Origin of the sequence: Mesorhizobium sp. M0159, assembly GCF_040322295.1 — a bacterium.
In the GTDB taxonomy this organism is placed as follows: domain Bacteria; phylum Pseudomonadota; class Alphaproteobacteria; order Rhizobiales; family Rhizobiaceae; genus Mesorhizobium.
Genome location: NZ_JAMYTF010000012.1, coordinates 1 through 56,608 on the forward strand (window position 1 = coordinate 1; position 56,608 = coordinate 56,608).

The window sequence follows — 56,608 nt, forward strand, 5'->3', positions numbered from 1 at the left end:
GCAAATCACCTCCTACAGGAAGTGAATCATGAACCACGCCTCACTGGAATCCCTCGCGATTCAAACTGAACGTCCGACGCTCTAGCTATGAGTATCGAGCGATGGACGGCTGATCGATCACCCAAAGCCAGTTCCCGTCACCTTGCCGGCGAGCGATTTCCGCAGTAACGGTGCCATCGGCAAGGCGCGTGGAAGTGAGCGCCAAATCCCTGTTGATGATAGCCGGACGCTGATCTCCGAGATCAAACTTTCGTCCCGCTGCCACCAACTTGGCGTAAAATCGGCGGATGGCATCTCTGCCGCAGGCCAACTGTCCGTTGCCGGTAGCGAGGATGGCACCGGGTTCGTAAAGAGCAGCCATTCCTTCCGCGTCTCCCGCTTGCTCGCGAGAAACCAATAGCCGCGCCAGGTCCTGGGGATCGCTTGCCGGTTTGCGGTTTGCTTCATCATTCATCGGCAGGCTTCCTGACAGCCAAATTCAAACCGAGATACGACCAGGTTCCGGTCACTCCGCCGCGACGGTTTCCCGTTGCAACGCCTTCTTCCAGTCTCCCGTCGTGTTCCACCAGCGGTTCGGGTTGGCGCGGTCGTCGAGACCCTTGGAGCGGCTGGCAAGCAGTGGCTGAATGCGGATCACCGGCTCCTGATAGCTGTGAACCTGGTAAATCGCTTCGACGACGCGAGCGGCGAGCTTCTGGTCGTCAGGCAGTTCGAACGACACCTCGACAGTCCCTGGCCGCCTGCGCAATTCCGTCTCGGCGCCGGCGGCGGCACCTTCAAGCGGCCGGTAGCGTTCGATGCCGTCCGCCGACTGGAAAGCATTGCTGTCATATTTGCCCATTCCGAGCGGTACGATCGCGACCACCGCCTCCATGATGCGGTCGACATCGGCTGCCGGTGCCTGAAAGGTCACCAGCAGCAGCAATTCCATCCGCAGCGATTTCGTTTCAAAGCCACTATCGATCATCCGAGGTCTCCCTGCTATGCATTTTGGGGGAGCATATACTCGAGCCCTCCTGACATGGTTGTGTCAGGAGTTGGTCAGCAGTGGGAGCGATGTCGGCAGCTGGGCCGACTCAGAGGATTTTGCGGAGCAGCCTGGTGCCGACCAGCACGATATAGCAGGCGAAGAACAGGCCGAGCGCCCAACCGAAGCCCGACGGCCCGAAAGCGTCCATGCCGATGCCGATTGCCTGCGGGCCAAGCACCATGCCGACGCCGTAGCAGAGAACGAAGGCGGCGTTGGCGGAGGCCAGTTCGTGGCCGGAAAGCTGGGAGCCGAGGTGAGCAAGACCGATTGTATACATAGCGGCGACCACACCGCCCCAGATGAACAGAAGCGCTGCCATCAAATGCCAGTTATGCGCGAAGAACGGCATGAAGACCGTGCCGGCAAGCCCGACAGTGGCACAGGCCATCAGCAGATAGCGGCGGTCGCTGACGCGGTCGCTGATCATGCCGATCGGGATCTGCAACAGCACATTGCCAAGCCCGATCATGGTGAGCAAAAGGGCGGCGTCCGCCTCTGAGTAGCCGATGCGGCTACCGTAGACCGGGAACAGTGCAAAGCCGCCGGTCTCGACCGCGCCGAACACCAGCACGGCGGCGGTTGCCGTCGGCACCAGCCAGATGTAACGCAGGAAATTGCTGGTTTCGCCGTCCGAGACGATCGTCGGGCTCTCGTTGCGTGCCGCCAGGACCGGTATGGCAGCGAGCGTAACCAAGGCGATGGTAACGCCGAAGGGCAGGAAGCCACTGCTGCCGAGATGGGCGAACAGCCAAGGCCCGGCGGCAAAGCCGAGAGACAGCACGGTGGCATAGATGCCGAGGACCAGTCCGCGCCGGTGTGGCGGCGCCGAGGTGCTGATCCAGAATTCCGACAGGATGAACAGCACCGTCAGCGCGATATGCAGCAGCACGCGCAGCGGAAACCACATCCAGAAAGCTGGCGCGAAATGGAAACCGACAAAGGCCAGCGCTCCGGCCGCAATCATGGCAAGCATCGTCCAGGCGACCCCGAACCGCATGGCAAGCGGAGTGGCGAGCGGCGCGCCGGCGATAGAGGCGAGGCCGGCGACCGCGGTGTTGAGACCGATCATCGACGCGGAATGGCCACGCGTTTCCAGGATCACGCTGAGCAGCGGCATGCCAAGGCCGATGGCAATGCCGACGACGCTGATCGACGAGATCGCCGCGACCATCGGCAGCCAGTGTACGCGTTCCTTGCCCTGCGGCTGGATATCGACTGTCATGGAATGCCTGGCTGCTCTAGAGAATTTCGCGGACGAAGCGATTGCGGACAAGCCGGTAGAACGGCACGGGACCGCCGGGGCTCAGCAGCGGATCCCGGGCGAGCCGGGTTTCCAGCTCCTCCAGGACCGTGCGCGTGATGTCTGGAATATCGGCTTGCCGGGCCTTGGCCAGCGGCAGCCAAACGACGTCTTCCAACTCGTCGGTCGGACCGCCATCCGGCAGTTGCACGGCGACATCGTCGCGCCATGCGGCGAGAAAGCGCGTATCGAAGCGGCGCACCCGGTTGGGCGGGGTGATGGCGCGTGCGACGAAGCGCAGCGCTTGCAGTGATGGGATGACGCCGTGTTCGACAAAGCCCTGCCAGTCGCGCCTGGCGGTTGCGAACACGCCTTTTTGACCGATCAGCAGGCCGGCCTCCTCATAGGCTTCGCGGATTGCCGACAAGGCAATGGCGCGGGCGCGAGCCGGGCTGGTGCGGCCGATGCCAGCGGTCAATCTCGCTTCTTCCTCGGGATGAAGTGCGGTGGCTATCGGGATGCGGCTGTCGGCCGGATCTGTGCGGCCGCCGGGAAACACGAATTTTCCCGGCATGAAGGCATGACGGGCGTGGCGCCGGCCCATCAGCACCAGGAATTCGTCGCCCTTGCGGTCGAGCAGGATCAGCGTCGCGGCGTCGCGCGGGCGTATAGGCTTGGCATCGAGCGCGATCCGCTCAACCTTGTCGATTTCCGCCTTGGTCATAACGTCCATGCGCTCGACCTAGCGGAATCTTCTCCGATGCGGAAGTGGCGTCCAGCCATGCCGATTGCGCCAGCCTCGGTTTCAAGCCTCGGGATGCGACTCGATCAGATCTTCTTCACCGCCAAAGCCGTGCATATAAAATGCCCATTGCAGGCCGATGACAGCGCCCTTGACTGGCTGCAGCAGGACGACGGCGAGAATGATGGTCAATGGCACCCAGATGGCGATGTGCTGCCAGGTCGACAGCGTCGAGGTCGCTTCGACACCCATGAAGGCGCCGAGCACGATGTGGCCGACAATGACCACCACAAGATAGGCCGGCAGGTCGTCGGCGCGATGGTGGTGAAGTTCCTCGCCGCAATGATCGCATTTGTCGACGGTCTTGACGAAGGCGCGAAACAGCTTGCCCTCGCCGCAATGCGGGCAGCGGCCGAGCATGCCGCGCTTCATTGCCGTCCATAGCGGCCGGGCGGTCCGGCCCGAGTGATGTTCGCCGCCGAAAATCCGTTCTTCCACCTGCAGTTCTGTTGGCATTACCGTCTCCTGCCGCGCGAGCCTGGACGCGATTGCGACGCCCGGGCGCGGCCTTTGGCCTTGTGGAACGACCGTTTGGAGCCGGGCAGCGGCTTTGGCTCGGTCAGCATCTCGAAACGCATCGCGCCGGCCATCGGCGCCACCTCGATCAGGCGAACCTCGACGCGATCAGCAAGCTGATAGCCCTTGCCGGTGCGTTCTCCGAAAAGCGATCGAGCAGTTTCGTCGTATATATAGTAGTCGCCGCCCAGGGTTGAAACCGGAATGAAGCCATCCGCGCCATACTGCGGCAATTGGACAAACAGGCCCGATTTGGTGACGCCCGAGATGCGGGCGTCGAAACGGTCGTCGATGCGCTCGGCGAGATAGGCGGCGATCAGCCGGTCGACCGTGTCGCGCTCGGCGGCCATCGCGCGCCGCTCGGTCGCCGAAATCAGCGCCGAGACCTCTTCCAGCCGCTCCGCCTCGTCCTGCGTCAGGCCCCCCGGACCAAGGCCGAGTGCGGCAATCAGCCCGCGATGCACGATCAGGTCGGCATATCTGCGGATCGGCGAGGTGAAATGCGCGTAGCGCTTCAGGTTGAGGCCGAAATGGCCGATATTGGCGGGCGAATATTCGGCCTGGCTCTGCGAGCGCAGCACCACTTCGTTGACCAGCCCCTCATTGTCGGCGCCGCGCACGCGAGCGAGGATGCCGTTGAACTGGTTCGGCCGCATTTGCGCGCCGCGCGCCAGCGACATGCCGAGCGTCTGCAGGAATTCACGCAACGATTCCTGCTTGGCGAGCGAGGGCGCATCGTGGATGCGGTAGACCAGCGCCTGGCGCTTCGCCTCGAGTGTCTCGGCGGCGGCGACATTGGCCTGGATCATGAACTCTTCGATCAGCTTGTGCGCGTCGAGCCGCTCCGGCACGACGACCTTGTCGACGGTGCCGTCCTGCTTGAGCAGGATCTTGCGCTCGGGCAGATCGAGCTCAAGCGGCTGGCGCGTGTCGCGGCCGCGCTTCAGGATCGCGTAGGCGTCCCATAGCGGCTTCAGCACCGTATCGAGGATCGGGCCAGTCGTGTCATCCGGTGCGCCGTCGATCGCCGCTTGCGCCTGCTGATAGGCGAGTTTCGCCGCCGACTTCATCATGACGCGATGGAAGGAGTGTCTGAGTTTGTGGCCATCGGCCGAGAAAGTCATCCGCACCGCTATCGCCGGACGATCCTGGCCTTCGCGCAGTGAACAGAGGTCGTTCGAGATGCGCTCCGGCAGCATCGGCACGACGCGGTCGGGGAAATAGACCGAATTGCCGCGCTTCAGCGCTTCGCGATCGAGCGCCGTGGCATAGCGCACGTATGCAGCGACATCCGCAATGGCGACGGTGACAACCACGCCGCCGGCGTTCTTCTCGTCGGTGTCGGGCATAGCGAACACCGCGTCGTCATGATCCTTGGCGTCGGCCGGATCGATGGTGAGCAGCGGCAGCTCGCGCCAATCCTCGCGGCCGGCAAGCGTCGCCGGCTTGACCGCCTCCGCCTCGGCGATAACGTCGGCGGGGAAAATATGCGGAATGTCGTGTGCGTGGATGGCGATCATCGAGACCGCCTTTTCGCTGGTCAGCGACCCCAACACCGCCAGAACCTTGGCTCGCGGCAGCCCGTAGCGCGAGGCCCGCGCCGGCTCGACCTCGACCAGGTCGCCGTTCTTGGCGCCGTTCTGGAATTCCTTGTCGACGACCAGCTCCGGCTGACGCCTTTCCACCGGCTCGATGCGGAACGTGCCGTCCTTCAGCACACGGAAAACGCCGAGAACCGCATCGGTGCGCTTCTCGAATATCTTCATCACCCGGCCGGTATAGGCCGGGCCTGCCGGATCGTCGGTCGGAAAGGTCTTGGCCAGCACGCGGTCGCCGATGCCCGGCGTCGGGCCATTGCCGCCGCGCGACACGCGGATCGCTATGACCGGAGGTTCGCCATTGCCGATCGCTTCGGTCGGGTGCGCCAGCAGCACACCGTCGGCGTCACGGCCGAAGATGTCGAGCACCGCGACGTGGGGCAGGGCGCCGACACGGGCAAGCCGCTTGCGCTCCTTGGTCAGCAGGCCTTCATCCTGCAGGTCGCGCAAGACGTCCTTCAGCCAGATACGGTCTTCGCCGCGTAGCGCAAACGCCTTGGCGATGTCGCGTTTTCCGGCGCGGTCCGGATTTTCGGCGATGTAACGCAGTATCTCGTCGCGTGAAGGCCGGTAATTGTCCCTGACCTTGGCACGGGTATCGGCGGTGCGCAGATCGCCGTGGCTTCTTCCGGAGACTTTGCGCGCCAATCCGTCCTATCCCTTTTTCCTGGCCGCCGGTTTTTTGGCCGCAGCCGGTTTCTTCGCAGGCGCGGCCGCTTTGCGGAAGGGCTTCCTGGCGCCGTTGCCGCCCTTGGCTTCCTTTTCCGCAATGAGCGCCACCGCATCCTCGATCGTCACCGATTGCGGATCCTTGCCCTTCGGCAGCGTCGCATTGACCTTGCCGAAATTCACATAAGGCCCGTATTTGCCGTCGCGCACGACTATCTTGCCGCCGCCGGCAGGATGCTCGCCCAGTTCCTTGAGCGCAGCGGCTGTGCCGCCATTGCGGCCGCCTTTGCCCTTCAATTGCTTCTCGGCGATCACCGAGACGGCGCGATTGAGGCCGATCGAGAACACGTCCTCGATGCTGTCGAGATTGGCGTAGGTGCCGTCATGCAGCACGAACGGCCCGTAGCGCCCCAGCCCGGCCGAAATCATCTTGCCGGATTCCGGATGCTTGCCGACGTCGCGCGGCAGCGACAACAAGGCGAGCGCCTTTTCGTGATCGATCGAATCGACCGTCCAGCCCTTGGGCAGACTGGAACGCTTGGCATCCTTGCCGTCGCCGCGCTGGATATAGGGGCCGAACCGGCCATTGCGCAGCGTGATCTCCTCGGCGGTATAGGGGTCCTTGCCGAGCACTTTGGTGCCGTCTTCACCACCGCCGTTCTCGCCATTGGGATTGGCGGCGTCGCCGAGCTGGCGGGTGAAGGAGCATTCGGGATAGTTCGAACAGCCGACGAAGGCGCCGAACTTGCCGAGCTTCAGCGACAGGTTGCCGGTGCCGCATTTCGGACAGATACGCGGGTTCGAACCGTCTTCGCGCGCGGGAAAGACCAGCGGCGCCAGTTCCTCGTTCAATGCATCGAGGACGTCGGTGACGCGCAACTCCTTGATGTCGGCGACGGCGCCGGAAAAATCCTTCCAGAAATCGCGCAGCACGTCCTTCCATGCGAGCTTGCCGTCGGAAATCTCGTCGAGCTTTTCCTCCAGCGAAGCGGTGAAGTCGTACTCGACATAACGCTCGAAGAAGCTTTCGAGGAAGGCCGACAATAGCCGGCCCTTTGCCTGCGGCACCAGCTTGCGCTTGTCGATGGTGACATAGTCACGATCCTCGAGCGTCTTCAGGATCGCCGTATAAGTCGACGGCCGGCCGATGCCCAACTCTTCCAGCTTCTTGATCAGCGAAGCTTCCGAATAACGCGGCGGCGGCTCGGTGGTGTGCTGGGTGGCGTTGATCGCCTCGCGTGTGAGCTGCTCGCCGGCACGGATCTCGGGCAGGCGGCGGCTTTCCTCGTCTTCCGAATCTTCTTCCTTCTGCTCGATGTAAGCGGCAAGGAAGCCGTCGAAGCGAACAACCGAGCCTACAGCGCGAAGCTCGGCGGTGCGCGGGCCGTTGACTGCCTCTATCTCGACCGTGGTGCGCTCTATCTCGGCCGGCTGCATCTGGCTGGCGATGGCGCGTTTCCAGATCATCTCGTAAAGCCGCGCCTGGTCGGCGTCGAGATACTGCTTGACGGAAGCCGGCGTGCGCATGAAATCGGTCGGACGGATCGCTTCGTGCGCCTCCTGGGCATTCTTGGCCTTGGCGGAATAGTAGCGCGGCTTTTCAGGCAGGTATTTAGGGCCGAATTCCTTGGCAATCGCATCGCGTGCGGCAGAGATCGCCTCCGGTGCCATCTGCACGCCATCGGTCCGCATATAGGTGATCAGGCCGGTGGTCTCACCGCCGATCTCCATGCCCTCATAGAGCCGCTGCGCCACCTGCATGGTGCGGTTGGCCGAAAAGCCGAGACCCGATGAGGCTGCCTGCTGCAGCGTCGAGGTGGTGAAGGGCGGCCCGGGATTGCGCTTGGTCGGCTTCGCTTCGACAGACGCCGCCTTGAAGCTGGCGCCTTCGAGCATCGCTTTGATGTCGTCGGCCTGCGCCTTGTTAGAAATGTCGAGCTTTTGCAGCTTCTTGCGCTCGAAGGCGGTCAGCCGCGCCTCGAAATTTTCCTTGCGCGGCGTACCGAGAATGGCGGCGACCTGCCAGTATTCCTCGCGGATGAAGCGCTCGATCTCGGATTCGCGGTCGCAGACCAGACGCAGCGCCACCGACTGGACGCGGCCGGCGGAGCGGGCGCCAGGCAGCTTGCGCCACAGCACGGGCGACAGCGTGAAGCCGACCAGATAGTCGAGCGCGCGGCGGGCGAGATAGGCATCGACCAGCGGCGCGTCGATCTGGCGCGGATTGGCCATCGCCTCCAGCACGGACGCCTTGGTGATGGCGTTAAAGACGACGCGGCTGACCGGCTTGTCCTTCAACGCGCGCTTTTGCTTCAGCACTTCCAGAACATGCCAGGAGATCGCTTCGCCCTCGCGGTCCGGATCGGTGGCGAGGATCAGCCCGTCGGCGTCCTTGACCGCCTTGGCAATATCGGCGAGACGCTTTCCAGACGCGGTGTCGACGGCCCAGGACATGGCAAAGTCCTCATCCGGACGCACCGAGCCATCCTTGGCCGGCAGATCGCGGACATGGCCGAACGAGGCCAGAACCTTGTAGTTCTTGCCGAGGTATTTGTTGATTGTCTTCGCCTTGGCCGGCGATTCGACGACGACGACGTCCATACGGTCTCATATCAGTTGTGATGCGGCAGAAGAATTCCGCTGCGCGCGACGAAATCTCGTTCAATGTGTCGCTCACATGGCCGCGCTTTTGCATCCGGTCAAGGCCAAGCAGTCAAAATGCGGCCCTGTACCGAATGCGCAACCCAACGGCGCCATGCGATTTTCCGCAATCCTGGATAAGGGAAATGGGCAGCCTATCGCTGGACAAGCCCGGCAATTGATCCTGGAGAACGGGACAAACTCTCCCGCGGATATAAGAGAAACATCGAGCACGCGCCAGCCCTGCTTGAACAGATGCTGTGAAGCGCGCAATCGGTAGCCCGGCATTTTGCTCGGACAGTCGCAAGGAAGTACCGTGCTGAAAAGCTGGCCGCCGGGGCGGTTGGGTCGAGTTCCCAGCGACCAGCCGTGTTACCGCCGGTTACAGCCGATCAGAAGCTCAAGGCCTAGTCGGCCTTGGCGATATGCCAGACGCCGCCGACACCCTCGCCGGTCACGTCGCCGGCCTTCTTGTCCTTGATGAACGTGTAGAGCGGCTTACCTTCGTAGGCCCACATCCTGGTGCCGTCGGTGCGGTCGACGATCGTCCACTCGCCCTCGGCCTTGGCGTTGGCGTCAGCCTTCAGCGGCGGCCAATTGGCGGCGCATTTGTCGTAGCAGTTCGACTTGCCCGCCTCGTCCTTGTCGTAGGTGTAGAGCGTCATGCCGCTGGCGTCGGTGTAGATCTTGGTGCCGCCGACCTCCGCTTCCTTCCACGCCTCGGCGGCGAAGGATGCGGCAGTGCCGAGCAAAAGCGCGGCCATGCCAGTTGCGATCGTTTTCATGGATTTCTCCCTGGATCATTCGAAAAGCGCGCGGAACAACGCAGCTTCGTATGATCAACGCTGCCTGGCTGCCCTTTCTTCCCGGGCGGGCGTCGACTTGCTACCCAATGTGATGGGGCCACGCGATGGTGATTGGCGGACAGCTGTTGTCGCGGCTATATGGCTGCGCAGTCATCGGGAGACGGAAATGGCATTGGACGTCGGCTATGTCAGTGCGATCGGGGCGGGAGCGATTTCGTTCCTGTCGCCTTGCGTGCTGCCGCTGGTGCCACCGTACCTGTGCTATATGGCCGGCGTGTCGGTCGACGATTTCCGCGGCGAGGCCGGCATTACGGCAAAGGCCGGTGCGCGAGGCGCGCTGGTTAATTCCTCCATCGCCTTCGTGCTCGGCTTCTCGACCGTCTTCGTCGCGCTCGGCGCCGGCGCCTCGACCATCGGCCATCTGCTGCGAGTCTGGCAGGAGCCGCTGGCAATGGCGGCCGGCGTGCTGATCATCCTGATGGGGCTGAATTTCCTCGGCGTACTGCGCATCCCTTTGCTTTCACGCGAGGCGCGCTTCCAGTCACAAGGCAAGCCGGCCAGCCTGATCGCCGCTTACGTAATGGGCCTGGCCTTCGCCTTTGGCTGGACGCCCTGTATCGGCCCGGTGCTGGGGCCGATCCTGACGCTTGCCGGCGGCCGCGAGACGGTGGGCGAGGGCGCGCTGCTGCTTGCCGCCTATTCGCTCGGCCTCGGTATTCCCTTCCTCGTTGCGGCGCTGTTTTCAGGCGCCTTCATGCGCTTTCTCGGGAAATTCCGCGTCCATCTCGGCCGCGTCGAAAAGGCCATCGGCGCGTTGCTGGTGGTCGCCGGCGTGTTTTTCCTGACCGGCGGCGTGCAGGCGGTGTCCTATTGGTTGCTCGAGAATTTTCCGGTGCTGGGGCAATTGGGATAGGTTTGCCGCCCGGCCGAAGCGCGAGGCCGTAGCTGCGGCGCAAGGCACCGCAGCTACGCGGTCCATTCACCTTCGAAATAGCCCGGCTGGTCGATATCGGCGATGAGCCCGGGTCCGCTCGGCGCCCACCCCAGCAGCGCGCGAGTCCGCTCGCTCGAGGTCGGGACATCCATCGCCGCGAACATCGCGAACCAGCCAAAATGATCGGCGGCTTCTTCCGCGGACTTGGCGACGACCGGCACGTTCAGGCGCCGGCCGATCACGCCGGCGATGTCCTTGAACGGCACGCCTTCTTCGGCGATCGCGTGATATCGCCCGCCATCGGCTCCATGCTCGAGCGCAAGCCGGTAAACGCGGGCGGCATCGAACCGATGCACGGCAGGCCAGCGATTGAGCCCTTCGCCGATATAGGCCGACACGCCCTTCTTGCGAGCGAGGTCGATGAGAATAGGAACGAAGGCGTGGTCGCCCTGGCCATGGACCGACGGAGGAAGGCGCACAACCGACGCGCGCACGCCGTGTGCCGCCAGCGCGGCGGCTGTCGCTTCGGAGGCGCGGGGATACGAAGCGGAAGAGGGGACAGGCGCATCTTCCTCGGTCGCGATACGGCCCCGCGCCTGGAGCGCGGTTCCGGAGGTGACGAGCAGGGGCCGCTCGGAGCCTTCGAGTGCACCGCCCAAGGCCTCGATGGCGCGCCGGTCCATCTCGCAATTTTGCGCGAATTTCGAGAAGTCGTGGTTGAAGCCGGTATGGATCACTCCATCAGCTGCCGCTGCGCCCCTGCTGAGGCTTTCGAGGTCTTCGAGGTCACCTCGATGCACCTCGGCTCCGGTGGCTGCAAGCGACTTGGCCGACGCCGCCGAGCGGGCGAGGCCGAGCACCTGATGGCCGGCGCCGATGAGTTCTTGAACGACGGCAGAACCGACGAATCCGGTCGCTCCGGTAACGAAAACACGCATCACGACTTCTCCTTGTTCGTTTCTGACCACGACCATTTTCGCGGCTCAGTTGTGTCGTGATAGGCGCTTGAGAAAATACGATCTATGCGGTAAAGTCCGTATTATCTTCGCAATCGTCCGGAATGACTTGTGGATCCCCTTTCAGATGTGCTCTCGCTGCTGAAGCCGCGAAACTATATGTCGGCCGGTTTCGATGCTGGTGGTGAATGGTCGATCCAGTTCCCCGACCAGCAGCAAAGCATCAAGACCGGAGCGGTGGTCTCCGGCCGGTGCTGGCTATCTGTGGAGGGCGTTGCCGACGCAGTGCGCCTTGAGACGGGAGACTGCTTCCTGCTGCCGAGTGGACGGCCATTCCGCCTTGCAAGCGACATGAGCTTGACGCCTGTTGAAGCCGTCAAGATTTTTCCGCCTGCGCGAGCCGGCGGTGTCGTGACCCACAATGGCGGTGGTGATTTCTTTCTGGTCAGCAGCCGCTTCGCGCTTGGCGGCAATCATGCCGGCATCCTGTTGCGGATGCTGCCAGCCATTGTGCATATCCGCAAAGAGTCGGACCAGTCGGCGCTGCGCTGGTCGGTGGAGCGGATGATGCAGGAGCTGCGCGAGCCACAACCGGGCGGCTTTCTGGTGATCCAGCACCTCGCCCACATGATGCTGGTTCAGGCGCTGCGGCTGCATCTTTCGGAAGGATTGAAAGGTGGCATCGGCTGGCTCTTTGCCCTGGCGGACAAACAGATCGGCGCGGCGATCAGCGCCATGCATGACGATCCGGCGCATGGCTGGACGTTACAGGAACTGGCGGAACGGGCCGGCATGTCGCGATCGACCTTTGCGCTCAGATTCAAGGAGACGGTTGGCGCGTCGCCGATGGACTATTTGACGCGCTGGCGAATGCTGCTGGCCGGCGAACGGCTGACGAATTCCAGCGATCCCGTCGCCGTCATAGCGCTCTCGCTCGGCTACGAATCCGAAAGCGCCTTCAGCACAGCCTTCAAGCGGGTCATGAACTGTTCGCCACGGCAATACGGCCGTGGCCGAGCCTCCAGTTTCGCATCACGCAACGAGGCGGAAGCCGCGTGAGCCGATCGGCTTGAGCGTGTCGCGGGTTGGAGGTTCCACCGTCTCACCGGAATTTAACCGCATTGGTGCAGCATGGCGCCAGTGCTACTAACGCTTCGATTCCAGACCCCTTTCAACGGTTGCCATCCCATGAGCCAGAGAACCTGCCTGTCCATCATCCTCGCCGCCGGCGAAGGCACGCGCATGAAGAGTGCAGTGCCGAAAGTGCTGCACACAATCGCCGGCCTGCCGATGGTTGCCCATGTCGTCAAGGCGGCCGAAGCCGCCGGCAGCGGCGAGTTGGCGCTGGTGATCGGCCATGGCGCCGATGAGATGCGCAAGGCGGCACTCAAGTTTGCGCCGAAGGCCGAGGCTTTCGTCCAGGAAAAACGTCTCGGCACCGCGCACGCCGTGCTTGCCGCACGCGCAGCAATATCAAAAGGTTATGACGACATCTTGGTGATGTTTGGCGACACGCCGTTGATCGATCCGGAAGCGCTCGCGGCGGCGCGGCTGAAGCTGGCGGAAGGTGCGGCCGTCGTCGTGGTCGGCTTCCGTACGGAAAATCCTTCGGGCTACGGCCGGCTTATCGAAAAGGCCGGCAAGCTCGTGGCCATCCGCGAGGAGAAGGACTGCTCGGACGAGGAGAAGAAAATCACCTTCTGCAATGGCGGGCTGATGGCGGTCGCCGGCAGGCACGCGCTGAAGCTGCTCGATCAAGTCGGCAGCAAGAACGCCAAGGGCGAGTATTATCTCACCGACATCGTCGAGATCGCCGCTGCGCAGGGACTTGATGTCGTCGCCACCGAAGCCAGTTTCGAGAACGCGCTCGGCATTAACAACCGTGCCGAGCTTGCCCAGGCGGAAGATATCTGGCAGCAGCGCCGCCGGCGCGAGGCGATGCTTTCTGGCGTTACGCTGATCGCGCCCGAAACCGTGTTCTTCTCGCACGACACCGAGATCGGCGCCGATACGATCGTCGAACCCAATGTCTGGTTCGGGCCGGGCGTGAAAATCGCCACGGGGGCCAAGATCCATGCCTTCAGCCATATCGAAGGCGCCACCATCGCGTCGAATTGCGATGTCGGGCCGTTCGCGCGGCTGCGGCCCGGGGCCGATCTGAGAACCAAGGCCAAGGTCGGCAATTTCTGCGAGGTCAAGCAGGCGATCGTCGAAGAGGGCGCCAAGGTCAACCATCTGACCTATATCGGCGATGCCCGCATCGGCGCCGGCGCCAATATCGGCGCCGGCACCATCACCTGCAATTATGACGGCTATTCGAAATTCTTCACCGATATCGGCGAGGGCGCCTTCATAGGCTCGAACTCCTCGCTGGTGGCGCCGGTGTCGATCGGCAAGGGCGGCTACATCGCCTCGGGCAGCGTCATCACAGAAAGCGTACCCGACGATGCGCTGGCCTTCGGCCGCGCCCGCCAGCGGACTCTAGCCGGCAAGGGCAAGGAGTTGCGAGAGCGTTTTTCTCAGGCCGCGGCGGCCCGCAAAAAAGGGTAGACTAGCGGAACTCGGCGACAAGCTGGATTTCGCCAACGATTGCATCGTTGAAGGCCGACAGGTCTTCGGCCGGGATCCAGTATTCCAGATGCGCCCGGCTGCCGGCATGCTGGACGCTGTAACGGTCCAGAAAGCTGCGACGCACCTCGAAACGCGTCACGAAACCTGATCCGCTCGCGGGCACATTCCAGTCTCGGGCGATCTGGGTGGCATAGGCCTCGCTGGTGACCGGATAGAAGATCGGCTGATCGGCAAGTCGAGGAGGAAAGGCGCGCATCCCTGCCCTCTGGATCAACTCCAGTTCGCGGGGCCCAACCGGACGCCAAAGCGTCACCGTGTCAATTCGTTCGTTCATAGCCGCATCATGTCTTTGACTGATTTCTGGAGCCGTTGAGCCGAGATAGGATACATAAGCGGAGAAACTGAGCAATTGCAGTAACCGGATTGCAAGTGCGCCCTGTCATGGTGCATCTGTGCAGGATAGTCCGGCTGATACCGGACGAAATGGAATGTGATTTTTCGCGACAGCCCGGCAGTCTCTAAATAGCGCCGGGTTTGAGGTCGGAATCGGGGGCAAGCGCCATGTGCGGTATCGTTGGAATTGTCGGTAACTCGCCGGTCGCGCCGCTTATCGTCGATGCGCTGAAAAGGCTCGAATATCGCGGCTATGACTCGGCCGGCGTCGCCACGATCGAGCACGGCAGGCTTGACCGCCGCCGCGCCGAGGGCAAGCTGGTCAATCTCGAGCGCCGGCTGAAGGACGAACCGCTCGACGGCATGATCGGCATCGGCCACACGCGCTGGGCCACACATGGCGTTCCGAACGAGAGCAATGCGCATCCGCATTTTTCCGACGGCGTCGCCATCGTCCATAACGGCATCATCGAGAATTTCGCCGAATTGCGCGACGAGCTGATGCGCGACGGCTACAGCTTCGCCTCGCAGACCGATACCGAAGTCGTCGCTCATCTGGTGGCGCGCGAACTGGCCAAGGGGCTGAAGCCGGTTGAGGCGGCGCACAAGGCGCTGAAGCGGCTGGAAGGCGCCTTTGCGCTCGCCATCATGTTCAAGGGCGACGAGGATCTGATCGTCGGCGCGCGCAACGGCCCGCCGCTCGCGGTCGGTCATGGCGACGGCCAGATGTTCCTTGGCTCCGACGCCATTGCGCTTGCCCCTTTCACCAATTCGATCACCTATCTGGAAGACGGCGACTGGGCGGTGGTGCGCCGCAACGAGGTCGATATCTTCGACATGGGCGGCAACAAGGTCGACCGCAAACGCCAACAGTCGCTCAGCACGAGCTTCATGGTCGACAAAGGCAACCGCCGCCATTTCATGGAAAAGGAAATCCATGAGCAGCCGGAAGTGATCTCGCACACGCTGGCGCATTATGTTGATTTCGTCGGCGGCGTCTCGAAGCCGCTCGAGCTGCCGTTCGATTTCGCCAAGGTCGACCGGCTGGCGATCTCGGCCTGCGGCACCGCCTATCTCGCCGGGCTGATCAGCAAATACTGGTTCGAGCGCTATGCGCGGCTGCCGGTCGACATCGATGTCGCTTCGGAGTTCCGCTACCGCGAGATGCCGCTGTCGAAGAACGATGCCGCTTTCTTCATCTCGCAATCGGGTGAGACCGCCGACACGCTGGCGTCGCTGCGCTACTGCCGCAAGGCCGGCATGAAGATCGGCGCGGTCGTCAATGTGCGCGAATCGACCATGGCGCGCGAATCCGACGTCATCCTGCCGACGTTGGCCGGCCCGGAGATCGGCGTCGCTTCGACCAAGGCGTTCACCTGCCAGCTTTCCGTGCTGGCCTCGCTGGCGGTGCGGGCGGGCGTGGCGCGCGGAACGATTTCGCAGGAGCAGGAGAAAACGCTGATACGCGAGCTGTCGGAAGCGCCGCGTTATGCGAACCAGGTGCTAAAGCTCGACGGGCAGATCGAAAAGGTCGCGCGCGACCTCTCGCACTACAAAAACGTGCTTTATCTCGGCCGCGACACCAATTTTCCGCTGGCCATGGAAGGCGCGCTGAAGCTCAAGGAAATTTCCTATATCCACGCCGAAGGCTATGCCGCCGGCGAGTTGAAGCACGGCCCGATCGCGCTGATCGACGAGAACATGCCCGTCATCGTCATCGCGCCGCATGACCGCATCTTCGAAAAGACCGTGTCGAACATGCAGGAGGTCGCGGCACGCGGCGGCAAGATCATCCTGATCACCGACAGCAAGGGCGCCGCACACGCTACGGTGAAGACGATGGAGACGATCGTTTTGCCGGACGTGCCGGAAATCATCTCGCCGATCATCTACGCGCTGCCGATCCAGATGCTCGCCTATTTCACCGCCGTGTTCATGGGCACGGATGTCGACCAGCCTCGCAACCTGGCGAAATCGGTAACGGTGGAATGATCGGTTCCAAACGGCTACCGATAGGGTCCAACGACAATTTAGTATCAGTTATTGATACATATTTCTTGCACCCTGTCTTGTATCAATGTATGATACAAGACGAGGGCAGAAGTTGATCGTTTCGTTCAAAGGCAAAGCGGTGGAAGCGGTTGCCGAGGGGAAGGCACCGAAAGGTTTCCACCGGATCTGGTTGCCCGTGGCGAACGTCGTCTTCGAGCGATCGAAAACGCCGCACAATTGAACGACCTTCGATCGCCACCCGGAAATCGCCTTGAAGCCCTGAAAGGGAGCAGAGCTGGGCAGCATTCAATTCGTATCAACGACCAATGGCGTATCTGCTTCAAATGGACCAACGCTGGCGCCGAAGAGGTGGAGATCGTCGACTACCATTGAGCGGGCACTTGCCCTAAACCCTTGAGGTCTCTGAACCATGCTCAAGTTCGTACGTCCAATTCACCCCGGAGAGTTCCTGCGCGAGGAATATCTCGTCCCGCTCGGTATGAGTGCCGGTGCGCTGGCGAAGAAGCTCAATCTTCCTCGTACCCGTATCGAACGCATTGCCAAGGAAGAGATCGGCCTGACTCCTGATACCGCGCTTCGCCTCGCCAGGTTCTTCAACACCACGCCGGAATTCTGGATGAATTTTCAGCAGGCTTATGAACTTGAAACCGAGGCGAAGAAACTCGCACCGGAGCTCGAGAAGATCGAACCGCTGGAAGCCGCGGCATAGTTGATCTTTTAAAAACTTCGCCATTCCAAAGCGCCTTGGGGTTCAGTAGTGTCGCGCTGCAAACACACGCTGCGGTGAACCATGTCGGATGCTCTCAAGACCTCAGGCATGACCCGGCTGAGAAACTATTTCCTGACCGGCTTCGTCGTTTGCGCGCCGCTGGCGATTACCGCCTACATTGCCTGGTCGCTGATCGGCTGGGTCGATTCCTGGGTGAAACCCTACATTCCGGTACGCTACAATCCGGACACCTACCTGCCGTTTCCAGTGCCGGGTTTTGGGCTGATCGTTGCCTTGATCCTCATCACCTTCATCGGCTTTATGACCGCCAATATCGTTGGCCGCGCCATCGTCAATTTCGGCGAGCGCCTGCTTGGCCGCATGCCGCTGGTGCGCGGCATCTACCGTTCGCTGAAGCAGATTTTCGAGACCGTGCTGTCGAACAAGGGCGACATGTTCCGCCAGGTCGGGTTGGTCGAATATCCGCGCAAAGGGGTCTGGTCGCTGGTCTTCGTCGCCAGCGAGAAGGAAACCGAGATCAACCAGAAGCTCGACCGGGAAGGCGATCCGCTGATTGCCGTATTCATGCCGTGTACGCCCAACCCGACGACGGGCTTTCTGATGTATGTGCCGAAATCCGACATTGTGCTGCTCGACATGACAATCGAGGACGGAGCCAAGCTGATCGTGTCGGCCGGCTTGGTGGCGCCGGCGGTCAAAATGGTGACGGTGAACGGCGAGCAGATCCACGGCGCGCTTGCCAATCCTCCGCTCGACACGATGCCTCAGCCGGCACGCAGGAGCCGCACGGCCTCGTCGCGGCCGAACAGATAGAGCAGCAGGCGCAGCGCCGTGCCGCGTTCGGACTGCAGTTCCGGATCGCGCGACAGGATCAGCCGCGCATCGTCGCGGGCGGCCTCGAGCAGGTCGGCATGCGCCTCGATGCGCGCCACCTGGAAGCCCGGCGTGCCGGACTGGCGGGTGCCGAGCAACTCGCCTTCGCCGCGCAGCTTCAGATCCTCTTCGGCGATACGGAAGCCATCCTCGGTCTCGCGCATTACCGACAAACGGCGTTTTGCCGTCTCGCCGAGCGGATCCTTGTAGAGCAGCACGCAGGATGAAGGCTTGTCGCCGCGCCCGACCCGGCCACGCAATTGGTGCAGCTGGGCAAGGCCAAAACGCTCGGCATGCTCGATGACCATGATTGTCGCGTCGGGCACATCGACGCCGACCTCGATCACTGTGGTGGCGATCAGGATACGGGTGTCACCCTGCTTGAAGGCGCGCATCGCCTCGTCTTTGTCGGTGCCTTTCATGCGGCCGTGCACCAGGCCGATGCGGTCGCCGAACAGCGGCTTCAGCGAGGCAAAACGGTCCTCGGCCGACATCAGCTTGATCTCCTCGGATTCCTCGACCAGCGGACAGATCCAGTAGATTTTCTGGCCATCGGCGACGGCGTCGAGCATGCGTCCGATCAGTTCGTCGAGCCGTTCAAGCGGCAAGGTGACGGTGCGGATCGGCTGGCGGCCGGCCGGCTTTTCCGTCAGCTTCGACACATCCATGTCGCCGAATGCAGTCAGCACCAGCGTCCGCGGTATCGGCGTTGCTGTCATCACCAGCATGTCGGGCGCATCGCCCTTGGCGGTAATGGCAAGGCGCTGATGGACGCCGAAACGGTGCTGCTCGTCGACGACGGCGAATACGAGGTCACGGAACGTCACCGTTTCCTGGAACAGCGCATGGGTGCCGACGACGATGTCGATGTCACCCTTGGCCAGCCCGGTCAGCGTGTCGGCACGCTCGCGGCCCTTTTCGCGACCTGTGAGGACGGCGACACGCAGGCCGGCCCGTTCCGCCAACGGCGCAATCGTTGCCAGATGCTGGCGCGCCAGGATTTCGGTCGGCGCCATCAATGCCGCCTGGCCGCCGGCCTCGACGGCACGCGCCATGGCAAGCAGCGCGACCACCGTCTTGCCGGAGCCGACATCGCCCTGCAAAAGGCGCAGCATGCGTTCGGGGTCACCGAGATCGGCGTTGATTTCGGCAAGCGCCATTTCCTGCGACATGGTCAGCGAATAGGGGAGTGCCACGCGCAGTTGTTCGACTATGCGGCCGTCGCCGACGAGTGGCCGGCCAGATAATCGGCGGACCTTGGCCCGCACCAGCGCCAGCGATACCTGGCCGGCCAAGAACTCGTCATAGGCAAGGCGCCGCCACGCTGCGCCGTCGACAGAGACGTCGATCGGGTCGGCAGGATTGTGGATGCGGTTGAGCGCATCGCTAAAAGCAGGAAAGGCGTGGCGGCGCCGGAACTCACCGTCCTGCCATTCGGGCAGCACCGGCAGGCGGGCCAGCGCCTGGCCGATGGCCCGGCGCAGCACCTTGCCCGAGAGCCCGGCGGTCAGCGGATAGACCGGCTCGACCAGCGGCAGGTTTTCCGCGTCGCCGGCAAGTGCGATATGGTCGGGGTGAACCATGGTCGGGCGGCCGTTGAACCATTCCATGCGGCCGGAGACGACGACATGCTCGCCTGCGGGCATTGCTTTTTCGAGATAGGCGGCATGGGCATGGAAGAAGGTCAGCGCGATCTCGCCGGTGTCGTCATGGGCGTAGACCCGGTACGGGACCGACCTGTTGCCGCGTGGCGGCGGCTGGTGGCGATCGATGCGGACGTCGAGCGTAACGATGGCGCCTTCCGCCGAGCCGGCGATGCCAGGCCGGTTGCGGCGGTCGATGACAGTATGCGGCAGCACGAACAAGAGATCCCCGGCGCGCGCGGCCCGGTCGCCGAGGTCGGCTGCTACGACTTTTTCGATCAGGGCGCCAACTTTTGGCCCGACCCCGGCAAGCGAGGTGATCGGGACAAACAGCGGATCGAGGAGGGAGGGACGCATGATGTCAGCTTATGTTGCGGCGACTGTAGCGCAAGGCTGACACCGCCTTCTATCCACGCTATATGCGCCGCCTGGGCAAGGATGTTGCAAGATGACCGGAACGAAACGATCAAGCGAGGGGCTCGATGCCCGCCGCCGCAAGCTTCTGTTTCGTTCGTGGCACCGCGGCATGCGCGAGATGGACCTTATACTCGGCAGCTTCGCCGACGCCGAGATCGGCGCCTTGACCGGCGACGAAATCGACCAATATGAGAGGCTCCTCGACATTCCCGACACCGAATTCCTGCCTCTCGTCACTGGCGAACGCCCGGTTCCGGCGGATATCGACTGTGCCGTCCTGCAAAAAATCCTGGCTTCGCGCCGGGAGATGACCTTCTGAACAACGTGTAGCCATGAGCCTTATCCCTACGATCGGTCTGCCGAAAGGCCGCGCCGGCCAGTTCATCGTCGATGGCGTCGCCGACGGCTACGAAGCCTTTGCGCTGGTGCAGGCTGCGCACGAGATCGCCCCCGACAAGCCGGTGCTGTTCGTGGCGCGCGACGGCCAGCGTCTGCCGGCGATCGTCGAGGCGCTTGCCTTTGCGGCGCCGGGCCTGCCGGTGCTGGAACTGCCGGCCTGGGACTGCCTGCCTTACGACCGCGTCTCGCCCGGCGCCGATGCCGCCGCAAGGCGGCTCGATGCACTGGCCGCAATGATTGCGCTGGCGAAGAAGCCGCACCGCGCCGTCGTCCTCACCACTGCGAATGCGCTGTTGCAACGCATTCCGCCGGCTGAACTCGTCGAGGCGCAGACCTTCCACGCCAAACCCGGCAACCAGATAGACATGAACGTGCTGGTGTCGCGGCTGGAGAATTCCGGCTTCGAGCGAGTGCCGACAGTGCGCGGCATCGGCGAATTTGCGGTGCGCGGCGGCATTCTCGATCTCTTCGCGCCCGGCTGGACGGAGGCACTGCGCCTCGATTTCTTCGGCGATACGCTGGAATCGATCCGCGTCTTCGACACCGCAACCCAGCGCACCATCGGCCAACGCAAATCGATGGCGCTGCAGGCGATGAGCGAGGTGGCGCTGACGCCGGAAACCATCAGCCGCTTCCGCCGCGCCTACATCGAAGCCTTTGGCGCGCCCTCCCGCGACGATGGGCTCTATGCGGCGGTCAGCGAGGGCAGGCGGTTTGCCGGCATGGAGCACTGGCTGCCGTTCTTCTATGAGCGGCTGGAAACCGTCTTCGACTACCTGCCCGATGCGCCTGTGGTTTTCGACCATCTGGCGCATGAGGCACTGGCCGAGCGCCACACTCTGATCCTCGACCACTACGAAGCGCGCAAGAAGCAGGCCGACGGCGCCTTGAAGGACGCGGTGCCCTACAAGCCGGTGCCGCCGGATCTGCTCTATCTGTCGCCCGAGAACCTGATTGCCTCGCTTGGCCCGCGCGAGGCGATAGATTTCACGGCCTTCGACGCGCCCGATGCCGGCGCGAAAAAGGTGTTCCATGCCGGCTCGCGCCACGGCCGCAGCTTCGTCGAGGAACGCGCCGATCCTAACGCCAACGTTTTCGACGTCGTCGTAAAACACATTTCCGACGAGCGCGCTGGACGCCGCCGTGTCGTCGTCGCCGGCTGGACTGAAGGTTCGCTCGACCGGCTCGGCCAGATCCTGGTCGAGCATCACCTTGGCAATCTGAAGCCGGTGGCGACGCTTGCCGAAGCCGAAAGGCTTGAGCCAGGGCAGGCGGGACTGGCCGTGCTGCCGCTCGAATCCGGCTTCGAGACTGAGAAACTGGTCGTCGTCGCCGAGCAGGACATTCTCGGCGACCGGCTGATCCGGCGCTCGAAGCGCAAGAAGCGCGCGTCCGACTTCATCGCCGAGGCTTCGGCATTGTCTTCAGGCGATATCGTCGTCCATGCCGACCATGGCATTGGCCGCTTCATCGGGCTGCGCACCATCGAGGCGGTCGGTGCGCCGCACGATTGCCTCGAAATCCACTATGCCGGCGACGATCGGCTATTCTTGCCGGTGGAAAACATCGAGCTGCTGTCGCGCTATGGCTCGGATTCGGCCGAGGCGACGCTCGACAAGCTTGGCGGCGGCGCCTGGCAATCGCGCAAGGCGCGGCTGAAGAAGCGCCTGCTCGACATGGCCGGGCAACTGATCCGCATCGCGGCCGAGCGACAAATGCGGGCCGCGCCGGCGTTGGTGCCGGCGGAAGGCCTCTATGGCGAGTTTGCAGCGCGTTTTCCCTATGAGGAGACCGATGACCAGCAGACGGCGATCGATTCGGTCATGGATGATCTAGGCGCCGGAAAGCCGATGGACCGGCTGATCTGCGGCGATGTCGGCTTCGGCAAGACCGAAGTTGCACTTCGCGCCGCCTTCATTGGGGCGATGGAAGGCTTTCAGGTGGCCATAGTGGTGCCGACGACATTGTTGTCGCGCCAGCATTTCAAGACCTTCTCGCAGCGCTTCTCCGGCCTGCCGATCCGCGTCGCCCAGGCCTCGCGGCTGGTCGGCGCCAAGGAATTGGCGGAGACCAAGAAGGGCATCGCCGAAGGCCAGATCGATATCGTCGTCGGCACGCATGCACTGCTCGGCTCCTCGATCTCGTTCAAGAATCTTGGTCTGCTGATCATCGATGAGGAGCAGCATTTCGGCGTCAAGCACAAGGAGCGGCTGAAGGATCTCAAGACCGACGTCCACGTTCTGACTTTGTCGGCGACGCCGATCCCACGCACGCTGCAGCTTGCCTTGACCGGCGTGCGCGAGTTGTCGCTGATCGCTACGCCGCCGGTCGACCGCCTGGCGGTGCGCACCTTCATCTCGCCCTTCGATCCGCTGGTCATCCGCGAGACGCTGCTCAGAGAACGCTACCGCGGCGGCCATTCCTTCTACGTCGTACCGCGCATCAGCGATCTCGCGGAAATCCATGATTTTCTGCGCGAATCTGTACCTGAGCTGAAAGTGGCGGTGGCCCATGGCCAGATGCCGCCCGGCGAGCTCGACGATATCATGAATGCCTTTTATGACGGCCAGTACGACGTGCTTTTGTCGACCACAATCGTCGAATCCGGCCTCGATATACCGACCGCCAACACGCTGATCGTGCATCGCGCCGACATGTTCGGCCTGTCGCAGCTCTATCAGTTGCGTGGCCGCGTCGGCCGTTCGAAGGTGCGCGCCTATGCGCTGTTCACGCTGCCCGCCAACCGCAAGCTAACCGATACAGCCGAGCGTCGGCTGAAAGTGCTGCAGTCGCTCGATACGCTAGGCGCCGGTTTCCAGCTGGCCAGCCACGACCTCGACATCCGCGGCGCCGGCAATCTGCTTGGCGAAGAGCAGTCGGGCCACATCAAGGAGGTCGGTTTCGAGCTCTACCAGCAGATGCTGGAGGAGGCGGTGGCCGAAGTGAAGGATTCCGGCGAGGTGCAGGACGGCGGCTGGTCGCCGCAGATCGCCGTCGGCACGGCGGTGATGATCCCGGAAAGCTACGTCCCGGATCTGCAGCTCAGGCTGGCGCTCTATCGCCGTCTTGGCGATCTCGAAAATACGGAAGAGATCGATGCTTTCGGCGCCGAGCTGATCGACCGGTTCGGGCCGCTGCCGGAAGAGGTTGAACATCTGTTGAAGATCGTCTTCATCAAGGCGCTTTGCCGCAAGGCCAACGTGGAGAAGCTCGACGCCGGGCCGAAAGGCGTCGTCATCCATTTCCGCAAGCGGGAATTCCCCAATCCGGTCGGGCTGGTCAAGCTCATCGGCGAACAAGGCTCGCTGGCCAAGATCCGACCCGACCAGAGCGTCGTCTTCAGCCGTGACTGGGCGACGCCCGAGAAGCGGCTGGCTGGCTCAGCGGTTGTCATGACGCAGCTGGCGCGGCTGGTGGAGAAGGCGGCGTAGCAGCGCGTCGGTGGTGCTCTGGGCACAACCGCACCGGCACTTTCGCAGTGCCGTGCTCATTCGCCACGCGACCACTTCCGGTCTAGAATAGGAAATCGGCTTCGTGTATGGAGCCGCGACCCCATATGGGGCGGATTGGCGGGCGATGGCGTCCGTGTGAAAGAGCGTTAGGTGCTTCGATGACGAAATGGTCGCCGAATTCGTGGAGAGCTAAGCCGATCCAGCAGGTTCCTGCCTATCCGGATCTTGCCGCGCTGAGGAACACGGAAGCCCAGCTTGCCACGTTTCCGCCGTTGGTTTTTGCAGGTGAGGCACGCAAGCTGAAGAAGCAGCTTGCAGCCGTCGCTGCCGGTGACGCATTCCTTCTGCAGGGCGGCGATTGCGCCGAGAGCTTCGCCGAACATGGCGCCGACAATATCCGCGACTTCTTCCGCGTCTTCTTGCAGATGTCGGTGGTGCTGACCTTCGCCGGCGCCCAGCCGGTGGTGAAGGTCGGCCGTGTCGCCGGCCAGTTCGCCAAGCCGCGCTCGTCCGACAATGAGACCAAGGGCGGCGTGACGCTGCCGAGCTATCGCGGCGACATCATTAACGGCATCGAGTTCGACGCCAAGTCGCGCATTCCCGATCCTGCAAGACAGGAGATGGCGTACCGCCAGTCGGCGGCCACGCTCAACCTTTTGCGTGCCTTCGCCCAAGGTGGCTATGCCAGCCTGGAGAACGTGCATCAATGGATGCTTGGCTTCGTGTCCGACAGCCCGCAGGGGGAGAAATACGAGTCGCTCGCCAACCGCATCACCGAGACGATGGACTTCATGAAGGCCGTCGGCATCACCTCGGAGACCAATTACGCGCTGCGCGAGACCGACTTCTATACCAGTCATGAGGCGCTGCTGCTCGGTTATGAAGAGGCGCTGACTCGCGTCGATTCGACTTCGGGCGACTGGTACGCCACCTCTGGCCACATGATCTGGATCGGTGATCGCACGCGCCAACCCGACCATGCGCATGTCGAATATTGCCGCGGCATCAAGAACCCGCTCGGGCTGAAATGCGGTCCGTCGCTGACGCCGGATGGCCTCTTGCAGCTCATCGACCTGCTCAATCCGGAGAACGAGCCCGGCCGGCTGACGCTGATCGCGCGCTTCGGTTCCGACAAGGTCGCCGATCATTTGCCGAAGCTGGTGCGCGCGGTGCAGAAGGAAGGCCGCAGCGTGGTGTGGTCGTCGGACCCGATGCATGGCAACACCATCGAGGCCGCCGGATACAAGACACGGCCATTCGACCGCATCCTGAAGGAGGTGCAGACCTTCTTCGAGGTGCATCGCGCCGAAGGCACGCATCCGGGCGGCATCCATGTCGAGATGACCGGCAAGAACGTCACGGAATGCACCGGTGGCGCCCGCGCCATCACCGCCGAAGAGCTGCAGGATCGCTACCACACCCATTGCGATCCGCGCCTCAACGCTGACCAGGCGATCGAGTTGGCGTTCCTGGTCTCCGATCTGCTCAAGAAGACCCATCCGGTCCAGCACAAGCAGGCCGTCAATGGCTGATACGATCTGAACTGTGATGTCATTGAAGAAGCGCCGGGCGAAAACCGGCGCTTTTTCTATTCAATCCCGCCGGTGTCGCATTTGCTCGTGCCTAACGCGCGCAAAACTGGAATCCTGCCAGGCGATGGCAATTGCATCGGGAGGCCGACATGGCTGACAGTCACAGCGGATCATGCTTGTGCGGGGCAGTGCGGTTCCAGACACGAGGACCGCTACGCGGTGTCGTCTACTGCCATTGCTCGCAGTGCCGGAAGCAGAGCGGGCATTTTTATGCGGCGGCCAACGTTGCCGACCGCGACATCACAATCACCGGCGCGGAGAGCATCACCTGGTACGAGGCCTCTTCGTTCGCCAGGCGCGGCTTCTGCAAGACATGCGGCTCTCTGCTGTTCTGGAAGCCGAGCGATGACGGCTATGTTTCGGTCATGGCAGGGCTGTTCGACGCGCCAACCGGGCTTCAAGGAGAATGCCATATCTTCGTCGGCGACAAGGGCGATTATTACGCCATCGATGACGGGCTGCCGCAGTTCGAGAAGTCGACGCCGTCGATCAAGGTGGCAGGCGACTGATTTTTGAAGAGGTCGCCTTATTCCCTTGGTCCAGCCATTGCGCTAATCCCCTGCCGGTGATTCCGAAGGGTTTTGGCATGCAGCGGCTGATCGACGCTTTTTACAACTCGGTGCGGGCGTTTCGCAAACTGGCCGCCAGCGAGGAGGCCTTCCAGCTGGAGCTGACGCTGCTTGTGCTTGCCTTGCCGCTCGGCTGGTTCCTTTCGGAATCGTGGCGCGGCTATGCGCTGCTTATCGGCGCGGTGCTGCTCATGATCATGATCGAGGTGTTGAACACCGGCATCGAGGCGGCATGCGACGCGTTCAGCCGCGAATTCAACATCGATATCCAACTGGCCAAGGATTGCGGTTCGCTGGCGGTGCTTATTTCGGTGGTAATCGCTGCAGGCGTCTGGGGCGTCGCCATCGTCGAGCGGATCCTCGGGGTACCGATCTGACGTTTCAAACACTACATGCCGGTCAATTGAGGGAACCGACATGACCGATACCGCCGGATTTCTGCTGCTCGAACGTGAGGGCCTGCCGGACGATCTGCGCTGGCTGGCCGAAAAATATCCGCGCGAGATCTGGCAGGCGCATGCCAACATCCACGGCGTGGCCAATATGTGGCTGCAGCGGCACGATATGTTCCGCGAGCTTGGCGGCATGCTCACCAATGGTATCGGCGATTATCGAGAAGGTAGGCTGAACGCGCCGGAATTCGCGCGCTGGTTCGCGCCGCGCCTCAACCATTTCCTCGGCAATCTCGACGGCCATCACAATGTCGAGGGACCATCATTATTTCCCGGTCTTCGCCAGGGCCGAGACCCGTCTGAAGCGCGGCTTCGAGATTCTCGATGCCGATCACCACACAATCCATGAGGGACTGGAGCGCAATGCCGAGGCGGCAAATGCCTTCATCCGCACGCTTCAGGAGAGCGAAGACAAACAGCGTTTCGCCGCCGATGCCTATGCCGACGAGAACAGCCGGCTGATCGCCATGCTGACCAGGCATCTTGCCGACGAGGAAGACCTGATCATCCCGCTGATCCTGGAAAAGGGTGACCGTGCGCTCGGCATAGATTGACGATCAGCTTCCCTTGCGAAGCTCCTTCTTGGCGAGGAAGTGCGACGCCAGCCAGCCGAGGATAGCCACAACGAGGCCGATTGCCAGAGCGATCAGCAACCGCTCGTGGCGGGCCAGCGCCTGGCCGACGATGTGCTCCGCGCCCAGCCCGAAGACATAACCGACAGTGCAGAACAGTGCCGCCCAGACTACCGACGAGATGGCGTTGAGGATGATGAAGCGCGCCGCGGCGATGCCCGACAGCCCGGCCGCGATTCCGCCGACCAGTCGCAGGCCATAGATGTAACGGTTCGACAGCACGAAAATGTTGGGATGAGAGGTGACAAGGCGGTAGGCGTGGCTGAAGCCCGGCCGGGCTCGGAGCCTGATCACGAATTTATGGTCGGCGAAGCTCCGTCCCAAGATGAAGAACAACGTGTCGCCACCGAAGGCGCCGAGCGCGGCTGCGAGAAACGCCTGCCACGGGACGAAGACATGCTGATGCGCAAAAAAACCGCCAAGAATTGCGGCGCTTTCGCCCTCGGCGACGCAGCCCAGAAAAACCGCGACCAATCCATATTGCTCAATGAGACGATGGATGACTTCCGTCATGAAGACGTTCGCTGCTTCGACAGAATGTCGTCGATGCGCTTCACCTGCTCGGCCAGCCGGGCGATCTCGTCTCGCATGCCGATGATCTGGCTGTGGCGCAGTTCGTCGAGCTTTTCGTGTAACGCCATGATCTCGATCTCGGCCTTGAGATTAACCTCATAGTCGTGGGCGGCGTCGATTCGATCGCGCTCCGTCTGGCGGTTCTGCGCCATCATGATCACTGGCGCCTGCAGGGCGGCAACCATGGAAAGCACGAGATTGAGGAAGATGAAGGGATAGGGATCGAAGGCGGCGCGCGACAAGAGCCAGACATTGCCTGCCGTCCACAGGATCAGGAAGCCAATGAATGCCAGGATGAAGGACCACGAGCCGCCGATCCGGGCGATGGTGTCGGCCAGGCGATCTCCAAACGTCTGGTGAAAGGCGACGGCCTTGTTGGTGTCCTTGGAGATCGTGGTGCGCTCGAGCGTAGATTGCAGTACCCGGCTTTCGAGCGCGCTCAGGCCGTCCGGCTTTCGCTTCAGCCAGCGGCTTGCCAGGTCCTCGATCGTTTTGTTCATCGTCGCCTCCGTCGTCAGCGATGAGGTAGAAGCTGCCGGTTCATACGGGAAGTGGTAGATTGACGCGATGGGGTCAGGAAACAATGGTGGATTTTCAGAAAATTCGCGCCCGTGCAGCGAAGCGCAAAGGCGGTGAGGCAGCGCTGACGTCGCTGCTGGGTCCTATGCCCGACAATGCCGCGGTGGCAAAGATTGCGGACGACCGGATCCTGTCGACCATGGCCGAGCGGGTTTTTGCCGCCGGCTTTGTCTGGCGCGTCATCGAGCAGAAATGGCCGGGTTTCGAGGAAGCATTTCTTGGCTTCGAGCCGAAGCGGCTGCTGTTCCAGCCTGACGATTTCTGGCACGATCTCACAGCCGACAAGCGCATCGTCCGCAATCCGCAGAAGATCAAATCCGTACGCGACAACGCAGCCTTCGTCGAGCGCGTGTCGAAGGAGCATGGCAGCTTCGGCAAGTTCCTGGCCAATTGGCCGGCGGATGACCAGGTCGGATTGATGGCCTATCTCGGCAAGCATGGCAGCCGGCTCGGCGGCAATACCGGCCAGTATTTTCTGCGCTGGCTGGAGTGGGACGCCTTCATCGTCTCGGCCGACATGGCGGCAGCGCTGCGCGACGCCGGGCTCGACCTCGCGCAGAGCCCAACATCGAAGAAGGACCTGGGCAAGATCCAAGTGCAGATAAACGCCTGGGCGGCGGAAACCCGGCTGCCGCGCCGGCACATTTCGCGCATTCTGGCAATGTCGATCGGCGAGAACCATCCGCCGGAAGCCTTGCGCGAATATATGTGCGAATAGGATCGACTGTTTGGTCCAAACGAACGCCATTGCTCGACGAATTTTGCCGCGCTAAACCCACGGGCATGACAGAAAAGACCGCTCCAGACATATTGCGCATCGCCGTCGCCCAGCTCAATCCGACGGTCGGCGACGTCGCCGGCAATCTTGCCAAGGCACGCGAGGCGAGGGCGGATGCCGCCCGCCAAGGCGCCGACCTCGTGCTGTTTACCGAGCTTTTCCTTGCCGGCTATCCGCCTGAGGATCTGGTGCTGAAGCCCGCCTTCCTGAAGGCCTGCGAGCGGGCGGCGGAGGATTTCGCCGGCGATACCGCCGACGGCGGCCCGGGTTTCGTCATCGGCACGCCGTTGAAGCGCAAGACCGGCACGCACAATTCGATCATCTTTGCCGATGGCGGCAAGATCCTTGCCGAACGCTACAAGCTCGATCTGCCGAATTACGGTGAGTTCGACGAGAAGCGCGTCTTCCAGGCCGGCCCCGAGATCCAGGGGCCGGTCAATTTCCGCGGCGTGCGCGTGGGAGTGCCGATCTGCGAAGATATCTGGGGCGAGGTTGCTGTCTGCGAGACGCTGGCCGAAAGCGGCGCGGAAATCCTGCTGGTCCCGAACGGCTCGCCCTATTACCGCGGCAAGGTCGACGTCCGCCACCAGATCGTCATCCGCCAGGTCATCGAATGCGGACTGCCGATTATCTATGCCAACCAGCTTGGCGGCCAGGACGAGCTGGTTTTCGATGGCGCATCGTTTGCCATAGGTTCTGACAAGACGCTGGCCTTCCAGATGAGCCAGTTCGAGGAGACGGTCAACGTCACCACCTGGAAGCGAAAGAATGACATCTGGTTCTGCTCTGACGGACCGATGTCGAAAATCCCGGAGAAGGAGGAGGCCGACTACCGCGCCTGCATGTTGGGCCTGCGCGATTACGTCAACAAGAACGGCTTCAAGAATGTCGTGCTCGGCCTTTCCGGCGGCATCGATTCGGCGATCTGCGCGGCACTTGCCGTCGATGCGCTGGGCGAGGAACGGCTGCGCGCCGTGATGATGCCTTACCGCTACACTTCGAAGGACTCGCTGAAGGATGCCGAGGACTGCGCCCGCGCACTCGGCTGCCGCTACGATATCGTGCCGATCTTCGAGCCGGTCGAGGGCTTCCTGCACACGTTGACACAGCTTTTCGAGGGCACCAACGAAGGCATCACCGAGGAAAACCTGCAGAGCCGGGCCCGCGGCACCATCCTGATGGCGATTTCCAACAAGTTCGGCTCGATGGTGGTCACCACCGGCAACAAAAGCGAGATGTCGGTCGGCTACGCGACGCTCTATGGCGACATGAATGGCGGCTTCAATCCGATCAAGGACCTCTACAAGATGCAGGTCTATGCGCTGTCGCGCTGGCGCAACGCGCATGTGCCGCCGGGTGCGCTCGGTCCGTCCGGCGAGGTGATCCCGACCAACATCATCGACAAGGCGCCCTCGGCGGAACTGCGAGAGAACCAGACGGACCAGGATTCGCTGCCGCCCTATCCGGTGCTCGACGACATATTGGAGTGCCTAGTCGAAAACGAGATGGGTGTCGACGACATCGTCGCGCGCGGCCATGACCGGGCGACGGTGACGCGCGTCGAGCACCTGCTTTACGTCGCCGAATACAAGCGCCGGCAGGCGGCACCCGGTGTGAAGATCACCAGGAAGAATTTCGGCCGCGACCGCCGCTATCCCATTACCAACCGGTTCAGGGATGGCGGGTAGGCGATTGGCCTGTTTAACGGTTTAGCCATGGCCAACCTTGAAATCAGCTTCGACCCGTCGCGGATCGACTTCCGGGCGACGTCCGACATTTTGAAGGAGAGCTATTGGGGCAGCGGCCGCAGCGATGAACTGCACCGCCGCGCCTTCGCCAACTCACTGTGCGTCGGCGCCTATGTCGGCGGCAATCAGGTCGGCTTCGGCCGGGCGATCACCGACCGTACGGTATTTGCCTATCTCGCAGACATAATTGTCTGGCCCGGGTATCGCGGACAAGGCATCGGAACCCGGCTTGTCCAGGCGCTTATCGACCACTCGGACGTCAAGACGGTCACGCATTGGAGCCTGTCGACCAACGACGCCCATGCGGTTTACGAAAAGCTCGGCTTCAGGCCTTCCACCGACGGCCGCTATATGCGCTTCGACCGTATCCCGGCAACCTGAACAGAGGCAGCGCACAACCCGCGATTGTTGCAAAATCGTCTCACTGCTTGGACCAGATGCGCTTTTGGCTATCTACTGACTTGGCGCGGCGTTGAGGCGTCTCTATAAACACCTCTCCGCGATTCCCCTTCAGGAGGAACCGAATGCCAGGATTTGACATCGTTATGCGAGGCCGCGAAGCCTAGGTCTTGGTCAGTGCGCCGCGAGATAGCCTCGCGGCAAGGCTGAACCGAGGCAGGTATTTCGCCGCTGCCGGTCGCCGCCCCTCTACAGGGCCGCCAAATACGCCAAACCTCCGCATCTCCGGGCGCCAAACGGCGCCGACGCGGTTTTTCAATTTCTACTTTCGTGGGATCGGGCTCGTTTGCGCCCGAATGACATCATGACTCGTTTTCGAATAGATTTGCGCGCGGGCGCCTTTCGCAGCGTTCTTGGCTTCACGCTCAGCCATTGGCGGCGTCAGCCGTGGCGACTTGCCGGCATTATGGGCACGTTCCTGCTGTCGACCTTGGCCGACGTGCTGACGCCGCTCTATTCCGGCCGGCTGGTGGATGCCGTCGCCAGCAGTGCTGCGGCCGACGATGTTGCGTGGAACGCGGCGACAGCGGCCTTTTCGATGCTGGTGGCCCTGGCGCTCACCGGTGTCGTGCTGCGCAATCTCGCCTTCATGGCCATTGTCGAGCTGACGTTGAAGATGATGGCGGATATCGCCGCCGACGCCTTCCACCGCGTCCAGCGCTTCTCCACCGACTGGCACGCCAACAGCTTCGCCGGATCGACGGTGCGCAAGATAACGCGCGGCATGTGGGCGCTCGACCTGCTCAACGACACGATCCTGATCGCGCTGCTGCCATCGGTCGTCATGCTCGTCGGCTCGACGCTGCTGCTTGGCTGGTTCTGGCCGCTGATGGGTGCTGTCGTCGCCACCGGTTCGGTTCTGTTCATCGCGGTGACGACGATGCTGTCGCTTGGCTATGTCGCGCCCGCGGCAAGGCTTGCCAATGCGTGGGATACACGGCTCGGCGGCTCGCTGGCCGACGCGGTGAGCTGCAATGCCGTGGTCAAGGGTTTTGGCGCCGAGGAACGCGAGGAGACACGGCTTGCCGAGGTCGTCGCTAAATGGCGCGGTCGCACGCGCCGCACCTGGATGCGCGGCACCGTCAACGGCACCACGCAAGGGACGATGCTGCTGCTTTTGAGGGCAGCGGTTATCGGATTCTCCCTGCTGTTGTGGTCGTGGGGGCAGGCGAGCGCCGGCGATGTCGCCTTCGTGTTGACCTCATTCTTCGTGCTGCAAGGCTATCTGCGCGACATCGGCACACATATCCGCAATCTGCAGCGCTCGATCAACGACATGGAGGAACTGGTCGACTTCCAGTCCGAACCACTCGGCATCGAGGATCGGCCCGGAGCCAAACCGATCCGGATCACCGATGGCCGTATCACCTTCGACAAGGTCACGTTCCATTATGGCAGCCACCGCCTGCCGCTCTATCGCGACTTTTCGGTGGACATCGCGCCGGGCGAACGGGTTGGGCTGGTTGGCCATTCGGGCTCCGGCAAGACGACATTCGTCAAGCTGATCCAGCGCCTCTACGACGTGACTGCGGGCAATATCCTGATCGACGGCCAGGATATTGCCAATGTGGCGCAGGCGTCGCTGCGCGCACAGATCGCGATTGTCCAGCAGGAGCCGATCCTGTTTCACCGGTCGCTGGCCGAAAACATCGCCTATGCCCGGCCGGCCGCCATGCAGGCCGAGATCGAGCACGCGGCGCGATTGGCCAGCGCGCATGACTTCATCGCCAATTTGCCGAAAGGCTATGGCACGCTGGTCGGCGAGCGTGGCGTAAAGCTATCGGGTGGTGAGCGTCAACGCGTTGCAATCGCACGCGCCTTTCTTGCCGATGCGCGCATTCTCATCCTGGATGAGGCAACGTCGAGCCTCGATTCGGAATCGGAGGTGCTGATCCAGCAGGCGATGGAGCGCTTGATGGTCGGCCGCACGACGCTGGTCATTGCCCACCGGCTGTCGACGGTGCGGGCGCTGGACAGGCTTTTGGTGTTCGATCGCGGCCGCATCGTCGAAGAGGGCTCGCATGACCAGCTGATCCGGCTGCAAGGCGGCATCTACCGCCGGCTGTTCGAACGCCAGGCGCTTGAGCTGACCAAAGGCATGGTGATCTGACGGTTGCGGCGCCGCGCGTCCTGATGGACGCGTGGCGCTGCAGTCTTTTCTTCGCCTTCGTCATGTTCTATGTCTGCCGCCGAGCGCGGGGGCGCGTCTTGTCAATAGCAAAACCATCCGGTACGCCCCGCTCATGACAGTTACCGTCCGTTTCGCCCCGTCACCGACCGGCCGCATCCATATCGGCAATGCGCGCACCGCTCTGTTCAACTGGCTGTTCGCCATCAAGAACAAGGGCCGCTTCATCCAGCGCTTCGACGACACCGACGTTGCCCGTTCGACGCAGGAATTTTCCGACGCCATCCTTTATGACCTGCATTGGCTGGGCATCTTCCCCGACGCCACGGAGTATCAGTCGCGGCGGGTCGAAATCTATGATGCCGCACTGCAGAAGCTGAAGGAGGCGCGCCTCGTCTATGCCTGCTATGAGACGCCTGAAGAGCTCGACCTGAGGCGCAAGGTGCGCCGCACGCGTGGCCTGCCGCCAGTCTATGGCCGCGAGGCGCTGACGCTGGCACCCGAGCAGGTGGCGGAATATGAGGCCGATGGCCGGCGGCCGCACTGGCGCTTTCTGCTGCCCAACTTCAGCAGCGATCCGCTGCAGCCGGAGCGCACCGAAATCCAGTGGAACGACCTGGTGCGCGGCGAAGAGACCGTCGACCTCGCCTCGCTTTCAGACCCGGTTCTGCGGCGTGAGGACGGCACCTACCTCTATACATTGCCTTCGGTTGTCGACGACATCGACATGGGCGTCAGCCATGTCATTCGCGGCGACGACCACGTCACCAATACCGGCGTCCAGATAGCCCTGTTCCGAGCACTTGGCGCGGAGCCGCCGGTGTTCGGCCACCACAATCTCCTGACAACGGCATCAGGCGAGGGACTTTCGAAGCGCACCGGCGCGCTGTCCATCCAGAGCCTGCGTGAGAGCGGCATCGAGCCGATGGCGATCGCTTCGCTGGCGGTGCTCGTCGGCACCTCGGAAAACGTCGTGGCGGTGCCAACGATGGCCGAGCTAGCCGAGCGCTTCGATCCGGCTGCAACATCGAAATCCGCCGCCAAATTCGACCCGGACGAGCTCTTCGTGCTCAACCGCACGCTGCTGCATCACATGCCGTTTTCCGAGGCGCGCGACCGGCTGATCGTGCTCGGCATCTCCGGCGAACAGGCCGAGCCTTTCTGGCTGGCCGTGCGCGGCAATCTCGACAGGCTGGCCGATGCGGCGATCTGGTGGCGTACGCTTCGAGACGGTCCAGAGGAGCCGGCGGAGTTTTCCGACGATGACCGCGACTTTCTTCGCCAGGCGTTCGAACTGCTGCCGGAGGAGCCTTGGAACGGCACCGTCTGGAAAGACTGGACCGGCAAGATCCGAGAGGCGAGCGGCCGTAAGGGCAAGGCGCTGTTCATGCCGCTCAGGCTGGCGCTTACGGGACAGCCTTCGGGTCCGGAGCTTGCAGATCTGTTGCCGCTGCTGGGTCGGGAAGGAACGTTGGCCCGACGACCCTGACCTTGCGCTGTTCTGGCGGGGGCAGGGACGTCGGCGAAGGCACGGGCTTGACGGCAAGGCGTCTGATCGCCTCACGGTCGAGACCGTCTTGCGCATTGGCCAAGGACTCCGGGTCGGCGCCCGGATCAGGCCTAGCAACCGGCAGCGGAATGAACGGGGTACTCTCTACATTCGCCTCAGATTGTGCCCGGGTTGGCGGGTTGCCGGCGATGATCTCGAAATTCTGCGCGGCATTGCAGCCGCAGGTCGGCGGCCGCGGCATGTCGGACTGCTTGTAGAGGTAGGCCGTCGGCAGTTCGATATAAGGCCTGCCGGTCACCGAAGACGTCATGGACGCCGAATCGCCATTCATGCCGCGCGTGTAGAAAACCTGCATTTCTGTGCCGGGGCAGCTCGATTCGCAATTCTTCTGGTCGCGCTCGAAATCGCCCAGTGAGGCGGCATTCGACATCGGAAAGAAATAACCGTCGCAGGTCCGCACGCACATGGTGCGGAATTCGCCTCGCGGCTGGCCCAACTCGTCGGCGTTGTTGAGCATGGTGCGAATGTTGCGCGGCTGACTTAGTTCTTCAGCCTGGTCGGGCTCTTCAGGCTGATCGGGCGCACCGGGTTCAGTTGCGTCACTGCCCAAAAGCTGGTCGAGCAGGTTTCGCTTGCCGTTTTCACGGCTGGCTTCGCGGACCGGCGCGGGCGTCCGCGCCGCCCCATCATCGCGGCAGCCATTGGCGTCAAGCAACGTCAATATGCGCGCGCGATCGCGTCGCGAACCACCGCCGGCAAGGTCGGCGCGCTTGGCCTGGAGGGCGTCGAGATTGGCTGCCATGCGATCGATGGTGGCGTCGAGTGCCGCGCATGCATTGGCGTTGCGGCGAGACAGCGAAAAGCCGCAGCCGGCGCTGCTGGCCTGGCTGACGGCCTTTGAAATCTGCTGGCGCTGCCGGACGATTGCGTCGTCATATTTCCTGAGCAAAGCCGGTTTGCCGCCGCCACCACGAGAAGCGGCGGCAAGATCGGCTTCAAGCTGGCGGCAGAGGCGCGGAGCGGCCTGCGCCTGAGTGACGGCAATGCCGCACAGTAGCAGAGCGCCGAGCAGCGCGGCGGCCCGCGTCAGCTTCCAACATGCGCCCGTCATCCCTCCGAAACTCCGCCTGCCTGTCGTTCAGAAAGCTACCGCGCTTGCGGTTAACCGTTTGTTTAGCATACCGCCGATTCCGGCTTCATCCCAAATCGGATGGCTTGCGCCGGTGCGCGGCTTCGACCACGACCAGCGCTGTCATATCGACCACGCCGCACGACATACTCGGACAGAGCCACGACCGAGACATCCTGGCGATGCACGAAAAAGGCGTATTCGCCCAGAAGAATGCCCGGATCCAGAATGCCCGGAGGCTTGGCATGACCGCGATTACCCGTCGAGCCGCAGTGCAGTTTGGTCTTTTGTGCCTGGCGATGCCGGATGCCATGGCGCAGGAAAAGCCCATCACGCCGGATTGGGGTACCAAATTGGTCGAAGCTGCCCGTGAGCAGATCGGCGTCACCATGCTCTACGATCCGACCTATACACGCCTGGCCTATCCGGGCGGGGACGTTGGGCCCGAGCGGGGTGTGTGCACGGATGTCGTGATCCGTGCCTATCGCCGCGCCTTCGATCTCGACCTGCAAGAATTGGTGCATGAGGATATGCGGGCCAATTTTGCCGCCTATCCGAAGGCTTGGGGCTTGAAGGCGCCCGACCGCAACATCGACCACCGCCGTGTGCCCAACCTTGCGGTCTATTTCGAGCGGCGCGGTGCTGCCTTGCCCGTCAGCCAAGACCCGGCCGACTATCGGCCAGGGGATCTCATCGCCCAGATGCTGCCCGGCAATCTGTCGCATATTGCCATCGTGTCGTCCAATCGCTCCACTTTGGTACCGACAAGAAGACTGGTCATTCACAATATCGGCGGCGGCGCCAGGGAAGAGGACACTTTGTTTGCCTTCAGGCAGACAGGACATTTCCGGTTCAGGCCAATCTGAGAAAGCCCGCGGCTATTCCAGATCGACGATGGCTTGCGCCTTGTGCGCGGCTTCGACCACGGCCAGTGCCGTCATATTGACGACGCCGCGCGACGTCACCGACGGCGTCAATATATGCGCCGGGCTGTCGGTGCCGAGCAGGATCGGGCCGACATGCAGCGCGTCCATCATTGTGCGCAGCGCCGTCAGTGTGATGTTCGCCGAATCGAGATTGGGGAACACCAGCAGATTGGCTTCGCCTTTCAGCCGCGAATGCGGATAGACGCGTTGGCGCAGCTGCTCCGATAGTGCCGAGTCGGCATGCATCTCGCCGTCGCATTGCAGGTCGGGCGCGATGCGCGCCAGGATTGCCGCTGCCTGCCGCATCTTCATGGCGCTTGGCGAATCGCGAGAGCCGAAATCAGAATGCGAAAGCAGGGCTGCCTTGGGCTCGATGCCGAAACGCTGAATTTCCTCGGCCGCCAAAACGGTCATTTCCGCTATTTCTTCGGCGGTCGGGTCGACGGAGACATGGGTGTCGGTGAGGAAAATGATGCCGCGCTGCGAGATCAGCATGGAGAGCGTCGACAGGTCGCGATCCCTAATGCCGGCGCGTGGCCCGATGATCAACGTCACGTTGCGCAGATGGCGCTCGAATCGGCCTTCGAGGCCGCAGACCATGGCGTCGGCGTCGCCGCGCTTCAGGGCAAGGGCCGCGATCACCGTATTATCGGTGCGCACCATGGTGCGCGCGGCTTCCGTCGTCACCCCACGCCGGCCGGCAAGCTCGATCAAAAGGTCGACATAGTGGCGGTAACGCGGATCGTCTTCCGGGTTGATCAAGCCGAAATCGATGCCCGGCTTGATGCGCAGCCCGTAGCGCTTCAGCCGCACCTCGATGACATGCGGGCGGCCGATCAGGATCGGTTCGGCAATGCCTTCCTCGAGCACGACCTGCGCGGCGCGAAGCACGCGCTCGTCCTCGCCGTCGGCATAAATGACGCGCTTGGCGCTCGACGTCTTGGCCATCGAGAATACCGGCTTCATGACCAGGCCGGAGCGGAAGACGAAGCGGTTCAGCTTGTCGATATAGGCGGCGAAATCTGTGATCGGCCGGGTCGCGACGCCGGTCTCGCACGCTGCCTTGGCGACAGCAGGGGCAATGCGCAGGATCAGCCGCGGATCGAAAGGCGAGGGGATCAGGAACTCCGGACCAAAGATCGGCGTCTCGCCGGAATAGGCACGCGCGGCAACGTCGGACGGCTCTTCGCGGGCAAGCGCTGCAATCGCTCGCACGGCGGCCATTTTCATCTCTTCGTTGATGGCGCTTGCACCACAATCCAGCGCGCCACGGAAGATGTAGGGAAAACAGAGTACGTTGTTGACTTGGTTGGGGAAATCGGAGCGGCCTGTGCAGATCATCGCGTCGGGCCGTGCTGCCCGCGCCGCTTCCGGCATGATCTCGGGATTGGGGTTGGCCAGCGCGAGGATCAACGGCTTGGGCGCCATGTGGTGGAGCAGTTCCGGTTTCAGTACGCCGGCGGCAGACAGGCCGAGAAACACGTCGGCGCCGGGCAGAACGTCAGCCAGCGCGCGCGCCTCGGTATCCTTCACGTAGGGGTCTTTCCAGCGGTCCATCTCCTCGACGCGGCCCTTATGGGCGACCCCGAACCGGTCGGTGACCCAGATGTTTTCGACCCGCGCGCCGAGCGAGACCAGAAGGTTGAGGCACGCAAGCGCCGCAGCACCTGCGCCCGACGTGACGATCTTGATGTCGGAGATGGACTTGCCGGCGAATTCCAGCCCATTGAGCACAGCGGCGGCGACGATGATGGCGGTGCCGTGCTGGTCGTCATGGAAGACCGGTATGCCCATGCGGGCTTTCAACTGTTCCTCGACTTCGAAGCATTCGGGCGCCTTGATGTCTTCCAGGTTGATGCCGCCGAAGGTTGGTTCCAGCGCCGAGATCGTCTCGACCATGCGCTCGATGCCCGGTGCATCGATCTCGATGTCGAAGACGTCGATGCCGGCGAACTTCTTGAACAGTACGGCCTTGCCTTCCATCACCGGCTTGGAGGCGAGCGGACCGATATTGCCGAGGCCCAGCACCGCCGAACCGTTGGTGACAACGCCGACCAGATTGGCGCGGGCTGTATAGTCGGCGGCGGTTGCCGGGTCGTCGCGGATTTCAAGGCAGGGGGCGGCGACCCCCGGCGAATAGGCAAGCGCCAGGTCGCGCTGATTGCCCAGTGGCTTCGTCGCCTGGATTTCCAGCTTTCCGGGACGGGGGTGCTTATGGAAATAGAGCGCTGCTTCGTCGAGGTCGGATCGGGCCGCCTTCTTGCTTTCGCCTGTCATGACGGCCGCCTCCTCAGTTCAGTCCGTTTGGTGTTTTGAGTCTCTTAGCATGCAGCCGCAGCTTTTCGAGGGGTGATATGTCGCAAGCGCGACGCTCTGCCTCGCATTAGCCTAACTTTGCGATCTGCTGTGGAAGATGTTTGCGACGAAGTAGTGCTGCGGCGAGCTATGTCGGCGCCGGTTCGAATGATCATTATGTGTGGAGGGCGGTCGCTTAGTTCTCGACGATAAAGGTGCCGTCCGTGTCTTGGTAGACGAACAACTCGACGGCGTCGTGCTTTTGACGGTCGGTCGAGATCGCGACGAAGTCATCCCCTTCCAAGTGAAAGGTAATCTCTTGATCGGTAGATGTGACGCGTTCGATGTGCGAACCGCTTGCTGCGTCACTCATGCGCAGCGACACCTCTGAATAGGCGGTAAGGCCGGTGCCGTCGGAGAAAAGAACAGTAATCCCGTACCCTTCTTCACTTCTTCCAACGGACCGTATCGACTTGCCGATCATTCTTTCTGCGAAGGTTTTCACAGTACTCCTCCCGATCCGTCGTTAGGAGAAACAGGATCAGTCGGTGGCAGGCGAACCTTGGCTTTAGCAATCATCCATTCGACTACTTCAACGGAAACCTCGGGCTGACCTAAGGTAATCGTCATCTTTCCATCAATGTCCGAGAAAAAAATCTCGCCCACTATGTGATTGTCCTGGTCGACGAGCTCCAGGTACATGCCATCCCGTTGAACATCACTGCCAATCGTTGCTTCATAATTCCGCCCGGCCAGTTCAACCATGCCGCCAGTATCTGCGAAAGACGCAAGGCCCGCAATGGATGGAAAGCGGACGCTACAGTCCCGTCGAAAGGCGGCTCTGCAGCGCTTGCACCTCTTCTCGCGAAAGGGGCGCGCTCTCGTCTGACAGGAAGAACAGAACCTCCAAGACGCCCTCGTCCGCAAAGTTGAAGTCGTCGCTCATGATCAGCGCATCGGCAACATAGGCGGCGGCTTGGACCGGGAGCGTGCCGTCCGCCAGCCCGTTAACCAGCACGTCCACATGCCGACGGTCAATGATCGTATTTGGCCCCTCAGTGATGATGACATGCCCCACGGAGCCAGGCTTGGATGCGGCGGTCACGCATTCGGTCACTTCGGCTTCAATCTCCTGCCAAAGCTCGTCCGGTAGTTTGTCGCCGTTGAGGAAGGATACGAGGGACGAGTGTTGCATTGGCGGAGCTTATGCTGATGGCTACAACGTCCGCAATGGGTCGTTTCCCGCCGTTCCCAGCGGATACCAAAGCGTCAGATACCCACTAAAACGCGCTGACATAGAGGCCGCCGTCCACCGGTATGTTCTGTCCGGTCAGGTAGCCGGCATGGACCGAGCACAGAAAGGCGCAGATCTGGCCGAATTCCTCCGGTGTACCGAGCCGTTTGGCCGGAACGTTGGCTGCTGCTTGCGCTTTGCGCGCGGCGGCGGCGGCCGGATATTCGGGCGTGCCGGCCTCGTGCGGGCCGCGTAGCCGATCGGTGTCGAGTTTGCCCGGCAGCATGTTATTGATAGTCACGTTGCGGTCGATCACTGTCCGTGCGACGCCGGCCAGGAACGAAGTGAGGCCGGCGCGGGCGCCAGACGACAGGTCGAGGCCGGGGATAGGCACATAGACCGACAGCGAGGTGATGTTGACGATACGGCCGAAGCCGCGCGCCGCCATGCCGTCGATCACGGCCTGAACCAGTTCGACAGGGGTCACCATGTTCTGGGTGACGCCCTCGAGGATCTTTTCGCGGTCGAGCGCGCGGAAATCGCGAAACGGCGGACCGCCATTGTTGTTGACGAGGATGTCGGGATCGGGGCAGGCGGCAAGCAGCGCCTTCTGGACATCGGGCTTGGACACGTCGCCGACGATTTCGGTCACCTTGACGCCGAATTTCTCGCGCAGTTCAGCGGCAGTTTTGGCCAGCACGTCGGCGTTGCGGCCATTGACCACCAGATCGCAACCTGCCTCTGCCAGTGCCATGGCGCAGCCGCGTCCCAAGCCTTTGCTGGAAGCGCAGACGATGGCCTTCTTGCTGCGAATGCCGAGATCCATGGTGATTTTCTCCTCTGATTGCCGCGGCAACCTATCCGGATGGCTGGACCAATCGCAACCGTCATACGGTTGTTGCATGAATCGGGGCATAGGCTCAGGCGAAAGCAACGGTGACAAATGATGTCCGGCGCAGAGCCCCGCACTTTCCGCAGCATGTTCATCTCCGACGTCCATCTCGGATCGAAGGCGGCGAAGGCCGAGTTCCTGATCGATTTCCTGCGCCATCACGATGCCGATATCATCTATCTCGTCGGCGACGTCGTCGACGGCTGGCGCTTGAGACGGAGCTGGCATTGGCCGCAGAGCCACAATGACGTCGTCCAGAAGTTGCTGCGCAAGGCGCGCAAGGGCGCCAGTATCACCTACATCGCCGGAAACCATGACGAGTTCGCGCGCCAGTTCCAGGGCGTTCATTTCGGCGGCATTGTCGTCGCCGACCGCGCCATCCATGAGACCGCCGATGGCAAACGCCTTCTTGTCATCCATGGCGACCAGTTCGACACCGTCGTCCATAATGCGCGCTGGCTGGCCTATCTTGGCGACTACGCCTATGACGCGGCGATGCTGGTCAACCGCGTCATCACGCGCCTGCGCCAGGTGCTCGGCCTGCCTTACTGGTCGTTCTCGTCCTGGGCCAAGGTCAAGGTCAAGAAGGCGGTGAATTTCATCGGCTCGTTCCAGACCGTGCTGACCGAGGAGGCGCGCCGCTCGCATGTCGACGGCGTGATCTGCGGGCACATCCACCATGCCGCGATCGAAAGCTATGAGGACGTGCAATACATCAACACCGGCGATTGGGTGGAGAGCTGCACGGCGGTGGTCGAGCATTTTGACGGCCGGATGGAGATCCTGCACTGGGCGCATGTCCTGCCGGAGACTCCGGTCGGCAGCGAGGTGCTCGTGCCGATCGACATCAAGGGCAGGGCAGTCCAGGCGGCTTGACCAAATCCGGCCGCATCTCGCTTCAATCGGTTAGTCCAGCGGTTTCATCGACTTTTTCGCCGTGTTAAGCAGCGGCAGGTGTGGCGGGCCGACCCGGCTGAGTGCCGTGCCGACGGATCGCCTGTCAATGTCCTCGCTGCCGCCGCTTTCGCCCGAACAGCTCGTCAAGCCACGCCATTTCGAACTGCGCATGAGCTTGATCTTCTTTACGCTCTTCGTTCCGCTCGGGACGCATGTGCCGTATTTCCCGCTGTGGCTGCAGGCGAAGGGGTTCCATGCCGAACAGATAGCCGTGATCCTGGCCGCGCCGATGTTCCTGCGCGTGGCGACGACGCCTTTTCTTACTGCGCTGGCAGACAAAGCGAGCGACCGCGCCAATGTCTATGTTGCGCTGGTCGCCGCATCGCTGATCCTGTCCGCCGGCTACCTCCTGCCGCCGACCTACGCAACGGTACTTGCCGTGTCGCTGGCCCTGACGGTCGTCTGGACGCCGCATTCGCCGATTGCCGATTCGCTCGCCCTTTCAGGTGTTCGCCGCTTCGGCTCGAATTACGCAAGCATGCGCAAATGGGGCTCGATCTCCTATCTCTGCGCCAATCTCGCCGGCGGTTTCATCCTGTCGGCGAGCGGTGCCCAGGCTGTCCCGGTGATCATCTTCGCGGCGCTGTGTGCCGCGCTAGCCGCCGGACTGATTGCGCCGCGCCTCGGCCGTCCACGCCGCGCCTCGCCGCTTTCGGCCGCCGATATCCAGCAATCGGCACCGAAACTCCTCAACCGGTACTTCCTCTATTTTTCGACAGGCGTCGGCGTCATCACCGCCAGCCACGCATTTCTCTACGGTTTCGTGTCGATCTACTGGAAGTCGATCGGCATCAGCGATTCGGTTGTCGGGCTTCTGTGGGGGTGGGGCGTCGTCGCCGAGATATGCATGTTCGTCGTTTTCACCCGCGCTTTCGCCTCCTTCTCGGTCGTCTCGATCATGCTGATTGCCGGGATTGGCGCGATCGTGCGCTGGTTCGCCTTTCCGCTGATCTGGCCGCTTGGGCTTGGCGTTGGCGGGTTTTTCGCGATCCAGACGCTGCACGCGGTTTCGGTGGCGCTGGTGCTGATCGGCCTGCAAAAGATGATCGGTGAGACGGTCGCGGAAGAACGCACCGGGGCGGCGCAAGGCATCGCCTACTTCTCCAATGGCTTCTTCATGGCGGCGGCGACGCTGATTTCCGGTCCTCTTTACGACCGCTTCGGCGCGAATGGCTTCTTTGCGATGATCCCGATCGCCCTGACGGGCCTGGCTCTGATCGGACTTGCCGCGCGTTCAGCCCCACAGCGCCCGCTCGGGCGGTGACACCAGCGAACCTTGGTAGACGAGACCGGGAACGCGGTCGCGGGCCAGCAGCAGCGGACCGTCGAGATCGACGAAATCGGCATCCTGCGCCAACAGCACGGCCGGCGCCATCGCAAGCGATGTGCCGACCATACAGCCGACCATGACACCAAGACCCAGTTCGCGGGCGCGGTCGCGAAGCACGAGTGCAGCGGTCAGGCCACCCGATTTGTCGAGCTTGATGTTGACGGCGTCGTAAAGGCCGACAAGCGCTTCAAGGTCCTTCGCCTCGTGCACGCTTTCGTCGGCACAGATCGGTACCGGATGCGCAATGTGGCGAAGAATACCGTCATGTCCCGCCGGCAGCGGCTGTTCGATCAAGGCGATACCGTGCTCGGCGGCAAAGGCGAGGTTTGCGACGATATTGTCGTCATTCCAGCCCTCATTGGCGTCGAGAATGATTCGGCTGTCGGGTGCTGCCGCCGTCACTGCACGGATGCGCGCGATGTCGTTGTCGCCGCCGATCTTGACCTTGAGTAGCGGGCGCTGGGCGTTAGCGCGGGCCTGCGCCGCCATCGCCTCCGGCTCGTCGAGCGACAATGTATACGCCGTCTCAAGCGGTCGTAACGGAACGGTTCGTATCGTATGCGCCACCGGTGTTCCGCTGATCTTCGCTTCCAGGTCCCAGAGCGCGCAGTCGATGGCACTGCGTGCCGCGCCGGCAGGCATGGCATCGAGCAGGGCGATGCGGCTGATGCCGCGCGCGATCTCGCTGCGCATCGCCTCGATCGCGTCGCGCACACCCTCCATGGTTTCGCCATAGCGCTTGTAAGGAACGCATTCGCCGCGGCCTGTACGGCCGTTTTCGGCAATGGCGCAGGAAATCACCTCCGCTTCGGTCTTCGAGCCGCGCGAAATGGTAAAGGTCCCGGCTATCGGAAAGCGCTCGGCCTCGACCGAAATGACACGCGCCATATTTTTCTGCTCCAGCTGTGCGACAAGGAGGATATCGGCAAATCGACAGGTCGGCCCCGTCAGGCTAAACAGGATGCCATGTTGACCATCCGCAAACGCGACGCAAGCGGCCCTGCCACGGAGCCCGACCACCAGCCGCGCATCGCGATCGGCGAGGAGGGCGACGTTCTCGGCTGCGCTTTCTCGGGAACCTGGACGACACGTACCGTTGCCCTGGTCGATGCCGAGATGCGTAAGATCGAGAAGCGCGGCGGCTTCAAGACGCTGGCGCTCGACCTTTCACAAATCGAGAAGATGGACACTGCCGGGGCGTGGCTGATCGACCGCCTGGTCAGCAGCTTCGAAAAGAAGAGCGTCGAGATCACGATGCAGGGGCAAAGCGAGATTGCCTCGATCCTGCTCGGCGCCGTCGGTGATGCGGTCCGACGCGAGCCCGAATCAGGTCCGGCAAAGCCGCCCAACATCATCATTCGCGGGCTCGAGGCGGTTGGCCGGCGCGTTTATGAGATGCGCGACGATTTCCTGGCCGCAATGAATATCCTCGGCGCCACGATACGCGGCTCGCAGATGAAGCTTGGCCGTGGCCATGCCGTCAACATGGCGGCGATCTTCAACCAGATCGATCGCATGGGTGTCGGCGCCATACCGGTAGTCGTGCTGATGTCGGCCATCGTCGGTGCGATCGTCGCCCAGCAAGGCGCTTATCAGCTCAGCTATTTCGGCGCCGACATCTTCGTCGTCGACCTGGTCGGGGTGCTGATCCTGCGCGAGCTCGGCGTGCTGATGACGGCGATCATGATCGCCGGCCGCTCCGGCAGTGCGATCACCGCCGAGATCGGCTCGATGAAGATGCGCGAGGAGGTCGATGCGCTGAAGGTGATCGGTCTTAATCCAATCGGCGTGCTGGTGTTTCCGCGGCTGGTCGCGCTGGTCATCGCGCTGCCTTGCCTGACGATCGTCGCCAACTTTGCCGCGTTGGGCGGCGGCATTTTGGCTGCATGGCTCTACTCCGATATTGCACCGGCAGCGTTCATCGACCGGCTGCGTGTCGCAATCGACCTCAGCACCATCTTTGCCGGCCTGATCAAGGCGCCGTTCATGGCCATGATCATCGGCATAATTGCCTCGGTCGAGGGCATGAAGGTTGGCGGCAGCGCCGAATCGCTTGGCCAGCATGTGACCGCCTCAGTGGTGAAGTCGATCTTCGTGGTCATTATCCTCGACGGGCTTTTCGCCATGTTCTATGCAGCGATCGAGTTCTGACATGGCGCTGCCGGGCACAAACACGACCAAGGTGGCGGCGAAAGCCAAAGAAGACGAGATCGTGCTGTCGGCGCACGACATCACGGTGTCGTTCGGCGACCAGGTCGTTCTCGACAAATTGTCGCTCGATATCTGGCGCGGGGAGATTCTCGGCTTCGTCGGTGCCTCCGGTGCCGGCAAATCTGTTCTCTTGCGCACCATCCTTGGCTTGACGCGCAAGCAATCGGGAACAATCAAACTGTTCGGCGTTGACGTCGAGAAGGCAACCGAAAGGGAGCGCCTTCGCATCGACATGCGGCTTGGCGTGCTGTTCCAGCATGGCGCCCTTTTTTCGGCGCTGACGGTCCTCGAAAACGTCCAGGTGCCGATGCGCGAATATCTCGATTTGCCGAAGAAGCTGATGGACGAACTTGCCATGCTCAAGGTCGAGCTGGTCGGATTGCCGCCGGATGCGGCGCAGAAATTCCCCTCCGAGCTCTCCGGCGGCATGATCAAGCGTGCTGCGCTGGCGCGCGCCCTGGCACTCGACCCGGATATCGTTTTCCTCGACGAACCGACGTCCGGGCTCGATCCGATCAGCGCGGCTGAGTTCGACGAATTGGTCGTCAAGCTGCGCGATACGATGGATTTGACCGTGTATATGGTCACACACGATCTCGACACGCTGTTTACGGCGTGCGACCGCGTGGCGGTGCTCGGCAACAAGAAAATGCTGGTCGAGGGCACGATCGACGACATGCTCAGGAGCGAGGAACCCTGGGTAAAATCCTATTTCCGCGGAAAACGCGCCCGGCAACTTGATCTTGCGGCGCGCGCATAGCCATAAGTGAGCAATGGAAACCAGGGCCAACTACGTCATTGTCGGCATTTTCACGCTGGCCGCGATCCTCGCGGCTTTCGCTTTCGTCTATTGGACGGCGGCAATCGGCGAAAAGGGTGAGACGACGGTGCTGCGCGTGCGCATTCCAGGCTCCGCTTCGGGGCTCGGCCGTGGCAGCTTCGTGCTGTTCAATGGCGTCAAAGTCGGCGACGTGCGCCGTGTCTATATCGACGTCGACAATCCGACCGCTGCTATCGCCGACACCGAAATAGACCGGAATACGCCTATCACCAAATCGACGCAGGCCGATATCGGGCTTGCCGGCCTCACCGGCCAGGCCAACATCGAGCTCAAGGGCGCCGACCCCAAAGAGCCAAAACTTCTCGACGAGGCGGAAAAGGAAGGCCGTGTCGCCGAGATCGTTGCCAACCCGTCGGCGGTCACCAATCTGCTACAGACAGCGCAGAACATCTTCACCCGCGCCGACAAGGTCCTTTCGGAGCTCGAAGGCTTCACCAAGGATGTTCGCGGGCCGCTGACGCAGACCGTCAACAATGTCCAGACCTTCTCCGATGCACTGGCCAGGAATGCGGACGGCGTCGACAAGTTCCTGGCCAGCGTCAGCTCGCTGGCGGACGAACTGAAGGGTGTTTCGGGCAAGCTCGACGGCACCCTGAAGGCGGCGGAAGGGCTACTCAACGCCGTCGACAAGGACCAGATCAAGAGCATCGTCGCCAATGTCGACACGGTCACTTCCAACCTCAAGGAAACCAGCAAGCAGTTCGACACGGTCATCAAGAACGTGGACACCGCAGTAGGCTCGATCAACGAGTTCGCCCAGAAGACGCAAGGCACGCTGGCCAAGGTCGACGGCGTTCTCGACGGCATCGATCCGGCTGAGGTTCGCACCGCGCTGGCCAATATCCAGAAGGCCAGCGAAAACGCCAATGAAGCTGCCGCCGACATCGCCAAGGTGACCAACAAGTTCGCCAACCGGGCCGACGACATCGACGAAACCATCAAAGACGCGCACCAGCTCGCAGGACGCCTCAACGATGCCTCGGTGCGAGTCGACGGTATCCTTGCCAAGGTCGACAAACTGCTCGGCTCCGGTCAGGCCGACGGCGTCATGGCCGATGCCAGGGCGACGCTCAAATCGTTCAAGCAGGTCGCCGACACGCTGAACGCCCGCCTCGGCACCATCACCGACAATCTGGCGCGGTTCTCGGGACAGGGGCTGCAAAACGTCGAATCGCTGGTCCAGGACAGCCGTCGTTCGATCAACCGCATCGAAGAGGCGGTGACCGACCTCAGCCGCAATCCACAGCGGATCCTGTCCGGCGGCGAGGGTGAGGTCCGGCAGTTCGACGGCAGGGTGCGCCGTTGACTTCGGCCTGCGCCCACCGCAAGAACATAGCTTGCGGATGCGCGTTGTTTCCACGATCCGGGGGGGATCGCGTTTGAAGTCGATCAGTTCAGGCAGCGTCAGATCGAGTGGGTTCAAGGCCGGAGCGGCACTGCTGGCGCTTTCGCTCGCCGGCTGCGCGGCGCTGGGCGGCAAGCCGGCGCCGCTGGATACGTTTGAGCTTTCGGCGCCGTCGCTGGAAGCGCGTGCCCACAGCCGTCGCCAGATACTCATCGCTCAGCCATCGGCGCTCAAGGCGCTGGACAGCCAGAACATCGTCATTAAGCCATCGCCGCGATCGATCCAGTATCTCAAGGGCGCGCAATGGGCCGACCGGCTGCCGATGATCGTACAGGCGCGGCTGGCAGAGACGTTCCAGCGCTCGGGCAGCTTCACCGGCGTCGGCAAGCCAGGCGAGGGGCTGGCGATCGACTATCAGGTGATCGTCGAGATCCGCTCGTTCGAGGTGCGTGTCGACGGTGGCGAACATGCCGAGGTCGAGCTGTTCGTGCGCCTGTTGAACGATCGCAACGGTGAAGTGCGGTCTTCGAAGACGTTTAGCGCAATCGCGCCCGTTTCGGGCAATGGCAACCAGGCCTATGTCGGCGCGCTCGATGCCGCGTTCGGCGATGCGGCAGGGCAAATCGTCCGCTGGACGGACACCGTGATCTGACACAGCCGGAACTGCCGGCACGGCACTCTACAGCGCCAATGGAATTCAGTACGGCATGAAAAAGGCGGGAAATCCCGCCTTTTCGTTTGTTCTCTGTCGCCCGCTTAGTGCAGGCGGCCGCTGGCGTGGGCCAGCATGGTGTAAACCTTGCCGGTATCCGACGTCAGGTAGGTCTGCGCCATGATGTTGTCGCGGTCGTTGCGCGACACGTCCTTGAGCAGCTTTTCGAAATCGTCGCAGTAACGATCGACAGCAGCGCGGAACTCCGCCTCTGACTGATATTTGCGGCGGATCTCGTCGAACGTCTGCTGGCCCTTCAGCGTGTAAAGTCGGCGCGTGAAGACGTCGCGCTCGCCGCGCCGGTAGCGGTTCCACAGCTCGATCGAGGCATCGTGATCGATGGCGCGTGCGATATCGACCGAGAGCGAGTTCAGCGATTCCACGACATGAAGCGGCGAACGCGCAGCGGGAGCCGGGCGCGGCGCTTCGGCAGGCGCTGCCGGCTTGGCGTCGTCTTCGCGTGATGCACCGGTCAGGAGGTCACGCACCCAACCGCCCTGCGGCGTGCGGCCGTTGGGGTCGCGCTGGCGCGGCGCTTGGTCTGCGGGACGTTCGAGGTCGAGCGTGCCGCGCAGCGCCGTCTCGCCCGAAGGCGCCTGCGGTGCACGGCGCTGTTCGGGAGCCGGAGCCGGGCGACGTGGCGGTTCGGCGGGGCGTGCGGCAGGCGCTTGCGGCGCCGGACGCAGGTTGCGCTGTTCCGAACTGTCGGCGCTGCGGCCAGATTTCGCAACGATTTCAGAAAGTTCCTTCAGCGCGTTGATCTGCTCTGAAACGGCACGGCGGATAGCCGTGGTTGATTCCTTTGCCTCTTCCGGCATCTCGATGACGCCTTTCTTAAGCTCGGCCCGGGTGAGGTCGAGCTCGCTCTTGATCGAGCCGGCGGTACGCCGCATCTCCTCGGTCGCATCGGCAAAGCGCTTGGTTGCCGAATCGACCACTTCGGAAATCGCGGTACGGATCTTGTCGGCGGATTCCAGCGTCTTGCCTTCGGCGTTCTGCAGCGTCTGGCCGACCAGATTCTCGAACGAGCGCATGACCCTTTCGAGATCTTCCGACTTCTTGACAAGGCCGACGGCAAGGTCCTCCAGCGACGATTGCCTTTCGAGCGTGTGCTCAAGATTGCTCTGGGCCGAGCTCAACAGGTCCGAGGCACTGGAAAGCAACCGGCTGTGCTCGTCGAACTTGGTGGCGATTGAAGCAACCTCGCGCAAGGTCGACGACGACAGCTCGGTGAGCCGCGTCGTGTTCGAATCGACCAGACGCGCCGAACTGGCGAAGGTCTGCGCGGTCTTTTCCGTGGTCGCCGCGAAGCTTTGCGTGCTCCCGGTCAGGCGTTCGTCGACCTGGCCGAGATTGGTCGCCGCCTGCTCGATCAATTGACCGAGCTGCGAGCTGGAGGTGGTCATGCGGCCGATGAGGTCGGCAACGCTGTCGGCAAGCGTCGAGCGCGCGCCTTCGACGGCCGACAGGGTTTCGGCCGTGCGGCTGGCGATGGCATCGACGAGGGCGGCGTTTTGATTGCGCAGCTTCTCGGTCGCACGTTCGGTGACCTCTTCCATGCTCTTTTGCAGCTCGGAGCCGCCCTGGGCGAAGCGCTCGACCAGAGGCCGTGCCGTCTCGTCCAGGATTTTCGATATTTCGGCCGAACGTGCCGCAAGCATCGTATTGAGTTCGCGAGTATTGGCACCGATGGTCTTTGCAGCGTCGTTGGTGCTCTGGCCGATATGCTGGCCGACCGCGGTAAAGGTCTCGGCGATCGAGTTGGCACGCGAGACCAACTGCGCCTCGGCACCCGAGACTTGTTCGTTGAGCTTTTGGCCCATTGTCTCGGCGGAGTAGGCGAGGCGGTTCTCGACGCTGGCGACCTGCTCCTCGACGCGGGCCGCAGTGGCGGCAGCACTCGATGCCAGGCGTTCGTCGGCACCGGCAAGCAGCTGCTCGATTTCACGGGCATGGACGGCGAGTTCCTGGCCAGTCTGCCTGGCGCGTTCGGCAACCCGCTGCTCGGTGCTGGTGAAGGCACCGACAATGGTGTCGGCATGTTCGCCGATTGCGGTGCTGCTGTCAGCGATACGGGACACCAGGCGATGATCCGCCTCCTCGAAGATGCGGCCGATCTCGGACGCACGGGCCGAAAGTGCTTCGGAGCCTTCGGCAATGCGCGAAATAAGTTGCTGGTCGGCGGCATCGAAAATGCGGCCGAGATCCGACGCACGTGCCGCGAGCGCTTCGGCGGATTCGCCGATGCGCACGCCCAGCCGCTCGTCGGCTGTTTCGAAATTGCGCAGGATGTCGCCGGCACGTGCCGCCAGCGACTGGGCCGTTTCGATGGCGCGAGAGACCAGCCGGTGGTCCGCCGCGTCGAAGGTACCGGCAATCTCACTTGCTCTGGCTGCCAGCTGATCGGCCGTTTCCTGGGCACGCGCGAGCAAGCTGTTCGACGTGTCGTCGACGCGGGCAATCAGTGCGCTCGACGTGTCCTCGGCGCGGGCGGCGAGGCGACGATCCGCCTCCTCGAAGGTGCGGGCGATGTCCTCCGCCCTGGCGAGCAGGGCGGCCGAGGTCTGCTCGGCGCGCTCGGCGATCTTGCGGTCGGCATCGCTGAATGCCGCGCCCGCCTGCTCATGCAGCGCGCTCGTAACTTCCATGACCTTCTCGCGCAGCGCGCCGGCGACGAAGACCGCGCTTCTTTCGAGCACACTGCGCACGTTGTCGACACCCGTCGACAGCGCCCGCTCCATTGTGCTGGCGCGCTCTTCAATGATGCCTGTCTGCCGGCTGAACGCCTGCTCGATCTTTTCTACGTCCGCAGCGATCGCATCGGAGATGTCGGTGCTCCTGGCGGCGATCTGGTCGATATGGCCGGACAGCGAACGGTCGACATCCTTACGCGTTTCGGCGAGCCTGGAGAGATCGTCCTGCAATGCGCGGGTCAGCATGTCGCGGCCCTCGCTCAGCTTGCCGACATGACCGGCGACGATCTCGTCGACTTCGCTGCGGCTCATTGCAAGCCTCTCCAGATCGGCTTCCAACGCGCGCCTGAGTATGTCGCGGCCTTCCGCCAGTTTCTCAACCTGGCCGGCAACCAGCCCATCGATGCTCGAGCGGCTTTCGGCCAGCTTGGCGAGATCGTCCTCGAGCGCCTTCGACAGGGTCGAGCGGTCCTGGACGAGCTTCTCTGCGTGGGTTGCGACAAGGCTGTTGACGTTGCCGAGATCGGCTTCCAGCGCACGCGAAAACTGCGCGCGATTATCGGTCAATAGCTGCGACTGATCGGCGATGGCGCCCCTGATCGTGCTGAGATCGGCCTCCAAGGCGCGCTTGAGGATGTCGCGGCCTTCGGCCAGCTTCTCGACCTGGCCGGAAACCAGTCCGTCGATGCTCGAGCGGCTTTCGGCCAGCTTGGCAAGATCGTCTTCCAAGGCGCGCTTGAGGATGTCGCGACCCTCGGCCAGCTTCTCGACCTGGCCGGCGACCAGCCCGTCGATGCTCGACCGGCTCTCTGCCAGCCTGGCAAGATCGTCCTCGAGCGCCTTCGAGAGGGCCGAACGGTCCTCGGCGAGCTTGTTCATATGTTCGGAGACGACGCCCCGCACGGTCTCGAGATCGGTCTCCAGTGCCCGCGACAGCTGACCGCGATCCTCCGCCAGCTTCTCGGATTGGCCGGCGATGACATCCTTGACAGTGCTCAGATCGGCTTCGAGCGCACGCTTGAGGATGTCGCGGCCCTCTGCCAGCTTTTCGACCTGGCCGGCAACCATCACATCGATGCTCGAGCGGCTTTCGGCCAACTTGCCGAGATCGTCTTCGAGCGCCTTCGACAGGGTCGAGCGGTCTTCGGCGAGCTTGTTCATGTGATCGGAGACAACGCCCCGCACGGCCTGCAGGTCGCTCTCCAGTGCCCGCGACAGCTGGCCACGGTCTTCCGCCAGCTTTTCGGACTGGCCGGCGATGACGCCCTTGATCGCGTTCAGGTCCGATTCCAGCGCGCGCTTGAGGATGTCGCGGCCTTCGGCCAGCTTCTCGACCTGGCCGGCAACCAGCCCATCGATGCTCGACCGGCTTTCGGCCAGCTTGGCAAGATCGTCTTCAAGCGTCTTCGAAAGCAGGCTGCGGTCATCGGCGAGCCTGCCAGAATGATCGGCGATCAGGCTCCTGATGTCGGACAGGTCGTTATCGAGTGACTGGGAAAGGCCGCTGCGGTCTTGCGCCAATTTCGCCGAATGCGCCTCGATGAGGCCATTGATGCCGGCGATGTCGGCTTCCAGCGCACTGGCGAGTATGGCGCGACCCTCGGCGATCTTTTCGACCTGACCGGCGACGAGGCCGTCGATGCTGGCGCGACTCTCTGCCAGCTTGCCGAGGTCGGCCTCGAGCGCGCGCGAAAGGATGCTGCGGCCTTCGGCGAGCTTGCCGACGTGCCCGGCAACCATTTCATCAATTATCGTACGAGCTTGCACGAGTTTTCCGGAGTCTTCGTTCAAGGCCTGGGCAAGCCTGTTGCGACCCTCTTCAAGGCTTTCGAGATGGCTGCCCAGCGAAGCGTCGATCGCTGCGCGCGATTCGTTGACCTTGCGCAGATCCTCTTCAAGGGCGCGCGAGATCAGGCCGCGGCCTTCGGCTAGCTTCTGCACCTGGTTAGCCACCGCTGCGTCGACTTCGGCGCGACCTTCGGCGAACTTCGCCAGATCGGCCTGCATTGCCGCCGCCATCCGGTCGCGGCTTTCGGAAAGCTTGCGGCTGTGGTTCTCGACGGCTTCCTCGATGCCGGCGCGAGCATCGGCAAGCCGCTGGATGTCCGTATCGAACGAACGCGATACGACATGGCGCGCCGCTTCCATGCGCCCGGCGAAATCGCCGGCGCGGGCTTCAAGCATGGTCGAGGTCGATGAAATGATGTCGGCCATGTCGGCGCCGATCTGGGTCTTGCCCTGATCGATCATCGCCGACAGCGTCTCCTTGCTATCCTGGAAGGTGTGGGCGATTTCGCGCGCGCGCTCGACCAGCGTCTCGTTGATCTGGCGTGCGCGAGCCTCCAGCGCGGCGTTGAGCTTCTGCGTGCCGGTGTCGAGCGCCTCGGCGCGGGTCTGGAACTCGCTGATCAGCGCCTGGCCACGTTCAGCAAGCGTCCGCTCGATGCCGTTGAGGCTGGCTTCGAATTCCGAATTGAGTGTGCGGGCGGCACCGCCGAGCAGCGACACCATGCCGCTCGTGCGGTCGTCGAGCAGGTCGGTCAGTGACCGCGTCAGGCCATCGGTGGTGTCCGTCAGCTTGGCGATCCGGGTGTCGAGCAGGCTGGCGAAGGCCTCGCCCGACGTCGACAGCCGATCGGTGATCGACTCGAGCCGGCCTTCCACCGAATCGAAGATCGACAACGAGCTTCCGTTGATCCTGTCGATCAGCGTATCGCCGGATTCGTTGATCGTCATCGACAGCTTGGTCGAGGCGTTGAGAATGCTGTCGCGAATGATATCGCTGGCGGCGTTGATCTCGTCTTTCAGTGTCTCGTGGGCGCCGGTGATCGAGGCGCGCACGCGCTCGGCATGGGTGACGACCGCTTCGCGCTCGCTGCCCAGCCCGTCGACCAGCGAGCGGATGCGGGACTCGTTCTCTGAATAGGAGCGCTCGATCTGGTTCACCTCGCTGTGGACCAGCGTTTCGAGCTCGACGGCACGCGCAAGCGTGCGTTCGATGCCTTCGCCCATGGCTGCCACCTCGCGGCGAACCGCTTGGCCGATCATCATGACGCGATCCTGGGCAAGATTTTCCGGCTCGGCCAGACGGAAGGCCACCTCGGTCATCGACTGCGCGGCAAGGCGCATCTCCTGAGCGCGGCGAATCATCACTGCGAATGCCCAGAACAGGATGACGGGCACGATTGCCGCGACCGCCAGGCCGATCAGCTCCGGACGGGCGAAAAACTGATCGAAGGTGCGGATGTTCCAGATGCCAGGTCCGAACAACAGGTTCGCAAGGCCGCCAGCGCCGGCGATCCAGGCCAGCGAAACGAAAGCCACGACCCAGTAGATCGTGTTCGAGGCGCGCCGATTGAGGGTGTGCAGGAGCGTCTTATAGTCTTTTTGACGATCGTCGTTGGCCGGCGAGAAAGCTGCCGGCTGCGAGCCATTGCGCGTTGCGACAGGACGCAACTCAGCCGGCTTGGCCTTTGGCGTGGGATTTGCGATCTGGCTTTGATTGGCGGCAGGTGCCGCGTTCTGGGTCTGGTCCGGGGCAGGCGCTTGGTTCTGGCTGCGACCTTCGCGCGCCAGCTCGTCGGCGGCTTGCGATATTTGCGCTTCGAGATCTTCCATGGATGCAGCCATGTCGAAGTCGCCGCCGGCATCGCCGCTCAGATCGATATCAAGTGCCTTTTCAAGTTCCCTGGCTACGTCGCTGTCGAGCGTTCTTGTCGTCGTTGGTTTCTTCGCCATGCCTTCGCTACCCTGTACAAGCTGCCGCGGGACTTATGGTTCTGCTTATTGATTCTGCCTAGCGTGTCCCGCGCAGGAGGCTGAAAATGGACCTGTCGTATCGTAATGACACAGCCGGGTAAAGAAAACATGCATTCCGCCCGATACGTAAAACTTTAAATATAAGGTTAACACAGCCGTGATTCCGGCGCCGTTATCGCGACATTTTTCCGGGCCAATCATTAACCCGTTGTCCACCGGATACGCCTAGTTTTTGCGGCGGTCGAAGAACGGAGTCTCAAAGTGATACGTGGCGAAAACGGCATTGCCTTCTCGATGCCCGGCGGCGACGTGTCGGGGACAGCCGGGGCGCGGCCGATCGACCTGGCGCATCTTGCGCGCCAGACGATGGGCGATCGGAGCCTCGAGCAGGAGGTGCTGGCTCTGTTCGTGCAGCAGGCGCTGTCGGTGCGCGACAAGATCGTCGATGCGGATGTCAGGCAGCGGCTGCTATTGGCACACGGGCTCAAAGGCTCGGCGCGCGGGGTCGGCGCCTTCGCCATTGCCGATTGCGCCAGCGCGATCGAATGCCGGCCCGAAGACGCCAGCACGCTGAAGCGGCTTGGCTCGCTGATCGAAGAAGTGCGCGACTTCGTCGCCGCCATCAGCCGATAGGACTTATCCCAAAGACGCCACGCACGGGCGCTTTCGCGCCGCAGTTGACTTGTCCGGCAGAGTGATTATGTCGGCTCAGACTCCCTTCAGGTGACAAATGACCAAGCTGACCTTCATCGCCCATGACGGCACGCATTTTGACGTGGATGCCGAAAACGGCTCGACCGTCATGGAAAATGCGATCCGCAATGCGGTGCCGGGAATAGAAGCGGAATGCGGCGGCGCCTGCGCCTGCGCGACCTGCCATGTTTATGTCGACGAAGCCTGGACGGCGGAGGTCGGCGAGCCGGAAGCCATGGAAGAGGACATGCTGGATTTCGCCTACGAGGTCCAGCCGAACTCGCGGCTGTCATGCCAGATCAAGGTGCGCGACGCCCTCGACGGGCTGGTCGTGCGCGTGCCGGCCCGCCAGGGCTGAAGCCGATTTTTGCGGCTGCCGCTTGGCAGCGGACCAATGGTCATGCAGTGTCGCGCCGTTTTCCCATAGAGGCGCATGCTTCATGACCGCTATCACCAAGACGGACGTACTCATTGTCGGGGCAGGGCCTGTCGGCCTGTTTGCCGTATTCGAGCTCGGCCTCTTCGACATGAAGTGCCATCTGATCGACATACTCGACCGGCCCGGCGGGCAATGCGCCGAACTCTACCCGGAAAAGCCGATCTACGACATTCCGGCTTGGCCCTCGATCTCGGCGCAAGGCCTGGTCGACAAGCTGCTTGAGCAGATCGCGCCGTTCAAGCCCGAATTCACCTATAGCCGCATGGTTTCGAGCCTGGAAAGATTGGAGGACGGCAGCTTCCGCGTCATTACCGACGAAAACGAGGTGTTCGAAGCCAAAATTGTGGTGATTGCCGCCGGCGGCGGTTCGTTCCAGCCGAAGCGCCCGCCGATTCCAGGCATCGAACCCTATGAAGGCAAGAGCGTGTTCTACTCGGTGCGCCGGATGGA

At 62.6% G+C, this 56,608-nt stretch carries 51 protein-coding genes (1 of these 51 cut by a window edge); 29 read left to right on the plus strand and 22 right to left on the minus strand.

The window, feature by feature from the left end; translation table 11 throughout:
- Positions 1 to 85 precede the first annotated feature (85 nt).
- From NKJ32_RS14520 to NKJ32_RS14555, 8 genes are all read right to left on the minus strand, one after another.
- Positions 86 to 454: a YybH family protein gene (locus NKJ32_RS14520; protein WP_352455648.1), complete on the minus strand. Its 369-nt coding sequence runs from the start codon at positions 452 to 454 to the stop codon at positions 86 to 88.
- Positions 455 to 505: 51 nt separating this feature from the next.
- A complete protein-coding gene (locus NKJ32_RS14525; protein ID WP_352455649.1) occupies positions 506 to 967 on the minus strand; it encodes a YqfO family protein in 462 nt (153 codons plus the stop codon).
- Between the two features lie 109 nt (positions 968 to 1,076).
- Entirely contained in the window at positions 1,077 to 2,252 is a 1,176-nt protein-coding gene (locus NKJ32_RS14530; protein WP_023679978.1) for an MFS transporter, read from the minus strand.
- Between the two features lie 16 nt (positions 2,253 to 2,268).
- Positions 2,269 to 3,003, minus strand: coding sequence for an NUDIX hydrolase (locus NKJ32_RS14535; protein WP_352455650.1), 735 nt, complete (start codon positions 3,001 to 3,003; stop codon positions 2,269 to 2,271).
- Between the two features lie 72 nt (positions 3,004 to 3,075).
- Entirely contained in the window at positions 3,076 to 3,528 is a 453-nt protein-coding gene (locus NKJ32_RS14540; RefSeq protein ID WP_023679976.1) for a DUF983 domain-containing protein, read from the minus strand.
- Complete coding sequence (gene rnr, locus NKJ32_RS14545) at positions 3,528 to 5,834, minus strand: ribonuclease R (RefSeq protein ID WP_502896617.1); 2,307 nt, start codon at positions 5,832 to 5,834, stop codon at positions 3,528 to 3,530. Before rnr ends, NKJ32_RS14540 begins: the two co-directional genes overlap by 1 nt.
- Before the next feature lie 6 nt (positions 5,835 to 5,840).
- The gene (gene topA, locus NKJ32_RS14550) at positions 5,841 to 8,456 is read right to left on the minus strand and encodes a type I DNA topoisomerase (protein WP_352455651.1); all 2,616 of its coding nucleotides are present in this window, start codon (positions 8,454 to 8,456) and stop codon (positions 5,841 to 5,843) included.
- Between the two features lie 446 nt (positions 8,457 to 8,902).
- Positions 8,903 to 9,280, minus strand: coding sequence for a COG4315 family predicted lipoprotein (locus NKJ32_RS14555; protein WP_352568795.1), 378 nt, complete (start codon positions 9,278 to 9,280; stop codon positions 8,903 to 8,905).
- 187 nt (positions 9,281 to 9,467) lie between these two features.
- Here NKJ32_RS14555 and NKJ32_RS14560 point away from each other — a divergent pair, with 187 nt between their 5' ends.
- Positions 9,468 to 10,214: a cytochrome c biogenesis CcdA family protein gene (locus NKJ32_RS14560; RefSeq protein WP_031212847.1), complete on the plus strand. Its 747-nt coding sequence runs from the start codon at positions 9,468 to 9,470 to the stop codon at positions 10,212 to 10,214.
- A gap of 53 nt (positions 10,215 to 10,267) precedes the next feature.
- Here NKJ32_RS14560 and NKJ32_RS14565 read toward each other — a convergent pair whose 3' ends face one another.
- Entirely contained in the window at positions 10,268 to 11,173 is a 906-nt protein-coding gene (locus NKJ32_RS14565; RefSeq protein WP_352754786.1) for an SDR family oxidoreductase, read from the minus strand.
- A 129-nt stretch (positions 11,174 to 11,302) separates the two neighbouring features.
- Between NKJ32_RS14565 and NKJ32_RS14570 the strand changes: the two genes are divergently transcribed.
- Both NKJ32_RS14570 and glmU read left to right on the plus strand, forming a co-directional pair.
- On the plus strand, positions 11,303 to 12,250 hold the full coding sequence (locus NKJ32_RS14570; RefSeq protein WP_352754785.1) for an AraC family transcriptional regulator: 948 nt from the start codon (positions 11,303 to 11,305) through the stop codon (positions 12,248 to 12,250).
- Between the two features lie 129 nt (positions 12,251 to 12,379).
- The gene (glmU, locus tag NKJ32_RS14575) at positions 12,380 to 13,741 is read left to right on the plus strand and encodes a bifunctional UDP-N-acetylglucosamine diphosphorylase/glucosamine-1-phosphate N-acetyltransferase GlmU (protein ID WP_352594487.1); all 1,362 of its coding nucleotides are present in this window, start codon (positions 12,380 to 12,382) and stop codon (positions 13,739 to 13,741) included.
- A 1-nt stretch (position 13,742) separates the two neighbouring features.
- Here glmU and NKJ32_RS14580 read toward each other — a convergent pair whose 3' ends face one another.
- Positions 13,743 to 14,096: a hypothetical protein gene (locus tag NKJ32_RS14580; protein ID WP_023679968.1), complete on the minus strand. Its 354-nt coding sequence runs from the start codon at positions 14,094 to 14,096 to the stop codon at positions 13,743 to 13,745.
- A 227-nt stretch (positions 14,097 to 14,323) separates the two neighbouring features.
- On the opposite strand from NKJ32_RS14580, the gene glmS reads away from it, so the two are divergent.
- The 5 genes from glmS to NKJ32_RS14605 all read left to right on the plus strand — a co-directional run bounded on the left by glmS (position 14,324) and on the right by NKJ32_RS14605 (position 17,711).
- Positions 14,324 to 16,147 (plus strand): glutamine--fructose-6-phosphate transaminase (isomerizing), encoded by a 1,824-nt coding sequence (gene glmS / locus NKJ32_RS14585; protein ID WP_352622634.1) that lies wholly within the window; start codon positions 14,324 to 14,326, stop codon positions 16,145 to 16,147.
- A gap of 112 nt (positions 16,148 to 16,259) precedes the next feature.
- Positions 16,260 to 16,388: a hypothetical protein gene (locus tag NKJ32_RS14590; protein WP_352827930.1), complete on the plus strand. Its 129-nt coding sequence runs from the start codon at positions 16,260 to 16,262 to the stop codon at positions 16,386 to 16,388.
- Positions 16,367 to 16,540 (plus strand): type II toxin-antitoxin system RelE/ParE family toxin, encoded by a 174-nt coding sequence (locus NKJ32_RS14595; protein ID WP_352795557.1) that lies wholly within the window; start codon positions 16,367 to 16,369, stop codon positions 16,538 to 16,540. The genes NKJ32_RS14590 and NKJ32_RS14595 overlap by 22 nt, the downstream gene beginning before the upstream one ends.
- A 37-nt stretch (positions 16,541 to 16,577) precedes the next feature.
- On the plus strand, positions 16,578 to 16,877 hold the full coding sequence (locus NKJ32_RS14600; RefSeq protein WP_031212869.1) for a HigA family addiction module antitoxin: 300 nt from the start codon (positions 16,578 to 16,580) through the stop codon (positions 16,875 to 16,877).
- Between the two features lie 81 nt (positions 16,878 to 16,958).
- Positions 16,959 to 17,711 (plus strand): DUF502 domain-containing protein, encoded by a 753-nt coding sequence (locus NKJ32_RS14605; RefSeq protein ID WP_023680026.1) that lies wholly within the window; start codon positions 16,959 to 16,961, stop codon positions 17,709 to 17,711.
- Here NKJ32_RS14605 and recG read toward each other — a convergent pair.
- On the minus strand, positions 17,663 to 19,771 hold the full coding sequence (gene recG / locus NKJ32_RS14610; protein WP_352692318.1) for an ATP-dependent DNA helicase RecG: 2,109 nt from the start codon (positions 19,769 to 19,771) through the stop codon (positions 17,663 to 17,665). The genes NKJ32_RS14605 and recG overlap by 49 nt on opposite strands.
- A 91-nt stretch (positions 19,772 to 19,862) precedes the next feature.
- On the opposite strand from recG, the gene NKJ32_RS14615 reads away from it, so the two are divergent.
- From NKJ32_RS14615 to NKJ32_RS14635, 5 genes are all read left to right on the plus strand, one after another.
- Positions 19,863 to 20,150: an FAD assembly factor SdhE gene (locus NKJ32_RS14615; protein ID WP_023680023.1), complete on the plus strand. Its 288-nt coding sequence runs from the start codon at positions 19,863 to 19,865 to the stop codon at positions 20,148 to 20,150.
- Between the two features lie 13 nt (positions 20,151 to 20,163).
- The gene (gene mfd / locus NKJ32_RS14620) at positions 20,164 to 23,661 is read left to right on the plus strand and encodes a transcription-repair coupling factor (RefSeq protein WP_352692316.1); all 3,498 of its coding nucleotides are present in this window, start codon (positions 20,164 to 20,166) and stop codon (positions 23,659 to 23,661) included.
- Between the two features lie 179 nt (positions 23,662 to 23,840).
- The gene (locus NKJ32_RS14625; RefSeq protein ID WP_352448710.1) at positions 23,841 to 25,214 is read left to right on the plus strand and encodes a class II 3-deoxy-7-phosphoheptulonate synthase; all 1,374 of its coding nucleotides are present in this window, start codon (positions 23,841 to 23,843) and stop codon (positions 25,212 to 25,214) included.
- 149 nt (positions 25,215 to 25,363) lie between these two features.
- Positions 25,364 to 25,783, plus strand: a complete 420-nt coding sequence (locus NKJ32_RS14630; RefSeq protein ID WP_352574951.1) for a GFA family protein — start codon at positions 25,364 to 25,366, stop codon at positions 25,781 to 25,783.
- A gap of 77 nt (positions 25,784 to 25,860) precedes the next feature.
- The gene (locus tag NKJ32_RS14635; RefSeq protein ID WP_254820160.1) at positions 25,861 to 26,220 is read left to right on the plus strand and encodes a diacylglycerol kinase; all 360 of its coding nucleotides are present in this window, start codon (positions 25,861 to 25,863) and stop codon (positions 26,218 to 26,220) included.
- Positions 26,221 to 26,242: 22 nt separating this feature from the next.
- Here NKJ32_RS14635 and NKJ32_RS14640 read toward each other — a convergent pair whose 3' ends face one another.
- On the minus strand, positions 26,243 to 26,539 hold the full coding sequence (locus NKJ32_RS14640) for a hypothetical protein (RefSeq protein ID WP_352692315.1): 297 nt from the start codon (positions 26,537 to 26,539) through the stop codon (positions 26,243 to 26,245).
- A gap of 4 nt (positions 26,540 to 26,543) precedes the next feature.
- Here NKJ32_RS14640 and NKJ32_RS14645 point away from each other — a divergent pair, with 4 nt between their 5' ends.
- Positions 26,544 to 26,849, plus strand: a complete 306-nt coding sequence (locus tag NKJ32_RS14645; RefSeq protein ID WP_352692314.1) for a hemerythrin domain-containing protein — start codon at positions 26,544 to 26,546, stop codon at positions 26,847 to 26,849.
- 3 nt (positions 26,850 to 26,852) lie between these two features.
- Here NKJ32_RS14645 and NKJ32_RS14650 read toward each other — a convergent pair whose 3' ends face one another.
- A complete protein-coding gene (locus NKJ32_RS14650) occupies positions 26,853 to 27,440 on the minus strand; it encodes a DedA family protein (protein WP_352574954.1) in 588 nt (195 codons plus the stop codon).
- Positions 27,437 to 28,000, minus strand: coding sequence for a DUF1003 domain-containing protein (locus NKJ32_RS14655; protein WP_023680015.1), 564 nt, complete (start codon positions 27,998 to 28,000; stop codon positions 27,437 to 27,439). The genes NKJ32_RS14650 and NKJ32_RS14655 overlap by 4 nt, the downstream gene beginning before the upstream one ends.
- An 83-nt stretch (positions 28,001 to 28,083) precedes the next feature.
- Between NKJ32_RS14655 and NKJ32_RS14660 the strand changes: the two genes are divergently transcribed.
- From NKJ32_RS14660 to gltX, 5 genes are all read left to right on the plus strand, one after another.
- Complete coding sequence (locus NKJ32_RS14660) at positions 28,084 to 28,797, plus strand: DNA-3-methyladenine glycosylase I (protein WP_352827934.1); 714 nt, start codon at positions 28,084 to 28,086, stop codon at positions 28,795 to 28,797.
- Between the two features lie 65 nt (positions 28,798 to 28,862).
- Complete coding sequence (locus tag NKJ32_RS14665; RefSeq protein ID WP_352754783.1) at positions 28,863 to 30,545, plus strand: NAD+ synthase; 1,683 nt, start codon at positions 28,863 to 28,865, stop codon at positions 30,543 to 30,545.
- 27 nt (positions 30,546 to 30,572) lie between these two features.
- Entirely contained in the window at positions 30,573 to 30,986 is a 414-nt protein-coding gene (locus NKJ32_RS14670; protein WP_352619846.1) for a GNAT family N-acetyltransferase, read from the plus strand.
- A 382-nt stretch (positions 30,987 to 31,368) separates the two neighbouring features.
- Complete coding sequence (locus tag NKJ32_RS14675) at positions 31,369 to 33,174, plus strand: ABC transporter ATP-binding protein (protein ID WP_352568776.1); 1,806 nt, start codon at positions 31,369 to 31,371, stop codon at positions 33,172 to 33,174.
- A 133-nt stretch (positions 33,175 to 33,307) separates the two neighbouring features.
- On the plus strand, positions 33,308 to 34,681 hold the full coding sequence (gltX, locus tag NKJ32_RS14680) for a glutamate--tRNA ligase (protein ID WP_352568775.1): 1,374 nt from the start codon (positions 33,308 to 33,310) through the stop codon (positions 34,679 to 34,681).
- Here the strand turns inward: gltX and NKJ32_RS14685 are convergent.
- Positions 34,599 to 35,813: a DUF2865 domain-containing protein gene (locus tag NKJ32_RS14685; RefSeq protein ID WP_352568774.1), complete on the minus strand. Its 1,215-nt coding sequence runs from the start codon at positions 35,811 to 35,813 to the stop codon at positions 34,599 to 34,601. The genes gltX and NKJ32_RS14685 overlap by 83 nt on opposite strands.
- A gap of 263 nt (positions 35,814 to 36,076) precedes the next feature.
- Between NKJ32_RS14685 and NKJ32_RS14690 the strand changes: the two genes are divergently transcribed.
- The gene (locus tag NKJ32_RS14690) at positions 36,077 to 36,697 is read left to right on the plus strand and encodes a DUF1287 domain-containing protein (RefSeq protein ID WP_051406245.1); all 621 of its coding nucleotides are present in this window, start codon (positions 36,077 to 36,079) and stop codon (positions 36,695 to 36,697) included.
- A gap of 12 nt (positions 36,698 to 36,709) precedes the next feature.
- Here the strand turns inward: NKJ32_RS14690 and NKJ32_RS14695 are convergent, their stop codons facing one another.
- The 5 genes from NKJ32_RS14695 to NKJ32_RS14715 all read right to left on the minus strand — a co-directional run bounded on the left by NKJ32_RS14695 (position 36,710) and on the right by NKJ32_RS14715 (position 41,112).
- Positions 36,710 to 39,034: an NADP-dependent malic enzyme gene (locus NKJ32_RS14695; protein ID WP_352568773.1), complete on the minus strand. Its 2,325-nt coding sequence runs from the start codon at positions 39,032 to 39,034 to the stop codon at positions 36,710 to 36,712.
- A gap of 214 nt (positions 39,035 to 39,248) precedes the next feature.
- The gene (locus NKJ32_RS14700; RefSeq protein ID WP_352568772.1) at positions 39,249 to 39,557 is read right to left on the minus strand and encodes a hypothetical protein; all 309 of its coding nucleotides are present in this window, start codon (positions 39,555 to 39,557) and stop codon (positions 39,249 to 39,251) included.
- Positions 39,554 to 39,817 (minus strand): hypothetical protein, encoded by a 264-nt coding sequence (locus NKJ32_RS14705; RefSeq protein WP_352568771.1) that lies wholly within the window; start codon positions 39,815 to 39,817, stop codon positions 39,554 to 39,556. The genes NKJ32_RS14700 and NKJ32_RS14705 overlap by 4 nt, the downstream gene beginning before the upstream one ends.
- A 52-nt stretch (positions 39,818 to 39,869) precedes the next feature.
- Positions 39,870 to 40,169 (minus strand): hypothetical protein, encoded by a 300-nt coding sequence (locus NKJ32_RS14710; protein WP_352568770.1) that lies wholly within the window; start codon positions 40,167 to 40,169, stop codon positions 39,870 to 39,872.
- Positions 40,170 to 40,332: 163 nt separating this feature from the next.
- Positions 40,333 to 41,112: an SDR family oxidoreductase gene (locus tag NKJ32_RS14715; RefSeq protein ID WP_352785330.1), complete on the minus strand. Its 780-nt coding sequence runs from the start codon at positions 41,110 to 41,112 to the stop codon at positions 40,333 to 40,335.
- 120 nt (positions 41,113 to 41,232) lie between these two features.
- On the opposite strand from NKJ32_RS14715, the gene NKJ32_RS14720 reads away from it, so the two are divergent.
- A complete protein-coding gene (locus NKJ32_RS14720) occupies positions 41,233 to 42,054 on the plus strand; it encodes a UDP-2,3-diacylglucosamine diphosphatase (RefSeq protein WP_352785327.1) in 822 nt (273 codons plus the stop codon).
- A gap of 127 nt (positions 42,055 to 42,181) precedes the next feature.
- Positions 42,182 to 43,399, plus strand: coding sequence for an MFS transporter (locus tag NKJ32_RS14725; protein ID WP_352540619.1), 1,218 nt, complete (start codon positions 42,182 to 42,184; stop codon positions 43,397 to 43,399).
- Here NKJ32_RS14725 and dgcA read toward each other — a convergent pair.
- Positions 43,370 to 44,353, minus strand: coding sequence for an N-acetyl-D-Glu racemase DgcA (gene dgcA / locus NKJ32_RS14730; RefSeq protein WP_352785324.1), 984 nt, complete (start codon positions 44,351 to 44,353; stop codon positions 43,370 to 43,372). The genes NKJ32_RS14725 and dgcA overlap by 30 nt on opposite strands.
- A gap of 78 nt (positions 44,354 to 44,431) precedes the next feature.
- Here dgcA and NKJ32_RS14735 point away from each other — a divergent pair, with 78 nt between their 5' ends.
- From NKJ32_RS14735 to NKJ32_RS14750, 4 genes are read left to right on the plus strand one after another with little or no spacing between them, the layout of a single operon-like run.
- Positions 44,432 to 45,616, plus strand: a complete 1,185-nt coding sequence (locus tag NKJ32_RS14735) for an MlaE family ABC transporter permease (protein WP_352568764.1) — start codon at positions 44,432 to 44,434, stop codon at positions 45,614 to 45,616.
- A gap of 1 nt (position 45,617) precedes the next feature.
- Positions 45,618 to 46,436 (plus strand): ABC transporter ATP-binding protein, encoded by an 819-nt coding sequence (locus tag NKJ32_RS14740; protein ID WP_352568763.1) that lies wholly within the window; start codon positions 45,618 to 45,620, stop codon positions 46,434 to 46,436.
- Positions 46,437 to 46,449: 13 nt separating this feature from the next.
- Complete coding sequence (locus tag NKJ32_RS14745; protein WP_023679998.1) at positions 46,450 to 47,823, plus strand: MlaD family protein; 1,374 nt, start codon at positions 46,450 to 46,452, stop codon at positions 47,821 to 47,823.
- A gap of 37 nt (positions 47,824 to 47,860) precedes the next feature.
- On the plus strand, positions 47,861 to 48,514 hold the full coding sequence (locus NKJ32_RS14750) for an ABC-type transport auxiliary lipoprotein family protein (protein ID WP_352568761.1): 654 nt from the start codon (positions 47,861 to 47,863) through the stop codon (positions 48,512 to 48,514).
- 104 nt (positions 48,515 to 48,618) lie between these two features.
- Here NKJ32_RS14750 and NKJ32_RS14755 read toward each other — a convergent pair whose 3' ends face one another.
- Positions 48,619 to 55,005: an apolipoprotein A-IV repeat region-like domain-containing protein gene (locus tag NKJ32_RS14755; RefSeq protein WP_352568760.1), complete on the minus strand. Its 6,387-nt coding sequence runs from the start codon at positions 55,003 to 55,005 to the stop codon at positions 48,619 to 48,621.
- 285 nt (positions 55,006 to 55,290) lie between these two features.
- Between NKJ32_RS14755 and NKJ32_RS14760 the strand changes: the two genes are divergently transcribed.
- The 3 genes from NKJ32_RS14760 to NKJ32_RS14770 all read left to right on the plus strand — a co-directional run.
- Positions 55,291 to 55,659 (plus strand): Hpt domain-containing protein, encoded by a 369-nt coding sequence (locus NKJ32_RS14760; protein ID WP_292660938.1) that lies wholly within the window; start codon positions 55,291 to 55,293, stop codon positions 55,657 to 55,659.
- A 97-nt stretch (positions 55,660 to 55,756) separates the two neighbouring features.
- Positions 55,757 to 56,077, plus strand: a complete 321-nt coding sequence (locus NKJ32_RS14765) for a 2Fe-2S iron-sulfur cluster-binding protein (protein ID WP_023674833.1) — start codon at positions 55,757 to 55,759, stop codon at positions 56,075 to 56,077.
- Between the two features lie 82 nt (positions 56,078 to 56,159).
- Positions 56,160 to 56,608, plus strand: the start of a protein-coding gene (locus NKJ32_RS14770; protein WP_352568758.1) for an NAD(P)/FAD-dependent oxidoreductase. 580 nt of this gene lie beyond the right edge of the window; only the first 449 of its 1,029 coding nucleotides appear in the window; the start codon lies at positions 56,160 to 56,162; its stop codon lies off the right edge, out of view.

Excerpts from the sequence above, each read along its gene's own strand:
- NKJ32_RS14520 (WP_352455648.1), bottom strand. The coding sequence starts at position 454 with ATGAATGATGAAGCAAACCGCAAACCGGCAAGCGATCCCCAGGACCTG.
- NKJ32_RS14525 (WP_352455649.1), bottom strand. The coding sequence starts at position 967 with ATGATCGATAGTGGCTTTGAAACGAAATCGCTGCGGATGGAATTGCTG.
- NKJ32_RS14530 (WP_023679978.1), bottom strand. The coding sequence starts at position 2,252 with ATGACAGTCGATATCCAGCCGCAGGGCAAGGAACGCGTACACTGGCTG.
- NKJ32_RS14535 (WP_352455650.1), bottom strand. The coding sequence starts at position 3,003 with ATGGACGTTATGACCAAGGCGGAAATCGACAAGGTTGAGCGGATCGCG.
- NKJ32_RS14540 (WP_023679976.1), bottom strand. The coding sequence starts at position 3,528 with ATGCCAACAGAACTGCAGGTGGAAGAACGGATTTTCGGCGGCGAACAT.
- topA (WP_352455651.1), bottom strand. The coding sequence starts at position 8,456 with ATGGACGTCGTCGTCGTCGAATCGCCGGCCAAGGCGAAGACAATCAAC.
- NKJ32_RS14555 (WP_352568795.1), bottom strand. The coding sequence starts at position 9,280 with ATGAAAACGATCGCAACTGGCATGGCCGCGCTTTTGCTCGGCACTGCC.
- NKJ32_RS14560 (WP_031212847.1), top strand. The coding sequence starts at position 9,468 with ATGGCATTGGACGTCGGCTATGTCAGTGCGATCGGGGCGGGAGCGATT.
- NKJ32_RS14565 (WP_352754786.1), bottom strand. The coding sequence starts at position 11,173 with ATGCGTGTTTTCGTTACCGGAGCGACCGGATTCGTCGGTTCTGCCGTC.
- glmU (WP_352594487.1), top strand. The coding sequence starts at position 12,380 with ATGAGCCAGAGAACCTGCCTGTCCATCATCCTCGCCGCCGGCGAAGGC.
- NKJ32_RS14580 (WP_023679968.1), bottom strand. The coding sequence starts at position 14,096 with ATGAACGAACGAATTGACACGGTGACGCTTTGGCGTCCGGTTGGGCCC.
- glmS (WP_352622634.1), top strand. The coding sequence starts at position 14,324 with ATGTGCGGTATCGTTGGAATTGTCGGTAACTCGCCGGTCGCGCCGCTT.
- NKJ32_RS14600 (WP_031212869.1), top strand. The coding sequence starts at position 16,578 with ATGCTCAAGTTCGTACGTCCAATTCACCCCGGAGAGTTCCTGCGCGAG.
- NKJ32_RS14605 (WP_023680026.1), top strand. The coding sequence starts at position 16,959 with ATGTCGGATGCTCTCAAGACCTCAGGCATGACCCGGCTGAGAAACTAT.
- recG (WP_352692318.1), bottom strand. The coding sequence starts at position 19,771 with ATGCGTCCCTCCCTCCTCGATCCGCTGTTTGTCCCGATCACCTCGCTT.
- NKJ32_RS14615 (WP_023680023.1), top strand. The coding sequence starts at position 19,863 with ATGACCGGAACGAAACGATCAAGCGAGGGGCTCGATGCCCGCCGCCGC.
- mfd (WP_352692316.1), top strand. The coding sequence starts at position 20,164 with ATGAGCCTTATCCCTACGATCGGTCTGCCGAAAGGCCGCGCCGGCCAG.
- NKJ32_RS14625 (WP_352448710.1), top strand. The coding sequence starts at position 23,841 with ATGACGAAATGGTCGCCGAATTCGTGGAGAGCTAAGCCGATCCAGCAG.
- NKJ32_RS14630 (WP_352574951.1), top strand. The coding sequence starts at position 25,364 with ATGGCTGACAGTCACAGCGGATCATGCTTGTGCGGGGCAGTGCGGTTC.
- NKJ32_RS14635 (WP_254820160.1), top strand. The coding sequence starts at position 25,861 with ATGCAGCGGCTGATCGACGCTTTTTACAACTCGGTGCGGGCGTTTCGC.
- NKJ32_RS14640 (WP_352692315.1), bottom strand. The coding sequence starts at position 26,539 with ATGGCCGTCGAGATTGCCGAGGAAATGGTTGAGGCGCGGCGCGAACCA.
- NKJ32_RS14645 (WP_352692314.1), top strand. The coding sequence starts at position 26,544 with ATGTCGAGGGACCATCATTATTTCCCGGTCTTCGCCAGGGCCGAGACC.
- NKJ32_RS14650 (WP_352574954.1), bottom strand. The coding sequence starts at position 27,440 with ATGACGGAAGTCATCCATCGTCTCATTGAGCAATATGGATTGGTCGCG.
- NKJ32_RS14655 (WP_023680015.1), bottom strand. The coding sequence starts at position 28,000 with ATGAACAAAACGATCGAGGACCTGGCAAGCCGCTGGCTGAAGCGAAAG.
- NKJ32_RS14660 (WP_352827934.1), top strand. The coding sequence starts at position 28,084 with ATGGTGGATTTTCAGAAAATTCGCGCCCGTGCAGCGAAGCGCAAAGGC.
- NKJ32_RS14665 (WP_352754783.1), top strand. The coding sequence starts at position 28,863 with ATGACAGAAAAGACCGCTCCAGACATATTGCGCATCGCCGTCGCCCAG.
- NKJ32_RS14670 (WP_352619846.1), top strand. The coding sequence starts at position 30,573 with ATGGCCAACCTTGAAATCAGCTTCGACCCGTCGCGGATCGACTTCCGG.
- NKJ32_RS14675 (WP_352568776.1), top strand. The coding sequence starts at position 31,369 with ATGACTCGTTTTCGAATAGATTTGCGCGCGGGCGCCTTTCGCAGCGTT.
- gltX (WP_352568775.1), top strand. The coding sequence starts at position 33,308 with ATGACAGTTACCGTCCGTTTCGCCCCGTCACCGACCGGCCGCATCCAT.
- NKJ32_RS14685 (WP_352568774.1), bottom strand. The coding sequence starts at position 35,813 with ATGACGGGCGCATGTTGGAAGCTGACGCGGGCCGCCGCGCTGCTCGGC.
- NKJ32_RS14690 (WP_051406245.1), top strand. The coding sequence starts at position 36,077 with ATGACCGCGATTACCCGTCGAGCCGCAGTGCAGTTTGGTCTTTTGTGC.
- NKJ32_RS14695 (WP_352568773.1), bottom strand. The coding sequence starts at position 39,034 with ATGACAGGCGAAAGCAAGAAGGCGGCCCGATCCGACCTCGACGAAGCA.
- NKJ32_RS14705 (WP_352568771.1), bottom strand. The coding sequence starts at position 39,817 with ATGGTTGAACTGGCCGGGCGGAATTATGAAGCAACGATTGGCAGTGAT.
- NKJ32_RS14715 (WP_352785330.1), bottom strand. The coding sequence starts at position 41,112 with ATGGATCTCGGCATTCGCAGCAAGAAGGCCATCGTCTGCGCTTCCAGC.
- NKJ32_RS14720 (WP_352785327.1), top strand. The coding sequence starts at position 41,233 with ATGTCCGGCGCAGAGCCCCGCACTTTCCGCAGCATGTTCATCTCCGAC.
- NKJ32_RS14725 (WP_352540619.1), top strand. The coding sequence starts at position 42,182 with ATGTCCTCGCTGCCGCCGCTTTCGCCCGAACAGCTCGTCAAGCCACGC.
- dgcA (WP_352785324.1), bottom strand. The coding sequence starts at position 44,353 with ATGGCGCGTGTCATTTCGGTCGAGGCCGAGCGCTTTCCGATAGCCGGG.
- NKJ32_RS14735 (WP_352568764.1), top strand. The coding sequence starts at position 44,432 with ATGTTGACCATCCGCAAACGCGACGCAAGCGGCCCTGCCACGGAGCCC.
- NKJ32_RS14740 (WP_352568763.1), top strand. The coding sequence starts at position 45,618 with ATGGCGCTGCCGGGCACAAACACGACCAAGGTGGCGGCGAAAGCCAAA.
- NKJ32_RS14745 (WP_023679998.1), top strand. The coding sequence starts at position 46,450 with ATGGAAACCAGGGCCAACTACGTCATTGTCGGCATTTTCACGCTGGCC.
- NKJ32_RS14750 (WP_352568761.1), top strand. The coding sequence starts at position 47,861 with ATGCGCGTTGTTTCCACGATCCGGGGGGGATCGCGTTTGAAGTCGATC.
- NKJ32_RS14755 (WP_352568760.1), bottom strand. The coding sequence starts at position 55,005 with ATGGCGAAGAAACCAACGACGACAAGAACGCTCGACAGCGACGTAGCC.
- NKJ32_RS14765 (WP_023674833.1), top strand. The coding sequence starts at position 55,757 with ATGACCAAGCTGACCTTCATCGCCCATGACGGCACGCATTTTGACGTG.